Source organism: Streptomyces sp. NPDC045287 (assembly GCF_056432325.1).
Map to the genome: position 1 here is coordinate 1 of NZ_JBWKJG010000029.1, position 55,743 is coordinate 55,743.

58 protein-coding genes, 1 tRNA gene and 3 pseudogenes (1 of these 62 only partly in view) are annotated in these 55,743 nt (G+C 71.5%); 24 read left to right on the top strand and 38 right to left on the bottom strand.

What is annotated here, in order from left to right; translation table 11 throughout:
• Positions 1–89 precede the first annotated feature (89 nt).
• The gene (locus tag AC07D6_RS31180; RefSeq protein ID WP_479049998.1) at positions 90–272 is read right to left on the bottom strand and encodes a hypothetical protein; all 183 of its coding nucleotides are present in this window, start codon (positions 270–272) and stop codon (positions 90–92) included.
• Positions 273–492: 220 nt separating this feature from the next.
• Here AC07D6_RS31180 and AC07D6_RS31185 point away from each other — a divergent pair.
• A tRNA-Gly gene (locus AC07D6_RS31185) sits at positions 493–566 on the top strand.
• Between the two features lie 51 nt (positions 567–617).
• Here AC07D6_RS31185 and AC07D6_RS31190 read toward each other — a convergent pair.
• The 12 genes from AC07D6_RS31190 to AC07D6_RS31245 all read right to left on the bottom strand — a co-directional run bounded on the left by AC07D6_RS31190 (position 618) and on the right by AC07D6_RS31245 (position 7,338).
• Positions 618–1,778 (bottom strand): tyrosine-type recombinase/integrase, encoded by a 1,161-nt coding sequence (locus AC07D6_RS31190; RefSeq protein WP_479049999.1) that lies wholly within the window; start codon positions 1,776–1,778, stop codon positions 618–620.
• Entirely contained in the window at positions 1,778–1,990 is a 213-nt protein-coding gene (locus AC07D6_RS31195) for an excisionase family DNA-binding protein (protein ID WP_315877642.1), read from the bottom strand. Before AC07D6_RS31195 ends, AC07D6_RS31190 begins: the two co-directional genes overlap by 1 nt.
• Complete coding sequence (gene repSA, locus AC07D6_RS31200; RefSeq protein ID WP_479050002.1) at positions 1,983–3,383, bottom strand: replication initiator protein RepSA; 1,401 nt, start codon at positions 3,381–3,383, stop codon at positions 1,983–1,985. Before repSA ends, AC07D6_RS31195 begins: the two co-directional genes overlap by 8 nt.
• Complete coding sequence (locus tag AC07D6_RS31205) at positions 3,380–3,592, bottom strand: hypothetical protein (protein ID WP_479050004.1); 213 nt, start codon at positions 3,590–3,592, stop codon at positions 3,380–3,382. The genes repSA and AC07D6_RS31205 overlap by 4 nt, the downstream gene beginning before the upstream one ends.
• The gene (locus tag AC07D6_RS31210) at positions 3,592–3,777 is read right to left on the bottom strand and encodes a hypothetical protein (protein WP_479050006.1); all 186 of its coding nucleotides are present in this window, start codon (positions 3,775–3,777) and stop codon (positions 3,592–3,594) included. The genes AC07D6_RS31205 and AC07D6_RS31210 overlap by 1 nt, the downstream gene beginning before the upstream one ends.
• Before the next feature lie 95 nt (positions 3,778–3,872).
• Positions 3,873–4,109, bottom strand: coding sequence for a hypothetical protein (locus AC07D6_RS31215; protein ID WP_315877646.1), 237 nt, complete (start codon positions 4,107–4,109; stop codon positions 3,873–3,875).
• A gap of 1 nt (position 4,110) precedes the next feature.
• Complete coding sequence (locus AC07D6_RS31220) at positions 4,111–4,425, bottom strand: SpdD protein (RefSeq protein WP_479050008.1); 315 nt, start codon at positions 4,423–4,425, stop codon at positions 4,111–4,113.
• Between the two features lie 15 nt (positions 4,426–4,440).
• On the bottom strand, positions 4,441–4,629 hold the full coding sequence (locus AC07D6_RS31225; RefSeq protein ID WP_479050010.1) for a mobile element transfer protein: 189 nt from the start codon (positions 4,627–4,629) through the stop codon (positions 4,441–4,443).
• Positions 4,630–4,648: 19 nt separating this feature from the next.
• Positions 4,649–5,350, bottom strand: a complete 702-nt coding sequence (locus AC07D6_RS31230) for a DUF2637 domain-containing protein (protein ID WP_479050012.1) — start codon at positions 5,348–5,350, stop codon at positions 4,649–4,651.
• 18 nt (positions 5,351–5,368) lie between these two features.
• Entirely contained in the window at positions 5,369–5,563 is a 195-nt protein-coding gene (locus tag AC07D6_RS31235) for a hypothetical protein (RefSeq protein WP_479050014.1), read from the bottom strand.
• Between the two features lie 81 nt (positions 5,564–5,644).
• Positions 5,645–7,003 (bottom strand): FtsK/SpoIIIE domain-containing protein, encoded by a 1,359-nt coding sequence (locus tag AC07D6_RS31240; protein ID WP_479050016.1) that lies wholly within the window; start codon positions 7,001–7,003, stop codon positions 5,645–5,647.
• A 2-nt stretch (positions 7,004–7,005) separates the two neighbouring features.
• Positions 7,006–7,338 carry an SCO3933 family regulatory protein gene (locus tag AC07D6_RS31245; RefSeq protein ID WP_479050018.1) on the bottom strand — a complete coding sequence of 111 codons (333 nt, stop codon included), beginning with the start codon at positions 7,336–7,338 and terminating at the stop codon, positions 7,006–7,008.
• Positions 7,339–7,527: 189 nt separating this feature from the next.
• On the opposite strand from AC07D6_RS31245, the gene AC07D6_RS31250 reads away from it, so the two are divergent.
• The gene (locus tag AC07D6_RS31250; RefSeq protein ID WP_479050020.1) at positions 7,528–8,286 is read left to right on the top strand and encodes a GntR family transcriptional regulator; all 759 of its coding nucleotides are present in this window, start codon (positions 7,528–7,530) and stop codon (positions 8,284–8,286) included.
• Here AC07D6_RS31250 and AC07D6_RS31255 read toward each other — a convergent pair whose 3' ends face one another.
• Positions 8,287–8,904: a nuclease-related domain-containing protein gene (locus tag AC07D6_RS31255; RefSeq protein ID WP_479050022.1), complete on the bottom strand. Its 618-nt coding sequence runs from the start codon at positions 8,902–8,904 to the stop codon at positions 8,287–8,289. It abuts the gene before it with no gap.
• A gap of 590 nt (positions 8,905–9,494) precedes the next feature.
• Here AC07D6_RS31255 and AC07D6_RS31260 point away from each other — a divergent pair.
• Positions 9,495–10,253, top strand: coding sequence for a type II toxin-antitoxin system antitoxin SocA domain-containing protein (locus AC07D6_RS31260; RefSeq protein WP_479050024.1), 759 nt, complete (start codon positions 9,495–9,497; stop codon positions 10,251–10,253).
• 7 nt (positions 10,254–10,260) lie between these two features.
• Positions 10,261–10,647, top strand: coding sequence for a type II toxin-antitoxin system PemK/MazF family toxin (locus AC07D6_RS31265; RefSeq protein ID WP_479050094.1), 387 nt, complete (start codon positions 10,261–10,263; stop codon positions 10,645–10,647).
• A 297-nt stretch (positions 10,648–10,944) separates the two neighbouring features.
• Here the strand turns inward: AC07D6_RS31265 and AC07D6_RS31270 are convergent.
• The 4 genes and pseudogenes from AC07D6_RS31270 to AC07D6_RS31285 all read right to left on the bottom strand — a co-directional run.
• Positions 10,945–12,093 (bottom strand): annotated as a pseudogene (locus AC07D6_RS31270) (site-specific integrase); the annotation flags it as partial.
• Between the two features lie 459 nt (positions 12,094–12,552).
• A complete protein-coding gene (locus AC07D6_RS31275; RefSeq protein WP_479050026.1) occupies positions 12,553–13,836 on the bottom strand; it encodes a DNA sulfur modification protein DndB in 1,284 nt (427 codons plus the stop codon).
• An 849-nt stretch (positions 13,837–14,685) separates the two neighbouring features.
• On the bottom strand, positions 14,686–15,615 hold the full coding sequence (locus tag AC07D6_RS31280; RefSeq protein ID WP_479050028.1) for a M56 family metallopeptidase: 930 nt from the start codon (positions 15,613–15,615) through the stop codon (positions 14,686–14,688).
• Positions 15,616–15,620: 5 nt separating this feature from the next.
• On the bottom strand, positions 15,621–16,022 hold the full coding sequence (locus AC07D6_RS31285) for a BlaI/MecI/CopY family transcriptional regulator (protein ID WP_315877658.1): 402 nt from the start codon (positions 16,020–16,022) through the stop codon (positions 15,621–15,623).
• Between the two features lie 292 nt (positions 16,023–16,314).
• Here AC07D6_RS31285 and AC07D6_RS31290 point away from each other — a divergent pair.
• Together AC07D6_RS31290 and AC07D6_RS31295 are read left to right on the top strand one after the other, a co-directional pair.
• A pseudogene (locus AC07D6_RS31290) lies at positions 16,315–16,527 on the top strand (TerD family protein); the annotation flags it as partial.
• Positions 16,528–16,555: 28 nt separating this feature from the next.
• The gene (locus AC07D6_RS31295; protein WP_479050030.1) at positions 16,556–17,023 is read left to right on the top strand and encodes a hypothetical protein; all 468 of its coding nucleotides are present in this window, start codon (positions 16,556–16,558) and stop codon (positions 17,021–17,023) included.
• 517 nt (positions 17,024–17,540) lie between these two features.
• On the opposite strand, the gene AC07D6_RS31300 is transcribed toward AC07D6_RS31295, so the two are convergent.
• Together AC07D6_RS31300 and AC07D6_RS31305 are read right to left on the bottom strand one after the other, a co-directional pair.
• Positions 17,541–18,560 (bottom strand): hemolysin family protein, encoded by a 1,020-nt coding sequence (locus AC07D6_RS31300; protein ID WP_479050032.1) that lies wholly within the window; start codon positions 18,558–18,560, stop codon positions 17,541–17,543.
• Positions 18,557–19,867 (bottom strand): hemolysin family protein, encoded by a 1,311-nt coding sequence (locus AC07D6_RS31305; RefSeq protein ID WP_479050034.1) that lies wholly within the window; start codon positions 19,865–19,867, stop codon positions 18,557–18,559. The genes AC07D6_RS31300 and AC07D6_RS31305 overlap by 4 nt, the downstream gene beginning before the upstream one ends.
• 987 nt (positions 19,868–20,854) lie before the next feature.
• On the opposite strand from AC07D6_RS31305, the gene AC07D6_RS31310 reads away from it, so the two are divergent.
• The 3 genes from AC07D6_RS31310 to AC07D6_RS31320 all read left to right on the top strand — a co-directional run bounded on the left by AC07D6_RS31310 (position 20,855) and on the right by AC07D6_RS31320 (position 22,720).
• Positions 20,855–21,076, top strand: a complete 222-nt coding sequence (locus AC07D6_RS31310) for a hypothetical protein (protein ID WP_479050036.1) — start codon at positions 20,855–20,857, stop codon at positions 21,074–21,076.
• Positions 21,077–21,165: 89 nt separating this feature from the next.
• Entirely contained in the window at positions 21,166–22,173 is a 1,008-nt protein-coding gene (locus tag AC07D6_RS31315; RefSeq protein ID WP_479050038.1) for a sporulation protein, read from the top strand.
• A 91-nt stretch (positions 22,174–22,264) separates the two neighbouring features.
• On the top strand, positions 22,265–22,720 hold the full coding sequence (locus AC07D6_RS31320) for a tellurite resistance TerB family protein (RefSeq protein WP_479050040.1): 456 nt from the start codon (positions 22,265–22,267) through the stop codon (positions 22,718–22,720).
• A 303-nt stretch (positions 22,721–23,023) separates the two neighbouring features.
• Here the strand turns inward: AC07D6_RS31320 and AC07D6_RS31325 are convergent.
• The 5 genes and pseudogenes from AC07D6_RS31325 to AC07D6_RS31345 form a co-directional block, all read right to left on the bottom strand.
• A pseudogene (locus AC07D6_RS31325) lies at positions 23,024–23,942 on the bottom strand (IS5 family transposase).
• Between the two features lie 265 nt (positions 23,943–24,207).
• Positions 24,208–25,140 carry a P63C domain-containing protein gene (locus tag AC07D6_RS31330; RefSeq protein ID WP_479050042.1) on the bottom strand — a complete coding sequence of 311 codons (933 nt, stop codon included), beginning with the start codon at positions 25,138–25,140 and terminating at the stop codon, positions 24,208–24,210.
• 278 nt (positions 25,141–25,418) lie between these two features.
• Positions 25,419–25,778, bottom strand: a complete 360-nt coding sequence (locus tag AC07D6_RS31335) for a hypothetical protein (protein WP_479050043.1) — start codon at positions 25,776–25,778, stop codon at positions 25,419–25,421.
• Positions 25,775–26,986 carry a Shedu anti-phage system protein SduA domain-containing protein gene (locus AC07D6_RS31340; RefSeq protein WP_479050045.1) on the bottom strand — a complete coding sequence of 404 codons (1,212 nt, stop codon included), beginning with the start codon at positions 26,984–26,986 and terminating at the stop codon, positions 25,775–25,777. Before AC07D6_RS31340 ends, AC07D6_RS31335 begins: the two co-directional genes overlap by 4 nt.
• A gap of 102 nt (positions 26,987–27,088) precedes the next feature.
• Positions 27,089–27,352, bottom strand: coding sequence for a heme-binding protein (locus tag AC07D6_RS31345; RefSeq protein ID WP_479050096.1), 264 nt, complete (start codon positions 27,350–27,352; stop codon positions 27,089–27,091).
• 406 nt (positions 27,353–27,758) lie between these two features.
• Here AC07D6_RS31345 and AC07D6_RS31350 point away from each other — a divergent pair, with 406 nt between their 5' ends.
• Positions 27,759–27,983: a hypothetical protein gene (locus tag AC07D6_RS31350; protein WP_479050047.1), complete on the top strand. Its 225-nt coding sequence runs from the start codon at positions 27,759–27,761 to the stop codon at positions 27,981–27,983.
• Between the two features lie 1,010 nt (positions 27,984–28,993).
• On the opposite strand, the gene AC07D6_RS31355 is transcribed toward AC07D6_RS31350, so the two are convergent.
• The 6 genes from AC07D6_RS31355 to AC07D6_RS31380 all read right to left on the bottom strand — a co-directional run bounded on the left by AC07D6_RS31355 (position 28,994) and on the right by AC07D6_RS31380 (position 35,603).
• Entirely contained in the window at positions 28,994–29,281 is a 288-nt protein-coding gene (locus AC07D6_RS31355; RefSeq protein WP_479050049.1) for a hypothetical protein, read from the bottom strand.
• The gene (locus AC07D6_RS31360; RefSeq protein ID WP_479050051.1) at positions 29,278–30,048 is read right to left on the bottom strand and encodes a hypothetical protein; all 771 of its coding nucleotides are present in this window, start codon (positions 30,046–30,048) and stop codon (positions 29,278–29,280) included. Before AC07D6_RS31360 ends, AC07D6_RS31355 begins: the two co-directional genes overlap by 4 nt.
• Positions 30,039–31,346 (bottom strand): hypothetical protein, encoded by a 1,308-nt coding sequence (locus tag AC07D6_RS31365; protein ID WP_479050053.1) that lies wholly within the window; start codon positions 31,344–31,346, stop codon positions 30,039–30,041. The genes AC07D6_RS31360 and AC07D6_RS31365 overlap by 10 nt, the downstream gene beginning before the upstream one ends.
• Positions 31,343–33,319, bottom strand: a complete 1,977-nt coding sequence (locus AC07D6_RS31370) for a hypothetical protein (protein WP_479050055.1) — start codon at positions 33,317–33,319, stop codon at positions 31,343–31,345. Before AC07D6_RS31370 ends, AC07D6_RS31365 begins: the two co-directional genes overlap by 4 nt.
• A complete protein-coding gene (locus AC07D6_RS31375; RefSeq protein ID WP_479050057.1) occupies positions 33,316–34,116 on the bottom strand; it encodes a TIR domain-containing protein in 801 nt (266 codons plus the stop codon). Before AC07D6_RS31375 ends, AC07D6_RS31370 begins: the two co-directional genes overlap by 4 nt.
• A 266-nt stretch (positions 34,117–34,382) precedes the next feature.
• A complete protein-coding gene (locus tag AC07D6_RS31380) occupies positions 34,383–35,603 on the bottom strand; it encodes a helix-turn-helix domain-containing protein (protein ID WP_479050098.1) in 1,221 nt (406 codons plus the stop codon).
• A gap of 291 nt (positions 35,604–35,894) precedes the next feature.
• Here AC07D6_RS31380 and AC07D6_RS31385 point away from each other — a divergent pair, with 291 nt between their 5' ends.
• Positions 35,895–37,280 carry a pectate lyase family protein gene (locus AC07D6_RS31385; protein ID WP_479050059.1) on the top strand — a complete coding sequence of 462 codons (1,386 nt, stop codon included), beginning with the start codon at positions 35,895–35,897 and terminating at the stop codon, positions 37,278–37,280.
• Positions 37,281–37,593: 313 nt separating this feature from the next.
• Here the strand turns inward: AC07D6_RS31385 and AC07D6_RS31390 are convergent, their stop codons facing one another.
• Positions 37,594–38,112, bottom strand: coding sequence for a winged helix-turn-helix domain-containing protein (locus tag AC07D6_RS31390; protein WP_479050061.1), 519 nt, complete (start codon positions 38,110–38,112; stop codon positions 37,594–37,596).
• Positions 38,113–38,376: 264 nt separating this feature from the next.
• Positions 38,377–38,568 carry a putative leader peptide gene (locus tag AC07D6_RS31395; RefSeq protein WP_479050063.1) on the bottom strand — a complete coding sequence of 64 codons (192 nt, stop codon included), beginning with the start codon at positions 38,566–38,568 and terminating at the stop codon, positions 38,377–38,379.
• Here AC07D6_RS31395 and AC07D6_RS31400 point away from each other — a divergent pair.
• The 5 genes from AC07D6_RS31400 (at position 38,567) to AC07D6_RS31420 (ending at position 43,058) form a co-directional block, all read left to right on the top strand.
• Positions 38,567–39,022 (top strand): RrF2 family transcriptional regulator, encoded by a 456-nt coding sequence (locus AC07D6_RS31400; RefSeq protein ID WP_315877667.1) that lies wholly within the window; start codon positions 38,567–38,569, stop codon positions 39,020–39,022. The genes AC07D6_RS31395 and AC07D6_RS31400 overlap by 2 nt on opposite strands.
• Before the next feature lie 149 nt (positions 39,023–39,171).
• Positions 39,172–40,176 (top strand): sulfite exporter TauE/SafE family protein, encoded by a 1,005-nt coding sequence (locus AC07D6_RS31405; protein WP_479050066.1) that lies wholly within the window; start codon positions 39,172–39,174, stop codon positions 40,174–40,176.
• Positions 40,177–40,435: 259 nt separating this feature from the next.
• Positions 40,436–41,620: an acyl-CoA dehydrogenase family protein gene (locus tag AC07D6_RS31410; RefSeq protein ID WP_479050068.1), complete on the top strand. Its 1,185-nt coding sequence runs from the start codon at positions 40,436–40,438 to the stop codon at positions 41,618–41,620.
• Between the two features lie 711 nt (positions 41,621–42,331).
• A complete protein-coding gene (locus AC07D6_RS31415) occupies positions 42,332–42,610 on the top strand; it encodes a hypothetical protein (RefSeq protein WP_479050070.1) in 279 nt (92 codons plus the stop codon).
• Positions 42,611–42,683: 73 nt separating this feature from the next.
• A complete protein-coding gene (locus AC07D6_RS31420) occupies positions 42,684–43,058 on the top strand; it encodes a hypothetical protein (RefSeq protein WP_315877671.1) in 375 nt (124 codons plus the stop codon).
• 78 nt (positions 43,059–43,136) lie between these two features.
• On the opposite strand, the gene AC07D6_RS31425 is transcribed toward AC07D6_RS31420, so the two are convergent.
• From AC07D6_RS31425 to AC07D6_RS31435, 3 genes are all read right to left on the bottom strand, one after another.
• The gene (locus tag AC07D6_RS31425; RefSeq protein ID WP_315877672.1) at positions 43,137–43,418 is read right to left on the bottom strand and encodes an SCO5918 family protein; all 282 of its coding nucleotides are present in this window, start codon (positions 43,416–43,418) and stop codon (positions 43,137–43,139) included.
• Positions 43,419–43,473: 55 nt separating this feature from the next.
• A complete protein-coding gene (locus AC07D6_RS31430) occupies positions 43,474–44,976 on the bottom strand; it encodes a DEAD/DEAH box helicase (protein WP_315877673.1) in 1,503 nt (500 codons plus the stop codon).
• Between the two features lie 153 nt (positions 44,977–45,129).
• A complete protein-coding gene (locus tag AC07D6_RS31435) occupies positions 45,130–45,333 on the bottom strand; it encodes a cold-shock protein (RefSeq protein ID WP_250335557.1) in 204 nt (67 codons plus the stop codon).
• 369 nt (positions 45,334–45,702) lie between these two features.
• On the opposite strand from AC07D6_RS31435, the gene AC07D6_RS31440 reads away from it, so the two are divergent.
• Positions 45,703–46,077, top strand: a complete 375-nt coding sequence (locus AC07D6_RS31440) for a MerR family transcriptional regulator (RefSeq protein WP_479050073.1) — start codon at positions 45,703–45,705, stop codon at positions 46,075–46,077.
• Between the two features lie 372 nt (positions 46,078–46,449).
• Here the strand turns inward: AC07D6_RS31440 and AC07D6_RS31445 are convergent, their stop codons facing one another.
• A complete protein-coding gene (locus AC07D6_RS31445) occupies positions 46,450–46,911 on the bottom strand; it encodes a hypothetical protein (protein WP_479050075.1) in 462 nt (153 codons plus the stop codon).
• Between the two features lie 1,344 nt (positions 46,912–48,255).
• On the opposite strand from AC07D6_RS31445, the gene AC07D6_RS31450 reads away from it, so the two are divergent.
• The 7 genes from AC07D6_RS31450 to AC07D6_RS31480 all read left to right on the top strand — a co-directional run bounded on the left by AC07D6_RS31450 (position 48,256) and on the right by AC07D6_RS31480 (position 55,528).
• On the top strand, positions 48,256–48,555 hold the full coding sequence (locus AC07D6_RS31450) for a hypothetical protein (protein WP_315877676.1): 300 nt from the start codon (positions 48,256–48,258) through the stop codon (positions 48,553–48,555).
• Between the two features lie 498 nt (positions 48,556–49,053).
• On the top strand, positions 49,054–50,148 hold the full coding sequence (locus tag AC07D6_RS31455; RefSeq protein ID WP_479050078.1) for a tetratricopeptide repeat protein: 1,095 nt from the start codon (positions 49,054–49,056) through the stop codon (positions 50,146–50,148).
• A gap of 194 nt (positions 50,149–50,342) precedes the next feature.
• Positions 50,343–51,440: a polyprenyl synthetase family protein gene (locus AC07D6_RS31460; protein WP_479050080.1), complete on the top strand. Its 1,098-nt coding sequence runs from the start codon at positions 50,343–50,345 to the stop codon at positions 51,438–51,440.
• Positions 51,441–51,941: 501 nt separating this feature from the next.
• Positions 51,942–53,009 carry a polyprenyl synthetase family protein gene (locus tag AC07D6_RS31465; protein ID WP_479050082.1) on the top strand — a complete coding sequence of 356 codons (1,068 nt, stop codon included), beginning with the start codon at positions 51,942–51,944 and terminating at the stop codon, positions 53,007–53,009.
• A gap of 128 nt (positions 53,010–53,137) precedes the next feature.
• Positions 53,138–54,037: a UbiA family prenyltransferase gene (locus tag AC07D6_RS31470; protein WP_479050084.1), complete on the top strand. Its 900-nt coding sequence runs from the start codon at positions 53,138–53,140 to the stop codon at positions 54,035–54,037.
• Positions 54,038–54,053: 16 nt separating this feature from the next.
• Positions 54,054–54,689, top strand: coding sequence for an ABC transporter ATP-binding protein (locus AC07D6_RS31475; protein WP_479050086.1), 636 nt, complete (start codon positions 54,054–54,056; stop codon positions 54,687–54,689).
• Positions 54,686–55,528 carry a hypothetical protein gene (locus AC07D6_RS31480; protein WP_479050088.1) on the top strand — a complete coding sequence of 281 codons (843 nt, stop codon included), beginning with the start codon at positions 54,686–54,688 and terminating at the stop codon, positions 55,526–55,528. Before AC07D6_RS31475 ends, AC07D6_RS31480 begins: the two co-directional genes overlap by 4 nt.
• Before the next feature lie 96 nt (positions 55,529–55,624).
• On the opposite strand, the gene shc is transcribed toward AC07D6_RS31480, so the two are convergent.
• Positions 55,625–55,743, bottom strand: partial view of a squalene--hopene cyclase gene (gene shc / locus AC07D6_RS31485; RefSeq protein WP_479050090.1) — the 3' portion only. It continues 1,897 nt past the right edge of the window; the window shows 119 of its 2,016 coding nt (coding positions 1,898–2,016); its start codon lies off the right edge, out of view; its stop codon occupies positions 55,625–55,627.

Here is a 55,743-nt window from a genome sequence, read left to right on the forward strand (position 1 = left end):
CAACACCCGGCAGCAGGGGCGCTATCCGCTCCCACGCCGCATCCGTCAGCTCACCCCGACCCACCACAAGATCAATTATCAGACAGGTCCTAGGCCCGCCCGGCCGCCCCCGCGGGCACGGGAACGGCGTTCCGCAGCCGCGCGCACCGGGGACAGCGAATGAGCCGCCCGGGCCCGATCCGACCGGCACCGAGGTTCTGCATCGGGAACGTCGCGGTATTGAACACGTGCCCTTCGGCACACCGGACGACGGTTCGCTCCATGGTGTCCATCAAGCCCTTTCCCAACAAGCGGTGGACGAGACAGCCACATTAGGGGATCAACAGGACACCACTCCAGGCGGCACTCCGCCCCCCCACCTTATGCCCCAACTCCCCGCCCGAAACCGCCGGATCACCCCGCCCGACACACGAGAAACCCCCGGCGCGACACACCAGGGGCTGCAGATGAGGTACAGTGAGCGGCGATGCGGCCCGGTCCTCCGGCCGCCGCGCGGGTGTAGTTTAATGGTAGAACATGAGCTTCCCAAGCTCAGAGCGCGGGTTCGATTCCCGTCACCCGCTCCATGACGAAGGCCCTGGTCAGCGACCAGGGCCTTGTTTGTTGTCTGGACCAGCTCAGGAGTCCTGTGCCAGACCCGTGCCAGATGTTGTGGCATTCACTGCATCACGCCGGGCCTGGACCAGGCGGTCGAGGCCAGCAGCCACTTCCCTTTGCCGCTCCAAGTCCGAGTGCTGGTAGATCAGCGCGGCCCGCTCGGTCGACTGGCCAGCGCGGACCATCGTGTCCTTGAGCGTCGCACCCGAGCGGGTTGTGAGGGTGTGCCCGGTGTGACGAAGATCGTAAAAGCGGAAGTCGTCCGGCAGTCCGACGAGGGACCGGGCCCGTCGCCACTTCCGCCCGAAGGTGGACCGGCGGAACGGCGCCCCCTTCTCCCCCACAAACAACAGCCCGTCCGGGCCCTCCTCGGCGTACCAGTCGAGATGTCGCTGAAGCTCGGTTCGGAGAAAGGCCGGCAGGACGACGAGCCGCTTCCCGGCCTGTGACTTGGTCGGCCCCTCCGCCCGCTTGCCGGTACTCAGCTCGGGTGCGGCCTGGCGCACGCGAAGGACCATGTTGTCGAGGTCGACATCCTTGCGGCGCAGCTCGGCCTGTTCCTCCGGACGGAGAGGGCCGTACGCGGCCAGGTAGACCATCAGCCGCCAGCGAAGGCCGATGGCGCCAGCCAGCTCATCCACCTGGTCGACCGTGGCGATCTGACGTTCGGCGGCCGTCTCCTTGCCCGCTCCCCGGATGCGGCAGGGATTACGGCGGATCAGTTCGTCGTCGACGGCGGTCTCCATGATGGCCTTGAGAAGCCGGTAGGACTTGGCGACGGTCGCGGGCGCGCCGGTGGTGCGAAGCCGCTCGGTGCGCCAGGTTCGGACGCGCGGCGCGGTGATCTGGTCAAGGTCCAGGTCCTCAAAGGTGGGCAGGATGTGCAGCCGCAGAAGTCGGCGGTACAACTCATCCGTCGTGGCCGCGAGCCCCCGTTCATCGACCCACTGCAGTGCGTACTCAGTGAAGTTCACGGCACCCGCGTCCGGGTCCTGCCAGTCTCCGCGCCGGATCTCGGTCTGCTTCTCGGCCAGCCAGTCGTCAGCGTCGCGGGCCGTCGCGAACGTGTCGGGAGCAGGGCGGAGGATGCCATCCGGTCCTGGATAGCGCGCCTGGTAACGCCCGGAGGGCAGCTTCCTCACCGTCCCAAACGTCCGGCGTCGCCCCTTCTTGTTGGCCATCAGACAGCCCTCCCGTACCGGCTACGGCGACGGCTCACCGGCTCGACGGTGTTGGCGTCGATGTAGGCCCGCACCGCGCTCTCCGGGATGCGCACGTGACGGCCGACCTTCACGTACCGGATGCGGCGCTCAGCAACGAGACGCCGAGGAAAGCGGACGGTGGTACCGAGCACTTCGGCAACCTGGTCAACACTGAGGTACCGCTCATTCATATGTCTGCTCTCCTTCCAGGTCGTGGAGTTCGGCACGGATCTCGCGTGCGGTTTCGCGGTTGTGTTGGATGTCGCGGCGGATGTTGGCGGCGAGCCAGGATTCGCCGGGGGTGTGGCCGTGGCCGGCGTAGGCCCAGTGGGCGACGACGAGGGTGGTGGCCTCGGGGTGATCGTCGGGGTCGGGCAGGCCGAGGGCGGCGCGTTGTTCAGCGGCGCGGTAGTCGGCGCGTGTCTGGCGTAGGGCGGTGAGGGTGGTGGAGTAGCGGCGGGATTTGGTGGAGAAGTGGCCGCGGAAGCCGAGCATGTGGGCCCAGTCGCGTAGCTTGCGGTCGGGGTAGAGGGGGTGGAGGTCGAGGCAGGTTTCGATCAGGCGTCGGGGGTGGTCGGGTACGCCGAGGAGGTCGAGGGCTTCTTTGTTGCCGATGCGGCGGTCGACGGTGCCGGTGGTCTCGGCGGCTTTGGTGGCGTATTTGGCGACGTAGGAGGCGACGGCCTGTTCGGTGATGTCCTCGCCGTTGCCGAAGGCGCCGATGGGCTGGATGTCGAGTTGAGTGCCCCAGCGCAGCGTGCGGGCGGGGTGGTCCCCGGCGGCGGGGACATCGACCTGGACGCGGGCGACAGCGGCCCTGATGGCGTCGGTGAGCAGGTCGAGGCTCGCCCAGGCGGGCGGGGGCGTGTCGGGGCCTTCGGGGCCGTCGAAGCGGATGACGGCGTGGAAGTGGACGGCGCCGCGCTTTTGGTACTCGGCCACCTTGCCGAACGACAGGCGGGAAGTCTCGCGGGCGGCTTTCTGGGTGAGGCCGGCGCGGCGGGCGATCTCGCGGCGAAGGTAGATCGTGAAGTAGCGCCACAGCTCGGAGGCGTGGTTGTTCCACAGCACCGCCCCCGCGTAGTCGTACGTGGCCGGGTCCAGCGCGGTGCCCAGTTCGGGGGCGTCTTCGGGGTGGCGGGTGCCGCAGGCGCAGGGCCGAGTGCCGGGCCGGTTGTGGACGGGGCCGAAGGAAGGGGCGGTGAGGGTGGCGAAGACGCGCGGGTGGTCGCGCACGGTGTCAGGGGTGCCCTTGGTCGGGTCTCCGACGAGTCCGGCGCGGATCAGGTGGTAGGTGTCCCCGGCGTAGGTCCAGGCGCAGGCCGGGCAGCGCGAGGCCCGGCGGTTGCCGCAGGCGACCCGCAGGACCCCGCCAGGCTCGGTGTCGGTGGTGTAGGCGTGGAGGACGGTCTTGGTGGCGGGGTCGATGAGCTTGGTGCCGCCGGACAGGCGGATGGGTGCGGCGCATCCTCCGGTGCGGCGGATCTGTTCGGTGAGGCGGTCGAAGCCGGGTGACCCGGCCACCCGGAGCAGGTCGCTCAGGGTGGCCGGGTCCAGGCCCGCCGCGGTGGCGGTGTCGTTCACCAGCGCCGCCTCCCCTTGGGGGTGCTGGCGTCGCTGCTGACAGGGCCGCTCAGATTCTTGCCGTTGGCCTTCTTAGGCTCCGGACGCAAGAAGTCATGGGCCTCGTGTGCCTCCCTGACTTCCCGCTTGTGCGCGAAATCGAGCTTGGCACGGTCGATCGCATCCTGCAGGTCGTAGTCGTCGGGCTCGCGCCTGCTGAAGAGACCCATCAGGCCGTCACCTCCACTCGACTAACGGTGGTCATGGGGCGAACGCCGGTGCCCTGGCAGGCCGGGCAGGTGATACGGAGGGTGGCGTGGGAGCCATCGGCGTGGCGGGTGCCGGTGGTGATGGTGGCGGTGGCGAAGCCGTCGCAGTCGCGGCACACGGGCGCGGCCGGGGTGCGCTGGGGCATGATGGGGTCTCCCTTTCGGGTCCGTTGGATCTGGAATGGAGTTCAGGCGCCCGGGGCGGCGGAAGTTTGGCGACCGAGGCCGCCCCGGGGGCCGCTTAGTGCGAGGAGTCTTCGGGAAGGACGACCCATTCACTGGACCAGTCGGCGTCTCCGAGACCGGTGGGGGTCCACCCGCTGGTGGGGGATCCGGTCTTGATGAAGCCGAAGGCGATCCGGGCCGTCGTTCCCGGGATCCGGGTCACGGCGGCGCACTGGAAGTAGCGCCACTGTTCGGGCGCCTTATAGCCATCGGGGCGCCAGAGGTAGGTCTTGCCTGCGGTGAAGAAGGCCACGTCAGTGCTTCCTTTCCTGGTTGATCAGGGACTTGATGACGACCGCGCACACGGCTACGGACGCGGCGGTGACGGCGGCAGCGAGGAGCATGGACACCAGGACTGCGCCGACGACGAGGACGACCGCGGTTCCCCCGGCGGCGACGCCGACGAGGGCGCCGGGCGTGAGCTGGACGGTGGTCCGGGACGGACCGGGAGCCTGCGGCAGGGGCGTGGAGGCCGGGGCCGGGACGACCGGGGCCGTGTCGTTGACCGGCTGCGGTGCCGCGGGCGGTGCGGTGGCGGTGTCGGGGTGCGGGTACTTCGGGGTGAACACGAGGGGTGTCTCCTCTCAGGGGGTGCAGCGGTGGGTGCGGGCGGCGAGTTCGGCGGCGGGCCGGGTGTGGTAGTCGGCGGAGAAGTCGCAGCCGGGGGCGGTGCACACGGCGGTGTGCTTGGTCCGGCCACGGCCGTCGTGGTGGCTGCCGACCCGGACCGGGCCGATGCGGATCACGTCGTAGAAGCGGTTCGGACGCGCCACGGGCTTACCTCCTTTCTGGTCAGGCGAGTTGGGCGGCGATGGAGTCGGCCAGCGGGGCGGGGACGCCGAGGCGGGAATGCAGTGTGCCGGGGTCGATGGGGGTCCCGGTCTGGGCGCGGTGGGCGTCAGCGACCTTGCGGGCGTGGTCGAGGAGCGCGGGCGGGACCGGCACAGAAGGCGTTGCCTCGGGCGCGGGGGCGGGCAGTTCCGGCACGGGGTCCGGGGCGTGCTCGATCGTCTCCGGCTCCGGGTCCGGTTCGGGGGTCCGTTCGAGGGTGATCGGCTCCGGGGCCGACTCCGGGACAACGCGGTCCGGTTCGGAGACCGGGGCCGGTGGGGTGGCCGGTTCGTCGATGGTGTGCGTGGGGGCGTGGACGAGGAGGGTTCCGCCGAGAAAGGCGAGCGCGGGCCATCCGGCGACGAGGATGCGCAGCCAGGCCGGGATGGCGTCCAGGTCGAGTAGTCCGGCGGTGGCGACGTTCGCGCCGAGCGAGGCTGCGAGGGCGATGACGAACCAGACCCAGGCGGCGCGGTTGTCGGCGTGGGTGCGCATCCTGCGCCAGGCCGCCACCAACAGCAGGTCGACACTGACCGGGTAGGCCCACGCCTTCCACCCATCCTGACCGGCGGCTTCCGCCAAGTCGTGCAGATGGGCGAAGGACAGCGCACCAGCGATGACGGCCTGGACAAGCACGGCGTCGACGCGGAAGGAGCGGAGCACGGGGCGCCTCCTTTCTGGTCAGGCGGTGCCGGTGCCGAAGCAGTCCGGGCACAACGCGGACTGGGTGGCACCGATCTCCCGGCGCTTGCGCCCGACCCGGACGGCGGTCGTGGTCTCCCCACTCCCCGCGCAGGTGCCGCACGGCGGCGAAACCGGGGCGGGCTTCTTGGGCGGACGGCGGCGCGGGGCCGGGGGCTTCTTCGTGGTGGCCATGACGGTTCCCTTCGGTTTTGGGCATGGGCGGGGTAGGGACCTGGCGCGGGATGCGGTCACGCCGACCGTCGAACAGGGGGATTACTCGGTGAGGGACACCGGCTTGACCAGCGGCGCGGCGTCGGCCGCCGGTGCGGCGGGAATGATCGGCCGGAACGGCTCCAAGGCCGGGATGCGCGGGGTGAGGTGCGCGTGCTGGCGGCAGATGGCGACGGCTTGGGCCGGTGTCATCGCGGGGGTGCGGATGCGGGACCAGCGGCCGGAGGAGTCACCGGCGACCGCGACGCCGGGGCGGTCCGGCGGGATCGTCGTGACGGCGAAGACGGCATCGGGGGCGATGTCGCCCAAGCCCATCTCGGCGGTCTGCTTGTCGTTGACCCGGTGCACGGTGCGGCCGGTGAGCTGGGCGCGGAGCATGGTGGCGCCCTTGCCGAGTTCGGAGCCGAAGCGCTGGCCGCACACCTCCAGGTAGATGCCGACCGCGCGGGCCATCTGCGCGAGGCGGATCATCTGCATGACCATGCGGTCCCGCCGCTCCTCGTCCTTCTTCACCGCCGTGAGGAACAGCTCCGCGACCTCGTCCACCAGGACCACCAGCGGCACCGGGCGGACCCGTGCGGGCAGGTCCCACATGTCGGCCACACCGTGCTGGCTCAGCAGGTCGAAGCGGTCTTCCATCTCGCCCACCAGAGCGTTCAGCAGGCCGGACGCCTCATCGGGGGTGACAGCAAAGGCGGAGAGGCGGGGTGCGTAGCCGCGCTGTTCGACACCGCGCTTGCAGTCGATCCCGACCAGGCCCACCGGCAGCTTCGCCAGCCCGGCTATCAGGTTGCGCTGATACATCGACTTGCCCGACTGGTTCGCACCCAGCGTCAGCGCGTGCGGGATCTTGCGGTAGTCCCGCACGAACGCCGTACCGTCCTCCCGCAGCGCCACGGGAACCACCAGCGGCCCGGCGGCGAGGTCACGGGGCAGGCGGCGCGGCATCCTCACCCGCCGCAGCACGTCATAGCCGGTCATCCGCAGCTCGATGAAACCGGGCTTCGTCTCGGTGACGTGCACGGAGTGAACGCCCCAGGCGTGCCGCAGCCGCTCCGATGCGGCAGCCACGTCGGCGGGTTCCAGACCAGCCGGGAGGCGCAGGGTCACGTTCATGCCGGTGGACGAACCACGCACCCGCCGCACCTGGGGCGGGACCGGCTGAACATCCGGGCGCCGGGCCACGTTGCGGACCATGAACGCGCGAAGCCGCGACGGCTGCACCGTCAGCCCGCACACGTCCATCGTCGAGCGGTACGTCACCGCGAATCGCACCCGGGCCACCGGCAGACCCACCAGCGACCAGAACACACGGGGCGCGCGAGCCTTCGCGTAGCCCAGAGCGCCACCGGCACCGGCCAGGGGGAGGCCGATCTCCCATAACGTCGACAGGTCCGTCATGGTCAGGCACCCATCGGCGTCACGGCGACCGCGCGGAACGAGATCCCGTGACGGGTCTGCCCGTTGAACGTGTTCTCCCAGTCCCGCGCCTTGAGCCCGATCACCGACACCGGCATCCCCGGCTTCAGACCCTCGGGAAGACCGGTCTCCGGGACGGTCACCTGGTACAGGTTCCCCTCACCCTCGTCCGAGATCAGCAGACCCACCGTGGACAGGTTGGCACCGGTCTCCCGGTCCACCGCCCGCTCACCGGTCTGCTTGCTCACCAGCTTCGGCACGGGCGCCGTGGCCACGAACACCACAGCGGACGACGTGTCCACCTTGAACGACGGCATAGCTGTCTCCTCGTCCCTGAGGCCACCCCTTGTGAGCAACCTCTCTAGAGATGACTCCATAGAACAGCGCTTCTCTAGAGATGTCAACACGTCTCTAGACAGGTTTCGGATTGGCTGCTGAGGTGAGCCGCCGGTTGGGGTGAATGCGTGATCGCCCCTAAGGTGTCTAGAGAGGAAAGGAGGGACCACATGGCCACCCAGGGCAGCGGGCGCCAGCCGAAGTACCAGCGCATCGCGGACGATCTAAGGGAAGCGATTCAGGCCGGCGAGTACGGCCCAGGTGATCGGCTACCGGGAGAGAACGACCTCATGGCCGCCTACGAGGTGGCTCGCATGACCGCGCGGCAGGCACTCGGCGTGCTCCAGAACGAGGGCCTTGCCGAGTCCCGCAAAGGCGCCGGCGTGTTCGTGCGCGCCTTCAAGCCGCTCAGACGGCGGGGCATTCAGCGACTGTCCCGCGATCAGTGGGGTGCGGGACGTTCCGTCTGGTCTGCGGACATCGAGGACCGGACCCTTGTAGTCGATCAGGTGCAGGTATCCGAAGCCGCGGCACCCGAACGGATCAGCCGAGTGCTCGGCGTGGAGGCCGGTGCGGCGACCTGCGTACGGAGTCGCCGTTTCGTTCTCGATGAGAAGCCTGTTCTCCTGGCCACGTCGTACCTGCCCGCGGATCTGGTGGCGGGTTCAGCGATCACTCAGGAGGACACCGGACCCGGCGGCATCTACGCCCGTCTGGCCGAGCTGGGCTGCAAGCCCGTGCACTTCCGTGAGGAGATCCGTTGCCGGATGCCCTCTCAGGAGGAGGCGAGTCGGCTTCAGCTTTCGATGGGCATCCCGGTGATCATGATTTGCCGTACGGCGTTCGCGGACGAGGGGCGCCCCGTCGAGGTGAACGAGATGATCCTCGACTCCGCCGCGTACGTGTTGGAGTACGACTTCGACGCCTGATCAATCGGCCCAGGTGCGGGCCTGCCGGGCCACGCTGTAGATGTGCGCCACCTGATCAGGCGAGAGCACCGGCGACAGCCCCGACAGAACCCGGTCTATGTGCTCGACCGCCAGGACGAGCACCGGCGGGTTCGCACCCTTGACCGTGAGCTTCGCCGCGTGCACTACGGAGATCACGGGCCGGACGGGAACCTCAATCCCGCAGCGACGGGACAGAACGCGGGACACCCGGCGCGCTTCGGACTGACTGGCTGCGATGTGCCGAGTCCGGCTGCCGTTGATCGTGATCGCGATGTCGCCGTACCAGACGGTCTTCCCCGGATGCCGTTTCGAGTTGATGGTGAAGACGCCGGCGGGGCCGATGGCGAGGTGATCAATGTCCGTGCCGGTCGCCCATTGGATGGCGTGAAGGGTGAACCAGCCGCGGCCCCGGAGCCGGTCCAGGCGCTTACCGGTGAGCCGCTCACCTACGAGGCCGTCCTTCCAACTGCGAAGCTTCGGTTCCGCCAACCATCGGTCCACCAGCCTGAGCAGCGGGTTCGGTTGCAGTTCCCGGATCTTGCGGCGTACCGCGTCGCCCGCCCGATTCTGCGCCAAGTCATCCGGTAATGGCTGCACCCTGCCCCCTCATGCGTACGGCTCCACTGCCACACCATCACCCAGGCATGACCAGCGCCAAGAGTCCTATCGGTCATGAGTTGTTACAGGTTTCTCTACCTCATCAAGCCCCGGCTGCGCTCCGCTCCGCCGGGCGGGCTCCCGGCTCCGCTCCGCGCGACGCTCCTGCCTTCGGCCCGCTCCGCGCGGGCTACGCCGACGCCCGCCCACAGGTGGATAGGGCCCGGAGGCCATGAGTCGAGCACCATTCGCACGGTCACGGTCAGAGCCTGATGCCTCCGGCGGGGGATCGGCCGGCACCGGGATGGCGGGGGCGCCGTCCCCGGCCGCGGGTCCGTAGGGGCGTGCGCAGGGAGCTCCCATCCCGTCCGCCGTCGACCCAGGCAGAGCCGAGCAGACACGGCACCGGGCGTCCAGGTCGTTCGTCCAGTTGGGCGCTCCACCTGGACGCCCGGCACCGCGCCCGCTCCACGGTGTGTGGGTCGACGGCGGACGGGATGGAAGCTGGGGAGAGTGGTGGATGCGGATCGGGCGCTCAAGCACTAGAAAGCGAACAAAGGTTCGGGTACCCTCAATCTAGGGGGGTTTGTATGGACTACTTCATAGGTGATCACCGTAAGTCGTCCTACTACTACTTTGCGTGGATGTTTTTCTCATCGGGCGGTGCAAAGACGCGTCTCAGCCCGTACAGTGGTACGTCTGGGGGTGTGGCTATGACGATGCGCGGAAGTTCGGCGGCTGTGGTGCAGTTGCTGCGTGTCGCTCGCTCCAGTGGCGTCATGATCAACCGCACCAAACTCGCCAAGTTGCTTTACCTGGCCGACCTCGAAGCAGTAGCTCAGGACTGCGCTCCGGGCAGTGGCGTCGAGTGGCGCTGGCGGCACTACGGCCCGTACAGCAACGCTCTCCGTGAGATCGAGACCGATCTTGAGCTTGCTGGCATCGTACGCGTGAGCGAGACCGTTAACTTCTACGGGACCCCGGAAGTCCGGCTCGTGCTGGCCGTAGAGACACCCCAGGTTGAGATAGACGAACGGTTTGCAGAGATCGTTGAAAGGATCGTCTCCGAGAAGGGGCAACTGTCAGCGACCCAGCTGAAGGACCTCACCTACCAAACCCAGCCGATGCTCGAAGCGCAAAAGCTGGGCCGCAGGGAGGTCCGACTGGACCTGACAGGCGGGGAGCCGCTGCCCGACCTGGAGCCGGCACTCCAAAAACTGCGAGCCCTCGCCTTGACCATGCCTCCCCTGGAGGACGAAGCCGGGGCCGTGGATGACCTCACCCAGGACATCGAGGCTCTATCCGAAGCCCGCAGGGAAGCTACTGGCGTAATGTTGGACGGTGACTGACAGCGGGATGATCGTTCCTGTTTACGCCGGCGGTGTTTACTACGTCTCGGACGACAAGCTTCGGCTCATCCCTGATGAGGAACGCCAGGTTCACGACACACGAAGGCCCGTCCTCGTCGTGAGCGGCCCTAGCTCCAACGGAGACATTGCCTGGCCGTTTGTCCTAGTATGCCCGATCTCTAGTTCAACGAGCCGAAAGACCAGGTATGACATTCAGTTGGCTGCTGGTCAAGGTGGAGTCCTGAAGAAGTGCTGGGTCCGCGTACCAGCGATCCAGCCTCTGATGAAGGAAAAACTCGACGACCGCCTAGGAACACTTGAGGCCCGAGTCTTGTCTCAAGTACACACTCGCCTAGCTCAGTACCTCGGCTTGCTCGACGATAACGGCTTCTGAACGAGAGCCTGTCAGCGTCGGCGCGACACCCACCACTAAACGGGCCCTGTGTGCTCTGCAATGACCCTCAGCACCGTGCCCGTTCCGTGCCCGACGCGTCGGTGAACCACGGTCAATAGCGGGGAATCGGCAGTGGCTGAAGTGGCGCCTTAGCACCCGTTGTTGCTGGTCAAGCGGTCAATAACGACCGGTGGATCAGTGATTCCCAAGCTCAGAGCGCGGGTTCGATTCCCGTCACCCGCTCCACACGAAAGCCCCAGGCCAGCGGCCCGGGGCTTCGCTGTTGTCTAGACCTCTCTAGGCGTCTCGCACCACCTCCGCACCACCTTCCGCCTTTTCGCGCTGCTCACGGGCCTTCTGGCGGGTCGCGCGCACCATCCGGTCCAGCGCGCCGGCCACTTCCTTCTGACGCTCGTGGTCGGAGTGCTGGTAGATCAGCGCGGCCTTCTCGGTGGACTGGCCCGCGCGGACCATCGTGTCCTTGAGCGTGGCGCCCGAACGGGTCGTGAGGGTGTGGCCGGTGTGACGGAGATCGTAGAACCGGAAGCCCTCCGGGAGGCCGGTCGCGGCGCGGGCCTGGCGCCACTTACGCCCGAAGGACGAGCGGCGGAACGGCTTGCCCTTCTCCTCCACGAACAGCAGCCCGTCCGGTCCCTTCTCCGCGTACCAGTTGAGGTGCCTCCGGAGGTCGGTCCGGAGGAAGGCCGGCAGGACCATGAAGCGCCGTCCCGCCTCCGACTTGGTGTCGCCCTCGACACGGCGGCCGGTGGTCAACTCCGGCTCAGCCCTGCGGACCCACACGCCGGGGGTGTCCAGGTCGACGTCCGGCCGCCGCATGGCCGCCTGTTCCTCGGGGCGGGCCGGACCGTACGCGGCGAGGTAGACCATCAGCCGCCAGCGCGGACCCATGGCGTCGGCAGCCGCGTCGACCTGGGCCACGGTCGCCACCGGGCGTTCAGGGGCCGACTCCTTGCCCGCGCCCTTGATCCGGCAGGGGTTGCGGCGGATGGCTTCGTCATCGACGGCCGTCTGGAGGACGGCCTTCAGGAGCCGGTACGACTTGGCGACGGTGGTCGCGCCAGTCACCTTGCGCCGCTCAGCCCGCCAGGCACGGACGGCGGGCGGACTGATCTCATCGAGGTCCAAACCGCCGAAGGTGGGCAGGATATGCAGCCGCAGCAACCGCCGGTACAGCTCGTCGGTGGTCGCGGCCAGGTCCCGCTCCTCAACCCACTGCGTGGCGTACTTCTCGAAGTTGATCGCACCCGCGTCCGGGTCGATCCAGTCCCCGCGCCGAAGCGCGGTCTGCTGCTCAGCAAGCCAGTCGTCAGCGTCCCGGGCGGTCGCGAAGGTGTGCGGGGCGGGTCGGTCGATACCGTCCGGGCCGAGGTACCGAGCTTGGTACCGGCCGGAGGGTAGCTTGCGGACACGTCCGAAGCGGCTTCTTACCTGTCATCAAGGCACCCGACTGTGCTCCACTCCGCCGGGCGGGCTCCCGGCTCCGCCGTGGGCGTCGCTCCTGCCTTCGGCCCGCTCCGCCCGCGCTGCGCCGACGCGCGTCCACGTGTGGGTAGGGCCGGTGGCCATGAGTCGAGCACCGTCCGCACGGTCGCGGTCAAAGCTTGATGCCTCCGGCAGGGGATCGGCCGGCACCGGGATGGCGGGGGCGCCGTTTCCGGCTGCGGGTCCGTAGAGACGTGCGTGGGGCTGCGGCTGGGGAACCGCAAGTACGAAGGTAAGCGCAAGCCCGTTACCACCTGTTGCCAACGAAGAGCAGGCAGTAATTTGCCCTGAGGGCAAGGGGCCCAATGCCACCGAGCCGCACCTCTTGCCCTGAACACCCGGAACCCCAGCGAGACCCCCTCCGCATGGGTCATAGAGGGGGCCTCGCTGCTGTCCGGTGGCTCAGATGGCGGCGGGCGCCTTCTTGTACCAGTCGGTGATCACCTTGGTCAGGTGGACGATGTTCTGCTGGCGCATGATCGGCGCAGAGGCGTTGGGCTCGAAGTCTTCGTTCGCCGCGGTGGTGCGCCAAATGCTCTGCTCAGTGACCGGGGCGCCCATGTGGCGGTCGAGCCGCTTGAAGAACTCCTGGACGTCACCGTCTTCAACTCCGTCCTCCTTGAGGTTGCGGTAAACGCCGCCGAGGACGCGGAGCATGCCCACGGAGCCGAGGAGGGAGGACTCGCGGAGTTGCATCGCCTTGGTAGGGGGTGCCGGCGGCTCGTTCTTGCGCTTCTCAGAGAGGGAAGGGTGGTAGTTGTCGACATCCTCTTCGGTGATCGCCGCCAGGTCGGTGAAGGCCGTGGAAATGACGTCCAAGAAACCGCGGACGCTTTCGATCACCTCGTTGTCGGTGAGGGACTCGACCTTCTTGTTCACGCGTCCACCAGGGCCAGCGATGACGGAGCGGGTGATGTCAGCGACGTGCTTGGCGCCCATCAGGTTGCGGTTGGCCAGGGTCATGCGGTCACGCTCGATGTCGATCTTCCCTGCGAAGAGGGGGTGAGCGACGATGTCGGTCAGCGTGCGATTGGCGATGCGCGAAGTGTCGAAGCGGGCTCGGACGGCGCCGGAGATGCCCTTGGCGTTGTCTGCGACGTCGACAAACATCTGCTGCCCGCGGACACCATCGACCTCCACGTAGATGTCGACGCCGATGAACTCTTCCTTAAGACGCTGAAGTCGGAGGATCAGAGCTTCGCGCTCCTCGTCAAGTTTCTGCTTTTTCGCCTCGTTGGCACGGACCGCCTCACGGTCAATGCGCGCGATCTCGTCGGTGATGCGCTTCTTCTCCAGGTGGACCCCGAGCACACGGTGCTGGCCGTCGATCGTGATCAGGCGCCCGATGCCGCCGATGGCCCACGGGACGGTGAGGTATCCGACAGTCCCGTCCGCACTGATCGGCTCGAAGCGGCAGCCACCGGTGTCGCGGATAAGGAGAGCCGGAGCCACCCAACCCGGGTTTTCAGCAAGGTAGTTGCCGAAGCCCTTTGCGTGGTTGGGGTCGACGCGGCGGTTGTCCGGGTCGGGCTTGGCCGGGTCAGGGATCGTGAGGATAACCGGGAGCTCGGACAGTGGGATGCGGGTCGTGTAGACCGTGCGTCCGCCCTGGGTGGTCCGAATCGCCAGGTAGGTGGACTCCTCGCGCGTCAGCGACAGACGAGAGGGGTCAACGGTGATGGTCACCTACAACGTCCTTTCTGGGCCGGCAACTTGTTGTCCGACCTCCATGGAGCGCAACCGTAGAGCACCTACCGAATGTCCGTTTAGATAATCTGCTAACTGATCCGTTTAGCGCATTAGATGTCGCTTTACTTCGTCATGAGGTCGGTAGTTGAGCAGGCGGCGAGCGAGGACACGATCCGTCCGATGACCCATCGGTGACGTTCAAGCACGAGTAGGTCCCACACACTCTCGTGCCAGAACAGACGGGGCGTCACGGGGGAGGTCGACCCTGTGCCCGATCCGTGCCCGATCCGTGCCCGAAGGGGCGGTACACCACGGTCAGCAGCGGGTACCAGGCGGGCCCAGAAGCCCTTTCTGGCACCTGTTGATGCTGGTCACGACACGTTTGTGGGTACGGAAGATGCAGTGATTCCCGAGCTCAGAGCGCGGGTTCGATTCCCGTCACCCGCTCCACAGCGAAGGCCCTGGTCGGTGACCGGGGCGTTGTTCGTCGTCCGGATTCGCTGTGGGTCTTCGTGCCCCAACTCGTGGAAGGGCGCTGGTCGAACGGAGTTCGCCGTGCCCGGTGGGACGGGTGCGGGGAACCGGGGTGTTCGATGGCACCCGGGTTCCCCTGCTTGCCGAAGCCGCCCCACCGCGTCGAGCCGGTGGGGATGGCACCCCCGGGTTCCGCCTGTCGCTCGCCGGGTCTGGGAGGAGCCGCGCGTCGCCTTCGGTGGTGATCGGGCGGGCGGTGGACGGTCGGGAGGCGGTGGTCGCGTGGTGGTCGGGCGGGCGGCGGGGTTTCGCGGGCGGCACGGATGTGGGAAGGCGGTGGAGGTCCCATCCTCGCGGCAGCGGTGCGCGCGCCTACAGCGGAGTGGCGGCCTTCAGGATGAAGAACAGGCTCACGGCGGCGTTGGCCGACGACAGTGCCGAGGCCGTGGTGCCGGCGGCGGCTCCCCACGCGGCCAGGCCGACCGCGGTGAACACCGGCGGCCAGTTCCGTGCCGAGGGTGCCGGGCCCAGCAGGGCGGCCACCCGGCGCGGTACCGGCCCCGGGGCGGCGAAGCCCGCCAGGGTGACGCCGGGGGCCCCGCGTGACACGAGCGCGGCCTTGCCCACCGCCCGTGCCACGAGTCGGCGGTTGCCCACGCGGGCGGCGGCGTCCTCGTCGGCCCACCGCTCGGTGGTGTACGCGACGGCGGTGCGCAGCGGGCGCAGGAACGGGTTCGCGCGGGCGGCCAACTGCACGGCCAGCAGGTACCGGTGGTGGTGGCCGACGAGATGGGCGCGCTCGTGGGCGAACAGGGCGCGGCGTTCGGGGCCGGTGAGTACCTGGAGCATGCCGGTCGTCGTGACGACGCGGTCGCGTTTTCCGGGAAGGGCGTACGCGTAGGGGACGTCGTCCGGCAGGATCGCGACGGACCGTGCGGGCAGGCCGGCGAGTGCCTGGTTCGCCCGGCGCCGTACGCGGTGGTGGCGCCAGGCCGCCCGGCCGCAGGAGGCGAGCACCACGATCAGGGCGGGGATGGCGGCCTTGCCGGCGACCTCGTCGTACGGAACGGCCTCGCGGACCTCCGGGTCCGACCAGCCGTCCGGCAGCGGATTGCCGGGGAGCTGCGCGGTGCCGACCACCATCAGCAGGGCCAGGCACAGGGTGCTGCACACGGCCAGGACGACGGCGACCGCGGTGAGCAGCCAGGTGGCCGCACGGGGGTGCAGGTGCTGCTCGGCCAGCCGGGCCATCGGCCAGGCCGACAGGGGCAGGACGAGGGGCAGGAAGACGAAGACGCCCACCTGGGTCAGCCTTCGGCCTCGTCGGACTGGGCCAGCAGGTCGCGCAGGAGCTGTTCGTCGTCGGGCAGCAGGGCGGTGACGAACCTGGACAGCACCGCCTCGCGGTCCGCTTCCGCGTCCAGGAGGCGGCGCATCCGCAGGGCCGTGAGGCCGGCCTCGTCCGCGACCGCCGTCCACTCGAAGGCCCGGCCCGCACGCTGCCGCGCCACCGCCCCCTTGGCCTGGAGCCGGGTCAGGGTGGTGATCACGGTCGTGTAGGCGAGTCCCTGCCCGAGGCGCTCGTGCACGTAGGCGGCGGTGACCGGGCGCGACGCGCTCCGCAGGGCAGCCAGTACCTCCGCCTCCAGCTCCCCCTGGGCCCGGCGGCCGGACTGCCGGCCGGCAGCGCCCTCGTTCCGTTCGGTCATCGTGTCCGCCTTCTGCCCGCCGGTCCCGCTCGTACAACGAGGACGTTCATGGTACTGGCCCCGCCACCCCTCGTTCCCGCGCCGGTGCCTCCTCGCGCCGCGCCGGGCCCGCTCTCCCGGAGGAGGGCGGCGGGGCGGTGGCGCCACCGGCCCCGCCCCGTCGGCGCTCCGCGGTCGAGTACACCCACCAACTTCTACATTGCTGTGGAACCAACGTCCCGGACACCTCTCGGACCGAACGCGCCCCGCGCCCGACCCGACCGCTGGAGGCGAGAGGAACGACGACAGGGGCGTGAGCCTCGTCAAGGGCGGCGACATCTCGCTGAGCAAGGAGGCCCCGGGGCTGACCGCCGTGGTGGTCGGGCTCGAGCGGGACGTCCGCACCACCTCCGGTACCGACTTCGACCTGGACGCCGGCGCCCTGCCGCTGAACGGTTCCGGCAAGGTCGTCACCGACCGGCACTTCGTCCTCCACAGCAACCCCACCAGCCCCAGCGGTTCCGTCCGATGGCGGTGAAGGCGGTGAAGGCGTCATGGCCGCCCTCGTCGTCCTGACTCCCCTGCTGTCCGCCACGGCAGCGGTGATCTTCCTCTTGCTGGGTTACGGCCTGCGCGCGGCGGGGGTCGCGGACGCGCCGGCCGACACGCTCGTCGGCACGGGCTGGACCGCCGCGGCCATCGCCGCCGTCGCCGGGCTCACGGCGGGCGCCGGTCTGGTCTTCACGGCCGCCCGACACCGGGCCACGGCACACGAAGCCCCGCCCTCACCGGTCCCGCTCGCGCAGGCGCACGCGGCGTGGTCGCACGCCCTGCTGCAGCGCGGTCTACTGCCCCGGCTGCGCCACGGACTCGGACTCCACGACTCCACGGCGGGCTCCACGAGCACACCACCGGGCCTCGCGCCCGGTCCCGTACCCCGGAGCCACACCCGCCCGGGCCACAGCCGGCCGGACTTCGGCAGCCCCGGCTTCACGGGGCTCGCCCGCCCGTCCCGGGAATGAGGTCCGCGAGGCGTACGACGAGCAGGTGGTCGAGCGCCGTGGCGGAACGGGGCCGGCGGACGGTGCCCACCCGCCGCGCGCGGGAAGGGCACGGCTTCACGGCGAGGATGAGGGTGTCGGCGCGCGTTCACCCGCCGCGCGCGGGAAGGGCACCCCTTCGGCGCGCCGCACCACCCGCCGTACACGCGCCGCACCACCCGCCGTACAACGGGGCCGGCGCCACCCGCCGCACCACCCGCCGTACACGCGCCGCACCACCCGCCGTACAACGGGGCCGGCACCATGCGCCGTACAACGGGGCCGGCACCATGCGCCGTACAACGGGCCCGGCGCCATGCGCGGGAGGAGCCCAGGTCGCCGGGGCGCAGCGACCGCAGCGGGACCGGGCCGCCGCCGCGCGCGGGAGGAGCCCGGCCGACTCGGAGCGGAACGGGGCCGGCGGACCGGCGCGCGCCCGCCCGCCGCGTGCGGGAAGGACCCTCTCCCGACACCGGGCGAGGGCCCTGTGCTGTCGCGCCTACGCGCTCCGCGTGCCCATCAGGCGGGCGAGGAGGTCGTCCAGGCTGACCAGTCCGGTGAGCCGGCCGTGCTCGTCCCGGATGACCGCGAGGGAGGCGCGGTGCCTGCGCAACTGCTCGACCGCGTGGGAGAGGCTGTCGGTGCCCCTCAGCTCCGGAACGGGCCGGGCCAGCCCGCGTGCGGTGGCGGCGCGGCCCCGGGCCCGCGCAACGAGCGCGTCCCGGGCGTGCACCGAGCCGAGGACCTCCTCCCCGTCCGCGACGAGCAGGCGCGCCCGGTCGGCGGCGGTGGCCGTCGACAGGATCGTGTCGACATCGGCGTCGGCCGGTACGGTCGCGATGTCACCGGCGGGTACCCGCAGCTCCGCGACGGGGGTCTGCGGCTCGGTCAGGGACCGGGTGATGAGTTCGGAGTCGGTCTCGTTGATCAGACCGAGCCGTTCCGACTCGGCGACCAGGTGGGTGAGCTGCTCGCGGTTGTGGACCGCGGTCAGCTCGTCGCGCGGCTGTACGCGGCACATCCGGACCAGGGCGTTGCTGACCCTGTTGAGGACCCGGATCAGCGGCCGCACGACCTTGACCAGGGCGCGGAAGGGCGGGCTGAGCAGCATCGCGGAACGCTCCGGATGGGCGATCGCCCACGACTTGGGGGCCATCTCTCCGACGACCATGTGCAGGAAGACCACGAGGGCCATCGCGAAGGCGAACGCGATGCCGTAGCTGAGCCCGGCGGGCAGGCCGAGCTTCACCAGCAGGGGATCGACCTGGTGGGAGACGGCGGGCTTGGAGATCGAACCGAGACCGAGCGTGCAGACCGTGATGCCCAGTTGGGCGCCGGCCAGCATCAGGGACAGCTCGCGCATGCCGGCGAGCGCCGCCTTCGCGCCGCGCCGCCCTTCCTCGGCGGCCTTCTCCATGCGGTGGCGCTTCGCCGCGACGAGGGCGAACTCCGCGGCCACGAAGAACCCGCTGGCGACGAGGAGCAGGACGGTGACGAAGAGAGCCACGGGGAAACTCACGCCTGGGCCTCCTCGTCCGCCGCGCGCTCGATCCGGACGCGTTCCGGTACGTGCCGGTCCAGACTCAGGACCTCGATGGCGACGCCCTCCACGGTGAGGCGGTCGCCGATGGCGGGAAAGCGCCCCAGCCGGTCGATGACCAGGCCGGCCACGGTGTCGTAGTCCTCCTCCTCGGGCAGCGCGATGCCGGTCGCCTGCTCCACCTCGTCCAGGCGGCGCCCCGCGTCGACCACCCAGCCGGCCCCGTCGGGGACGGCCGGCCGGACGACGGTGTCGGTCTCGTCGGCGATGTCACCGACCAGTTCCTCGGCGATGTCCTCGTAGGTGACGATGCCCGCGACTCCCCCGTGTTCGTCCAGGACGACGGCGAACTCGTCGTCCCGCTGCCTCATCTGTGCCACCGCGTCCGGCAGCGGAAGGGTGTCGGGCAGCAGCAGCGGACGGCGCGCCGCCTCCCCGGCCGACGTGGTGCCGAAGCCGCTCGCGGGCAGCCGCATCAGCTCCCACACGCCGATGACGCCGGTGATGTCGTCGGGGTGGTCTCCGAGGACCGGGTAGTTGGAGTGGCCGTGTACGGCGATCAGGTCGGCCGCCTCCTCCAGGGTGGCGTCCCTGCGTACGAACACGGCGTCCACGCGCGGGACCATCACCTCGTCGAGGGTGCGCTCGGAGAACTCCAGGGCGTGGTCGAGGAGCTCGGCGGTGTCCGCCGGGAGCTGCCCCTGCTCGTGGGACTCGCCGATCAACTGGCTGAGCTCCTCGAGGGTGGCTCCGTGGTGCAGTTCCTCCACCGGCTCGATGCCGACCTTGCGGAGGAGCGTGTTCGCCGCGCTGTCGAAGACGCGCACGAGCGGGCCGACGGCCTTCAGGTAGAGGAGGGTGGAGGAGGCCAGGGACTTCGCCAGCCGCTCGGGTACGGCGAGTGCCAGGTTCTTCGGGGCGAGTTCGCCGACCACCATCTGCAGGACCGTGGCGATCGTGAAGGCCAGCACCACGGAGACCGCCGTGGCCGCGCCACCCGTCAGCCCCACACCGTCCAGTACGGGCCTCAGCAGGGCCGACACGGACGGTTCGGCGAGGAAGCCGACCACCAGTCCGGTGACCGTGATGCCGAGCTGCGCGCCGGAGAGCATGAACGAGAGCCGCCCCAGCACCTTCAGGGCACGGGCGGCCCGCCCGTCGCCCGCTTCGGCCTCGCGGGCGAGCGCCAGCCGGTCGGCGGCGACGTAGGCGAACTCCTGGGCGACGAAGTACCCGGTGCCCACGGTCAGGACGAGCACGGCCAGCAGGCCGAGTCCGGCGCTCACCGCACGCCGTCCCGCCGCGCGCCGGCTTCAGGCGTGGCGGCACGGGACGGTCCGGGACCGTCCCCAGGGGGGTCCATCGGTCTGGCAGGCAAGGCGAACTCCTTCACGGCTCTGTCGAGCGGGACGAACGGGCGGGAGCAGCCGGTCCCCGGTTCGGTGACGGCGACCGCCCCGCCCGGCGCGCGGGCCCCCACGGCGCGGGTCGACTCGGCTCGGGCTCCTACGGCGCGGGACGGCTCGGCACGGGACGGCTCGGCGCGGGTCCCCATGGCGCAGGTCAGCTCGGCTCGGGCCCTCACGGCGCGGGACGGCTCGGCCGCCTGTGAAGCGACGTCCTGAGTCACCCCGCGCCTCCTCCTCGTCACGTATGCCGTCCCTCGTCACGCTTGTCGTTCCTCGTCGGGCCAGGAAGCGGGTCCACCGCGGCTGCGCTCCGTCTCCGCGCGGCTGCCACGGAACCTGTCCCACACTCCGTTCTTCTACACGCGTGTAGACGATATGCCGTACCGCTCCGGAACTCGACACGGCACCTCCGGGACGGGACGCGCCGGATGGCCGCCCATCGCCCGCGCCCGTCGCCCGCCTTCCATTCACACCCGTTCGGACGGCCTTCGCAGCCCCGGCGACCCCGGACGAGGCACGGCGGACAGGGCCCACCGGGCCCTCCCGCCGTGCCGGCGGGTACCCCGAGGACGCCTCGGAGGCGCCTCGGGGACGCCCCGGGGCGCGACAACCACCCGCGCGGACCGCGGATCGCATACCCAGCCACATCCGCAACACGCGACTGGTCGGCCGACCGACCGACCGGCCGACCGGCCGATTCCGCGCTGTACACCGCCCGTTCACCCCGGCGCTCCCCCGCGGAAGGGCATCCGCCCCTATGCTTCTACACGGATGTAGATACAAGCGGCGAGGAATGCCGTCGGACGCGCCCGCGAGGCGGGTCGACGGCACACCGGACCGCTCCGTCATGGTGGGAGGGCCTTCGTGGCTGCGATAGATCTGGACAAGGTGCTGGACAAGGCATGGGCGGACAAGAGCCTGCCGGAGATCCTGGCCGCACCGGTGAGCGCGCTGAAGGGCGTCTCCGAGCGTGACGGCGAGCTCCTGGAGGAGGCGTTCGGCGTCAAGACGGTGGCCGACCTCGCCGACCTGAAGTTCGTCCGCCGGGCACAGGCCCTGGCCGCCCTGGGAGCGGCGTCGAAGTAGTTCTCCCCGGTCGCCACCATCGCCCCGCCGGTGGTGGCGGCCCCGCCTCTCCGTACAGCAACACGTTTCGCGAAGGAGTGAACGCCACGATGGTGTTCAAACGACTGCTCGGCTCGATCGGCATCGGCGGCCCCTCGGTGGACACGGTCCTGACCCCCGGAGCGGTCCGGCCGGGCGGCACCCTGACCGGCGAGGTCCACCTGAAGGGCGGCAACGCCGACTTCGACATCGAGCACATCACCCTGGAGCTCGTCGCCCGGGTGGAGGCCGAGCTCGGCGACGGCGAGAGCGAGGGCACGGTCGCCTTCGAACGGTTCACCGTCGCCAGCGGCTTCCGCCTGGCCGAGGGCGAGCAGCGCAGCGTCCCGTTCAGCGTGACCCTGCCGTGGGAGACCCCCGTCACGGAGCTGCACGGGCAGGCCCTGGGCGTCGTGCTCGGCGTCCGTACCGAGCTCGGGGTGGCGGGCGCGAAGGACAAGGGCGACCTGGACCCGCTCACGGTGGCACCGCTGCCCGCCCAGGAGGCGATCCTGGAGGCGTTCGGCCAGCTCGGCTTCGGCTTCAAGTCCGCCGACCTGGAGTACGGCCACATCGGCGGAACCGGCCAGCAATTGCCGTTCTACCAGGAGATCGAGATCTCCCCCTCGCCGCAGTACGCGGGCCGGGTCAACGAGATCGAGGTCACCTTCCTGGCCGACCCGCAGGGCATGGAGGTCGTCCTGGAGGCGGACAAGCGCGGCGGCTTCCTCTCCGGCGGCCACGACGCGCTCACCCGCTTCACCCTCAGCCACGAGGACGTCGACCACACGCACTGGACCACCGAGGTCGAGTCCTGGGTGCGGCAGCTCGTCGAGCACCGCTCCACCCACGGCGGCCACGGGGCGTACGGGCACGACGGCCACGGGTCGTACGGGCACGGGTCGTACGGGCACGACGAGCACCATCACGGCCACCGGCCCGGTCCCGGCATGGGCACGGCCGTCGCCGCCGGTGCCGCGGGGCTGGCCGTCGGCGTGGCGGGCGGCCTCGTCGCGGCGGAGGCCGTCGACGAGATCGGCGACTTCTTCGAGGGGGACGACGAGGGCGACGAGGGCTGAGCCTGGTAACTTCTACAGCAATGTAGAAGTTGTGTTCCGGGCCGGCCGCTCCGGCCCCGGCCCGGAACGCACCCCCGGCGAAGGAGTACGCGTGGCCCTGTGGGACCGCCTCAAGGAATCGGCGTCGACGATGCAGACCCAGCTCATGGCGAAGAAGAACGAACTCACCAGTGGTGCCTTCCGGGACGCCTCCATGGCGATGTGCGCGCTCGTCGCCGCCGCCGACGGCCGCGTCGACCCCTCCGAACGCCAACGCGTCGCCCAGCTCATCACCACCAACGACGTCCTGCGCAACTTCCCCGCCGACGACCTCCACCGCCGCTTCGAGGAGAACCTCGACAAGCTGACCTCCGACTTCGCCCTCGGCAAGGTCAACGTCATGCGGGAAATCGCCAAGGCCAGGAAGAAGCCCGCCGAGGCCCGCGCCGTCATCCAGATCGGCATCGTCATCGGCGGTGCCGACGGCGACTTCGACGAGACCGAGCAGGCGGCCGTCCGCGAAGCCTGCCACACCCTCGACCTGCCGCCACACGAGTTCGACCTGTAGGCATCGGCCGGGGCGCGCACATGGCGTCCCGGACACCGTCACCGCCGTCGTCTCCGGCTCGCCATCGGGGCGCCCGGCCACTCGGCCCTGCCGGAACCACAGGTCATAGGCCGGTCGTGGACCACCGGCCGTGGTCCACCGGCGTCGGCACCGCGGCCCCCGCGGGGACAGCGGCAGATCAGCCCCGGAACCGCGACCGGATGCGAGACGGTTCCCGGCCCTCTCCCAGCGGAAGCGCTCCACCCCGCCACCGGGCTCCGGCCGGTGAGGTTCGTACGAGCCGACCAGGTACTGTCCGGCGGATCACGGGTGGAACCGTAACCGGGCCGCTGCTGCGGTGACGGTGCTGTGCAAAACGTAGGCCCGTTTGTCGTAACGGGTCGCGACAACAGGGGAATTCTTGAGTCGGTTGATGGCCCGCTCGACCTCGTTGCGACACCGATAACGGTCACGGTCGCACCTGACGGGCCTGCCCCCGCGCTGCCTCCGCGTCGGCGGTTGGCCCGCTGCTCCCTCGGCTCCGGGATGGTGTGCTGGATGCGGCGTCTTCGCAGGTGACGGCGGTTTCGACGGAAGCTGTAAGCCTTGTCGCCGCTGACGTGGCCGGGCCGGGTCCGGGGCCGCCCTCCCAACGGTCGGAAAACCCGGATCCGGTCCAGGACCTCGATCATCTGCGGGGCGTCACCCCACTGGCCCGGCGTGAGCAGCAGGGCCATGGGGCGGCAGCCGCCCTCACCGGCGGATGGGTTTTGCAGGCCAGGCCGCCCCAGGACCGTCCGAGTCCCCTCGTTCGGACGGTGGTGCCGGGGCGTCGTCCTTTTTTCGGGACCCGCGGCCGGGCCTTGCGGGCGCGCGGCCTGGTCTTGCGGGCGCCGGCCGCGTGCCGATGGGCCCGGCAGGACGTCAGGTCGACACCGACCGTCGACCAGTCGACCCTTCCGGCAAGGTCGGCGTCGGCCTGGACCACCCGCAAGATCCGGCCCCAGGCGCCCTCCGCCGACCAGCGGCGATGCCTCTCGCATACGGTCTTCCACGAACCGTGGCGTTCCGGCAGGTCACGCCACGGGACACCGGTCCGGATCCGGAACAGGGTCCCGTCGACCACGGTTCGAGGGTCGTTCCACCTGCCGCCCCACCTGCCCGAAGACGACAGGTGCGACTGCACAAGAGACCACTCGCGATTCGTCAGCTCCCCCGCCTCACGACCGACCCATGACCGAATCGACGAGCGACCGGCCGGAAACCCACTGCCCCACCGGACACTCCCTAGGCATGCTCGGAGATGGCACCTACGGCTTCATCCCACCCCGACAGAAGCAGCGACCTGGTGGCCTCAATAGCCCTTGAAATTAATGTACGAAACAGCCGTCCAGCTCTACACGTTGACACCCGACAGGCTGACGCAGTGGCCGACGGGGGGCGCACTGCCACTGCCCTGCCATCTCAACTCTACGCAAGGGAAGACTGAGCGGTAGACGACCATGCCCTTACTCGGGCGACAAGGGAAGCCGCATCTGAGGATCCGGAAACGCCCGGGCGAACAATTCTTCAAACTCGAATCGATCTTTCGAAATCCTCATCAACATGATGACGTGGGAAATCTGCTTGTCAAGATGAGCGTTGCCCGTGTCAGCGGTAAGATGCTGGTGATGCTTATGCCGACGGTATCCGTTCCCCTGACGGGGGTTGATACGCTCCAGTTCCTCAAGGATTCCATTCGGCAAGTGCTTATAGACGTACTTGTTCACCAACTTGCCCACATACGGAGTCCTTTTTGACGTTCCAGGTTTGTACTCCCAACCCTGAAGTCGATAGATTTGCTCGAAGAACTCGTCTGGAAATGTCTTGAGCCAGGGACGGAACTCAGCCGTCACATAGGCTTCGAGGATCTTTTGCAGCTCCCTGCGTGCGCGGACCTCCTGATAGCCCGTCGCCTCGTCAACGAGGGCAATGATGCCCAGCCTCGCCAAACCTCGAACGAGAATCTCTGCCGCTTCAGCGGCCGGCTCCTGACTCTTCAGCAGCACCCCATTTCGGCGAGCTTCCAGGTAAACCTCGCAGATTTCCGGAAGAACACTCGCCGGATATCCGAGCGCACGGACACCAGAAGGCATTCTGTAGTGGATAGGGTCACTCAGAACTTCTTTGAGCGTAGGGGAGATATAGGAACTCAGATTGGCAGCGAGCAGGATGGTTCCGGTATCACCGCCTTTCGGCCGCTTATTCCTTCCGAGCGCCGACAGCATGGCACTTTGATTGATTACTCGGATGCCCCCGTCAAGAACCGCGCATGCGACCCGAGTGTTCCCAATCTCAAGATCTCCTGCATGGGTCGCTTGAGCGCTTCGCACCTGCGCTTCGACGTCAGAGGCGACAGAGAGCACTTCTTGAGCGCCGCCCTCCGGGTCATGGAGCTCCAAACTCAATGCCTACGCCTCTCCGAATAGCGTAGCCCTCCCGGGCAGTACTCGGGGAAACCTAGCGAAGGAACCCTCGCATGCACACCATAAGTCAGGTAATTTACCGACCTCGATCACTTGTTGCCAATCTTGCGCTAAATCACCTCGCTGCTTGCACGGATTGTGTCGGTGCAAGGCTGCCCTGATGAGCTCGCGGACTGGCCGCCCTGGAGCGGATCGACAGGCGGTGTTGACAGGGCGCAGGTCGCCTACTTCATCGTTGTCCGGCCTGGCACTCGTCAGGCGCGTCCTGGGCGCAGGTGGCGGGAGGCGGACAGGCAGGAGGACAGCCACGTCGCCTCCGCGCGGTCGATGATCAGGTCGTCGACGGTGATCATTCCGTCCAACGCGCCGCCGACCCGTATCGAGTGGTCACCGACGCGGAACACCTGCCAGTCCGCGTCGCTGTGCCAGAGGCGGGCGGTCTTCTCGCCCGGGCGCTGGGCGAAGACGAGCTCTTCCCCGTGCTCGTTCATGAAGTAGCCGACGTAGTCCTCGCCGGTGACGGTGCCACCGCACAGGCGGGCCAGGAGCGGCTCGATCGCCGGAGGAGCGTCGTTCACCGGAGGAGCGTCGGTCGTCGGAGGGGTGTCGGTCATGCCGTGGGCTCCTCGTCCGGAGCGGGGTCCTGCCGGGCCGACGAGAGGGCCAGCATCCGGGACGCCGACTCCAAAAGGGTCTCGTACGTGATCACTTCTATGCGTGCCGTGTGCGTGTTGTAGGTGCGGAGGGTCTCCGCGATCTCCTGGGGCGTGACGCTTCCGCTCACGTACCGGGGGTGGCCGATCACGACCGTCGCCAAGGCCCTGCGGGTGTCGACGCCGTACTGGGCGAGGATGGTGCGGCGGTCCTCGTCCATGGTGCGGAGGTAGTTCTGTGCCTGGGAGACCGCGTGGTGCGCCGGGGCGCCCAGCATGAGGTGGCCGCTTCGCCGGGTGACCAGGTGCTCGATGTTGGCGCGTTTGAGTTCCACCACGTGCAGGGAGCCGTCACCGCGCAACAGCGGGATGTCGAGGATGGTGTCCGGGGTGTACTGGCGGCGGGCCAGCTCGGCCACGTAGGCGCCGCCGAAGATCCACTCCTGGTTCTTCAGGCAGGCGTGGAGGGCGCCCTCGGAGCTGTCCGGGTCGTCCACCGCCGCGCGCAGGGCCGCGAGGCCGGCCCGTCTGGCCTTCAGTTCGAGCAGTTGGGCCAGCAGCCCCGCGTCGGCGTCCGCCAGGACGTCGCTCATCATCCGCGCGGCCTCGGCGGAAGCGGGCCGGGGCAGGTCCCGGAGGACCATCTCCATGTGGCCGTACTGCTGGAGCCACTTCAGGTACTTGGCGGGCAGTTGCACCCCGCCCTCTCCGGTCCCGAGGTCCAGGTGGTCGGTGGACCGGGCGATGCCCCGGAAGAGGTCCCGGGCGTCGGCGGCGGTCGCGTCGGGGTTCTCCGCGCACAGGACGTCCAGGACGGCCACCGCCCGGTCGGCGCCCAGGGCGGCCATCCGCCGCATGTGCTCCTCACTGCGCCGCCGCGCGTCCTCGTCGTAGTAGTTCTCCAGGACGTCGAGGAAGAGGTCGCCCCGGGCGTAGTCGGCGAAACGCTGAAAGCGCTGGGCGAGCTCGAAGTCGCTGTGCAGGACGGCCTCTTGGGCGACATCCTCCAGGGCGTTCACCAGCGGCCTGCCCTTGCCGTACGTCCCGCCGAAGCCCGCGCCCATGACGCTCAGCACCGCGTCGATGCGCTTCCGTACGCCCGTGTGCTCGGTGAGCTCCCGTGCCGCCTCGACCATGCGCCGGAGCGAGTAACTGGATCGGAATGTCACGGGGCCACCCTAGGGTCGGGCACTGACAGCCGTGCCTGGTGGAACCCGGAGCGCGGAGAAGGACGGCGGGGCGCGGTCGGTCGGCGCGGTCGGGCCCCGGCGTCAGGCTGCCGCGAAGGCCCGGACGCACGCCTCGGCGGCCCGAACATCCTGGTCCGCGGTGCCTCCGGAGACGCCCACGGCGCCGACGACCCGTTCGCCGAGGAGAAGGGGCAGGCCGCCCCCGAACGGGACCAGGCCCCGGTGGGACCACTCGATGCCGTACACCGGGCCGCCCGGCTGCGAGATCTCCCCCAGGGCGGCACTGGGCATGCGGAACAGCGCCGAGGTCCGCGCCTTCTTGAGAGCCAGGTCGATGGAGCCCAGCCAGCGTCGTCCGTCCTCGAGAAGTGGACGAGGTCGCCCCTGCCTCCACGACGGCGATGTTCATCGCCGTGCCGATCCCCTCGGCGGCGTTCCGGGCGGCGGCGGTGAGCCGGGTGGCGGTGTCCGGCGCGAGCACGTTCATGGGCGGTCCTCCTCGGGTTGTGGCGGAGCAGACGCCGACCAGCGTTCGCGCTCCGCGGGGAGCCGGCCAGGGCACTGTCCTCCCCGGTCATCGCGTTCCCGGGGGAAGCGGCCCCGGGAACGCGCGGCGGACCGGGTGGAACACTGGCGGCGTGAGTGAGCTCGGTGACTTCCTCAAGGCCGGACGAGCCGCGGTCCGCCCCGAGGACGTCGGGTTGCCCCGGGTCGGCAACCCGCGGCGGGTGAGCGGGCCGCGCCGGAGGAGGTGGCGCACCTGGCGGCGGTCAGCGCCGACCACTGCACCCGGCTGGAACAGGGTCGGGTCACCACCGCGTCCGACAGCGTCCCGTACGGGATCTCCATCGCCCTGCGCCTCACCGACGACGAGCGCGCCCACCTGAGGCTGCTCGCCCGACCCGCCACCGGAAACCGCTCCGGCCGGCCGCCGGTCCGGGTGGCCGCTCCGGCGCCGATCCACGCGCCCCGGTGAACTCCGCCCCTGTCCCAGTCAGTCTCCCGGTGACGCCTGTGCCCGCGCCCGTGGCGCCCGTGCCCGGTGCGTGCCCGTGAGCGGGCCCGGCGTCCGGGGCCGTCAGCCCGTCGTTTCCGAGCTGGTTGCCGTTCACCGCCGCCTCCCCCGCGTCCGCGTTCTGCCGTGGGGCACGGTATTCCCCCCGATATTCCCCCCGATCTGTGGATCGCTCGTCGTTTTCCGGGGACCTCAGGGCTGTATGACGGGGCAGAGGTCAGCGAGCGATGCCGGTGTCACCGGTGATCAGCCTGTTGAAGGGGGCGTTCCCGAGGAAGCAGTGCCGCTGGGTGTCGTCCGTCAGCAGGCACGCCTTGTGGGAGACCTCCACAGAGCCGGCGGGCGGTGGTTGCTTCTGCGCCGTTGCGGTGGAGGGAGAGCCGGCGGCGCCCGCCCGCGTGCACGATGTCGTTGAGCACCGCTGTCCACCAACCTTCTCCCTCACGCCCCCCGCGACCGTCCGCGCCGGCCTCGTAGGCGATCACGGCTCGCGGGTGCCGGGACACCGCGAGGCAGGTGGAGAGCCACGTGGTTTCCGGGCGGTTGAGGACGGGCTTCGGTGCTGAACGCCCCCTCCGTCGGTGGGTCGGCGTTGGTGGAGTGGTCACCCGCCCGACACTGCTCCCGGTCGATGTCGCTGTGCCGTAGCATGCCGGTCTGTTCACCGCGGCGTTGGGTGATGCCCCACTCCCCACGCGGGACCGAGGCTTGGCCGCCGTCCCGCAAGGCAGGGACGGGACCCTCGCCTTTGTCCTGCTTCCCCGGCCTGCATGTCGGTGTCGCGCAGTACCGCATCGGCGTACCGGCGGACGGCCTTGTGAGTGGTCGGACCACCCGCTCCTCGAGCAGGCACCACGGCGTGAAGCCTGACCGGTACGTCGTCACGGAGGCGAGCGCGGGGACGACCACCGTCAGCGTCGACCTGCCTGGTGCCGGCCACCGGATGACGGCGGCCGGCACCGGGCCGGGAGCTAGGGATAGGAAGCGGTGTCACCGCGGGCGAATCTGGCGCCCGCTTCGATGTCGTCGTACCGCACGCGTACGTCCTGGATACCGAGGCCGCGCATCAGGTCGGGAAGACGCACGACGTACACGCGTCCCTCCTTCCGCAGACGGCACGGGAAGTCCCCGCGCCGCGCCCGGCGGTAGGCCGTGGTCAGGCTCATGCCCAGTGCTTCCGCGGCGATCCGCATCCCCACCCGCGCGGGCAGGCCGAAGACCTCCGAAAACGCCACGGACTCGTCCCGGTGCCGCTTCATCCGCACTCCCCGTCGAAGAGGCTCTGTTGCCACACGGCCGGGCGATCGTCATCGGTCCGCTCCGGCCACTTCCCGGCCCGTCGCCGCCGGCGTACGTCGCGGACGTGCGGCAACAGGCCGAGGCGCTGTGCCAGGGCGCCCAGGCGCTCGCCGTTCGCCCGCTGCACGAGGGGTGCCGTCACCGCTCCGACCCGCACCACCTCGCCGACCAACGGTTCGCTGTCCGCTGCGGGCGGGAGCGGGTTTCCCCGCGCGTGGCTGATCTCCTCCATCGGCACCTCCTGGGGCGGCCTCCTACGGGTTCGCCACCCGGCGGCGTACGCGGCGTCGACGAGACCCTTCTCGATACCGCCCGGGTTCTCCTCAGCCGCGGTGACCAGTCCCTCCATCGCCCCCATCAGGACCGCCGAGCACACATCACCCAGTTCGGCGGCGCGCCTGCGGCGGTTGATGGACCAGGCGATGCCCTTCAAGCGGGGTGCCACCAACCACAAGGCGATCATCATCCACCGCCGCTCCTGTTCCCCTTCCCTCTCGTCGCGGACGCGGCGCGCGATCTCCTGCCACAACCTGGCTCGCTCGGCCCCGGTGGAGCCCTTCCGCCCTATCACCTCACGCACCGAGCCGAGCGGCAGGCAGGTGTCGGTGGTCGGCTGGTCGGCGCATTCCCCGTCGTGCAGGCACAGGCGCTCGTCGGAGCAGCAGTTCTCGACCCAGCGCGCCAGCCGTGCGAAGGCGTCGCCGGACGGCGGCACGGTCACTGCCACGAGTCCTCCCCCGGGTCCGTGAGGGTAGCGCCGTCGTATCCACGTTGCTGGGGTACGTCCGCCCGCGGCGGTGCTTCTCCTCCGTCGAGGCGCCACCAAGCGGGCACCGTTCCCGCTGCTTCGTCCGGCCACACGCCGGTGGTGTCCGCAGAGGGCTCCTGGCCGGTCTGCTCCTCGCTGCGGGGGTCGGGGCGTTCCTGCGGCCTCGGTTCGGTACTGTCCTCGGCGGTGGGGCGGAGGTCGTCGCACTCGTCCTTCAGGTCGCGGCGGAGGGCTTCCGCCGCGTCCGGCCGGCCCATCGCCTCCGACGTCCTGGCGAGACGGTGGACGAACGCGGCTCGTTCCTCGGATCCCTGGGGGAAGCCCATCTCGTCGAGCAGGGTTGACACGGGGTTGCCCCGCGCATCGGCCCGCCGTGTGTCCGGCCCCTGTGAGGGCATGGGCTCGTCGAAGGGCTGGGGGTGGTCGAAACCCCCGGACGGTTCGCTCCTCACCAGAGCCTCAGCCGGTTCGGCCAGATGACGGAAGGGCTCGGGGATCTCCTGGTCGTTGGCGGCGGCGGACAGGCAGGCCAGTGGGCCGATCATTTCCACGGCGCGGTCGACCTCCTCCTCGTGCCGGGCCAGCCACCAGACGACCGCGCTCCCCGGAGACCGCAGCACGTCCCCGGCGAGGTACGCGCGGCGGTTCCGCTCGTGCTCGCGATGGCGTTCCCAGGTATTGGTGAACCTCCTCAGCTCCTCGTCTTCATCCAGGTGTCGTTGGTCCTCCAGGCGCAGGGTGAGCCGTACGTCCGTGGCGAAGGACGTCACCAGTCCCGACTCGTCGACGAGGGGGAGACCGAGGACGCCCTCCAGCCAGTGGGACAGGAAATCGCTGCGGCTCGGGTGCTCGGCCAGCGTGCACTCCTCCACGCGGCGCAGAACGGAGGTCACCGCGAGTCCGGCCGGATTGCCGTGCGACGCCGGAGTGAATCCGTGTGTCGGCCGCCACCGGACGGTGGCGGAGAAGAGGAAGCGGTACTCCGCGAGAGCGCTGCGCACCGGAACCTCCGACAGGACAGCGTCCTGGAAGGGTGGGTCGAGAGGCGCCTCCTGGGCGCCCTCGTCACCCGGGCCGCCCTCAGCCGGCTGCCGCACCCGACCGTTCCGTCCGAGGATGTCCATGAGCAGCACGCCCGCGACGACCGCCGGCAGGAGGTACCACGTCCAGGCCGGCCAGCCGAGCACCGAGGTGAACACCACGGCCCCGCTGATGAGGAAGACGGCTGCCGGACGCGGCGTGTAGCGGGGCTTCATATGCCCTCCCTTGTCCCATGTGTGGCGGGGGCGGAGTGTGCTCCGTCCACCCCCAGCGCTCGGTCGATTTCCCGGCAGAACCGCTCAGCGACACGCTCACGCTCCTCGCGGGACGTACTCAGCCCGTGCGGTGGGTCCTCCATGGCAGCCTCTGCCCACTCGCACACGGCGACGTACAGACGGTTGAGCAGGGCGGGATCGCCCACGGCCGCGAGCAGCAGCGCCTTGACGACGTGGGCACCCCGGGGGTCGCGAGTCATGGCGGTGAGCCACCGTCGCAGGAGTGGCGTCCAGGCCGCGGCGGGTGTGCCGAGCATGAGCGCCCGCCAGGCGAGGACGAACTCCTGCCACGGTGGTGTGAACCGCAGGTCGCCGGGTTCGAGCAGCCCGAGGAGGACGTCGTCGGCACCGTTGTCCAACGGCCCGCTGACGAGCCGGTCCGTGAGCCGGCTGTACACCCGCCGGTTGCCCCGCGCCACTTCCAGGAGCGCGGTCCGGGCAGCGATCGCCACCTGGCCGCTCTGCCGTAGGGCGAGATGCCGCAGCCTGACCGCGGCCTGCTCGGGGTGTGTCGATGCCACCACCTGACGGCACACGTCCGTCAGCACGCGCGCCAGATCGGGTGATATCCGTCCGGTCACCCAGTCGTACAGGCGGGAGCGGAAGAAGGAGCCGTACTGGTCGTGGCCAAGGCCCAGCTCGAGGACGGCCGCCGCCTCAGCGCGGAACATCCTGCGCGGCTGCGTCCACTCCTGGACGAGTACGCACAAGTCCTCGGGGCGCCCCGAGGCGAGCGCCTGCTCGGCGAACCGGTCCACCAGACGCATGCGGTCCTCGGCCCCGAGCCCCGGCAACTCCATGCACCGCGCCACCCAGGTCCGGAACGTCGGCCGAAGGTCCGGGAAGTTCTCCCAGAAGTAGCGCCTCACCGCGTTGTCGTAGGCGAGCCGCGTGAACCTGACCCGTCCGTCGTCGTCCCGCTCGACCTCGAGCGCCTCCAGTTGTTCGCCCAGGTCCGCCTGCGCGAGCCTCGGCGTGCCGTCGTGCTGGTACTCAAGGGCCTCCAGCAGCCGCTGCGCACCGCTGTGCACCGCTTCGGCTGCGGCGCCACTGGCCATCGCGGCGGACAGCAGCAGGGCTCGCTCCTCCACGTCGCGGTGGTCCCGCAGGTGGCGGGAGACCAGCTTCGACCAGTTGGTGGCGGCTGCGACGGCTTCGTCGCGCCAGGCGGGGAAGCTCGTGCCGTAACGCTTGCTGTCGCGCGCCTCGGTGACCAGCTCAGCCAGCCTGGCCAGTTCCCGCATGGGTGCCGCGGCGAACAGATGGGCCAGGTCCTCGGTGTCCAGTTGGTCCGACTCGAAGTCGATGCCGCGGACTCGGAGGTGTTTGCTGAAGACGGCACGGCCTCGGGGACGCTCCAGCACGACGACGAGCGGCGACAGGTCCGCGTGGAGCATCCAGTCCAGTCCGGCCGGCAGCACCGCAACCATCCAGGAGCGGCTCTGCTCGACGACGGCTCGATACCGGACGAGGACACGCTGCGCGTCGGAGTAGCCGGCTTCGGGCACGCCCGAGAGGTCCAGCAGGTACCTGTTGCCGGGCTTGGTGTCGAGGACGTCCTCCTCGTACTCCAGGGGCAGCTCCTCCATATGGTTGCCCGCGCCCGGCAGCTCTTCCAACAACATGGTCGCCGCCGCGCGTCTGCCGGTACCGGGGGCGCCGTCCAGGAGGACCACCGAGCCGGGGTGCGTCAGCCGTTCGGTAGCACGCCCGTAGAACCGGGGCCGCACGAAACACCTGGCGAGGCGGCGGCGGTGCTCCCGGACGATCGTCAGGCGAGTGGCACCCGACCGGAGCAGCCGCTCGTTGGCACCGACATGCCATATGACCTTGTTGTAGATGTACTGGTCCCCGCTACCCGTGTGTACGCCGGACTGCGGATCGCTGACCGCCGTGCCACCGGTACCCGTCACCGGTTCCCGTCCGCGGGGCGCGGTTCCGCCTCCGGTCCCTGGGTGACCGTGCCGTGGTTGTCCGCCACGTAGTTGACGCCCATCCCGTCACCGGAGAAGCGGGGCCCCACCTGCTGCTCGTGGGCGTGGTAGAGGTTTCCGCTGCCGGTGTGGACCGGTCCCTGCGGGTCGCTGACGAACGTGCCCGAGAGGTCCCCGTTGAGGTAACCGATGCCGCCCCGCTGGCGGTGCTTGATCACCCGCGCCCGCAACCGGGCGGATCCGCCGTCCCCTTCGGCGCCGTCGTCCTGCCCCGGGCGCTGCCCGCCGCCGTACTTCCGCATGGCGGCCTCCAGCTCGGGGCTGAGTTCGGCCAGGTCGTGCGCCAACTGGGACAGGTCGGCTTCGGCGTTGCGGTGGTTGAGCCTCCGGTGCTGGCAGTCGGCCAGGTCCTCCAAGTCGGCGGGGAGGTCCTCACGTCGCGGGTGCTCGGCGGAGCCCACCAGGAGCGGAACCACGAACGCTCCCGTTTCGAACGCTTCGATGATCTCCTTGCGGGTCCAGTCCTCCGGGTTCTCCAGGGCGGGCCGCCCGTCCTCCGCCGTCGCCTCGAGCCACCGGGGGCCGATCACGACGATGACGACGCTGCTGCGCCGTACGGCGGTGAGGAGCTCCTGGGGGTACCTGCTCCCCACACGGATCGATTTGTTGTCACGGAAGACGTTGTCGTCACCGAACACCCGGGAAAGTTCCCTCTCGACGAGGGTGGCGGCCGCCGCCTCGTCACTGGTCCGGTAGTTCACGAAGATCAGGGGCACAGCAAGACCTCCTCTGGTACTAGACGAATGAGGGGGGATGAGAGCCTCAACCGCCCGCCTTGGGACGGCAGGAAACGAACGGCAGGGCAGGTGGGGGTTCGGCGCTGCCCTGAGCACGCCGCGTCACGAACGCACGAAGGTTTTCCTCGGTGCGGAGACACGCGGACCGCCGGTAGAAGGAGCGACGCTTCCGGCAACAGATGGCCGGGTGAAATCCGATGGTGCCGCGGCGGCACGCCTCACGCGACGTGCGTCGGAAGGAGCCGTCAACCGGCGGCCAGAGCGCTCACCAGCGCAGGCCGCAGGTCGCGCACGGCGGGGTGGGCTCGGTAGCGGGACAGTTCCCGGTCGAGGCGGCGCACATCGCTCTGGATGGTTGCGGAGGGAGCGAGATCGACGAATCCGAGGAGTTCCCGGGCTACCTCGCAGGACCGCTCGACCTCGCCGGAGGCGGCGTGGGCCAAGGCCCTGCGCATGCCGTACCGGGCCCGGGTCCGAAGTGCGTGGGGCGGGATCCGCAGGCACTCCCTGTCGAGGACCTCAGCCGCTTTACGGGGACGGCCCAGGTCGTGGAGGCACCAGCCGGTCACCATGGCGACGGAGTCGGGAAGGTGCGTGGGCCCGAGTACCGGGGTATCGGTCGCCGCGGTGCTCGCGGTCAGGAGGTCGCGAGCCCGGTCCAGTCCCTTGAGGCATTCCTTCTCGTCGCCTTCCAACGCGTGCCCCTGGGCCTCATGTTGTGCGGCCAGCCCGCGGATCCGGGGTGGTACGGCGCTCTCCTGCGCCCGTCGGGACAGCGCGATCGTCTCTCTCGCCGCCCCGTTGTAAAGGGCGATCAGTGCTCGGCGGACCAGAGCGTAGTCCGCCAGATGATCGTCTCCGCCGGCCTGCGCCAACTCCACCGCCTTGGCCGTCCAGCCGAGCGCTCCGGCGACGTCACCGGCCTCCTGAGCCATCCATCCGGCGTACTCGGTGAAGCGCGCCGCGATCAGCAGCAGGCTGGTCCGGGTGCCACCCGAGGCCTGCGCGGCCAGGGCGGTGACGGCCGCGGCCTGTGTACGCAGCTGCGGCAGCAGAACGGCCGGTGCGTTGCTCTGCCCCAGCCATCGCATCAGCCTCAGCTGGTCTTGGAACACCGCGACCGGTGGGGCCGCGGACCCTCCCGCGCGCGGATCCTTCTCCCCTCCGACCACGGTGACGGCGAGCAGGGAACCAGCTCCCGTGGCGAGCACGTCACGACGGGCCATGCGCCCTCCGCGGGCGGCGGGGATGTTCCGAGGCTCCGCCAGTCGTCCGAGTCGTCCACCTGTCTCGAAGAGCGCGTCGCACTGTCGGGCCAGGGACGCTGAGGGACTCTTGTCACCCCGTTCGATTTTGCTCAGGTGACCTTTGCTGTAGTTCACGATCCTGGCGACGTCGTCCAGCGTCATGCCGGCGTCCTGCCTGAGTCGGCGCAACTCGGCGCCGAAGCGTAAGGGAACTCCCACTGATCTCCCTTTCCCAACATCAGCTTGTCTGCTGCTAGTTGAGGTCCACTTGGGACCGATGAAGAGTTTGGCACGCCGTACCGGCGTTTCGCCGGGGTGCACGGAAGTTTCCTGTTTCCTCTTCTTTTCAACAGCACAGTCGCTTTGCGGGACGGATCAGAGACGCTGCTGGCGGGCGGGCCGGGCCGGGGACCTTCCCCGGGACCCCGGGGGTGGTCGGGGGAAGTGGTTTCGGTGGTGGGGCAACCCTTTTCGGGGGTGGTGGCCACCACGGGGTGGACGCCTCGGCCGATGGGGCGTCCCCGAACTCGTAAGGACTCATCTGTGGCATCCCCCACCCATCGCCGGTCGTCGCGCCGGCGGCGTACGGCGTTGTTCTCCGCGGCGGCCGTGGTGGCCGCCGGGCTCGGCGCCGTCCCGTTCGTGACGAGCGCGAGCGCGGCCGTCGACCTGGCGTACCAGACGCTGCCCGCCAACGACGGCTGGGCGGCCTCCGGTTCCGGTACGACCGGTGGCTCGAAGGCCGACGCGGCGCGCGTGTACACGGTCTCGAACCGCGCCGAACTGGCGAAGGCACTCGGTTCCGGTTCCGACACCGCACCGAGGATCGTCCGCGTCAAGGGCCTGATCGACGCAAACGGCGGCAACAGCTGCGACGACTACGCGGCCGGGACCGGCTACTCGCTGTCCGCGTACCTGAAGGCGTACGACCCTGCCGTGTGGGGCCGGTCGAAGAAGCCGTCCGGCGCGCAGGAGGACGCGCGGAAGGCCGCGGCGGCCAAGCAGGCGAAGAACATCGTGTTCCGCGTCCCGTCGAACACCACCCTCGTCGGCGTGCCCGGCACCGGCGCCGGGATCAAGGGCGGCAGCGTGGCGGTGCAGAACGCGGACAACGTCATCATCCGCAACCTCGCCTTCAGCGCCACCGAGGACTGTTTCCCCCAGTGGGACCCGACGGACGGCTCGAAGGGCGAGTGGAACTCGGCGTACGACTCCGTCACCCTGCGCGGCGCGACGCACGTGTGGGCCGACCACAACACGTTCACGGACGCCCCGCTGTACGACAGCGCCCTCAAGACGTACTTCGGGCGGAAGTACCAGGTGCACGACGGGGCCCTCGACATCACCAACGGGTCCGACCTGGTGACCGTCGAGCGGAACCTGTTCAGCAACCACGACAAGACGATGCTGATCGGCAGCAGCGACACCGACAGCGTCGGCAAGCTGCGGGTCACCCTCCACCACAACGTGTGGAAGGGCATCACGCAGCGGGCGCCGCTGGCCCGCCTCGGCCAGATCCACCTCTACAACAACCACTACGACACGACGAAGACCAACGGCTACGCGCACAGCTACAGCGTCAACGCGCGCGCCAAGGCCCAGGTCGTCGCCGAGCACAACGCCTGGACCCTGTCGTCCGACCGCAAGGTGTCGCAGTTGTTGAGCGGTGACGGCACGGGTGCCGTCGCCGGGCGGGGGAACGTCGTGAACGGCGCGGTGACGGACGTCGTCGCCGCCTACAACGCGGCCTCCTCCTCGAAGAAGCTGAAGACGTCCGTCTCCTGGACGCCGACGCTGACGGCCGGGCTCCAGACCTCGGCGGCCGGTCTGCCGGGCGAGCTGGCCGGGACGGTCGGCGCGGGGGTACTGACCGAGCAGGGCACCGTGAAGCGGTAGCCCCGCGACCCGTACCGGGGCCGCCCGCCCGCGCCGGGACCGGTTCCCTGTGCCGGGGCCGGCTCCCCGTACCGGGGCCAGCTCCCCGCCCGCGCCGGGGCCGGCCCCCCGTGGGCGCCGGCTCCCGGCCCGGGACGCGCCCCCGCCGTCCACGGCGGGGGCACGGCGTCCACAGCAGGGCGGCCGGGACGGCGAGGGCACGGCGTCCACAGCAGGGCGGCGGGGACGGCGGGGGCACGGCGTCCACGGCGAGGGCACGGCGGGGGCACGCCGTCCACAGCGGGGCGACGGAACCGCGGGCGGAACGCGGCGTCTACGGCACGTACTTGTAGCCCACCCGCCGCACGGTGACGATGCGGTCCCGGTACGGGGCGCCGAGCTTGCGGCGGATCCTCGCCACGTGGACGTCGACGGTACGGCCGTCGCCGATGTGCCCGTAGCCCCAGATCCGCGCCATCAGGGACTCGCGCGAGTGGACCATGTGCGGGTTCGCCACGAGGTGCGCGAGGAGGCTGAACTCCAGGTACGTGAGGTCCAGTTCGCGCCCATCGACCTCGACGACGTGGCGCTCCTGGTCGATCAGGACGCCGCCCTCCTGTACGGGAGGGGGCGAGGGCGGCGTGGGGGCGGGTGCCGGGGGTGTGCGGGAGGCGAGGGGGTGGATCTCGGGGCGCACGCCATGGGCCGTCAGCAGTTGCACGGGGTCGACGCCGTCCGGCAGGAACACCAGGTAGCCGACGTGGGGTCGGACCGGACGGTCGCCCACCAGGCGGAGCCTCGGGGCCGCGGCCGGGGCCGACGTGGGGGCGGGGGCGGGGAGGGCGGTGGTCATGGTGGTCCCTTCGGGCGGGCATGGGCGGGCGGGCGGAGGGCGCGGCGGTGCGCGGTGACGAGGGCGTGCGTACGGACCGCCCGCGGACGGGCGGGCGTGGGGGCGCGTGCCACGGGGGCGGTGCCGGGGGCGTGCGTACGCGGGTGGCCGGGGACGGAGGGCGGCCGGGAGCGGGTGGCGGCCGGCGGTGTCGTACGGGCGTCCGTGTGCTCCGGGGCGCTCAGCGGGGCCCGGTCTCCGGCGGGCGGCGGTGCCGCGGAAGTCCTACGCGCAGGGGCAGATGGCGCTGGCCACGCGACGGAGGTCGACATGCCTGCGGCGTACGAACGGCTGCTGCGTCGAGGACGACATGGCGACCATCCTGCGCCCGCCGCGCCCCGCCGTCAACACTTCCCTACTGAATGCGTAGGAAATCTCGTCAGGCGCGTCCGGACCCGTACGGGATAATGAGCCCATGCGGATCTCGGCCAGGGCGGACTATGCGGTACGGGCGGCGCTGCTGCTCGCCGCCGAGCAGGACGGGCCGCTGAAGGCCGAGGCGATCGCGGAGGCGCAGGACATCCCGCACAAGTTCCTCGAAGGCATCCTGAACGACATGCGGCGCGGCGGCCTCGTCGCCAGTCAGCGCGGGGTGTACGGCGGTTACCGGTTGGCCCGGGCGCCGGAGGACATCAGCGTCGCGGACGTGGTGCGCGCGGTGGACGGCCCGCTGGTCTCCGTGCGCGGCGTCCGGCCGCCCGAGCTGTCGTACGGCGGCCCGGCCGAGTCGCTGCTGCCCTTGTGGGTCGCCCTGCGCGCGAACGTGCGGCGGATCCTGGAAGGGGTGTCGCTGGCGGACGTGGCGTCGGGTCACCTGCCGGAGTTCGTGGGGGCCTTGGCCGACGACCCGGCCGCCTGGTCCAATCCCTGAGACACGAGCGCACCCCCTCTGAGCTGCGTCTTCTCGTAATCCGAGACGAAAACGTCCACCCATTGAGAACGTGCTTGCCGAGGTGGCCGGCGCGCACCCAATATCCCTACCTACCCGATGGGGAAACTAGGGATTCGTGAGGTGTGGCCGTGAAGACGTTGATCCTGCTGGCATTGGCCGGGCTCGGTGCCCAACTCGTGGACGGGAGCCTCGGCATGGCCTACGGCGTCACCTCCACCACCCTGCTGCTGGCCTTCGGGACGAACCCGGCGGCCGCCTCCGCGACCGTGCACCTCGCGGAGATCGGCACGACGCTCGCGTCCGGTGTGGCGCACTGGCGGTTCGGGAACGTCGACTGGCGGGTCGTCGCCAAGATCGGCATCCCGGGCGCGGTGGGCGCGTTCGCCGGTGCGACGTTCCTGTCCAGCCTGTCGACGGACGTCGCGAAGCCCGTGATGGCGCTGCTCCTGCTGGGTCTCGGCGTGTACGTACTGGGCCGCTTCACCTTCCTGGGCCTGCCCACCGGCAACCTGGGCAAGCCGCTGCGCAAGCGGTTCCTGTCGCCGCTCGGCGTCGTCGCCGGGTTCCTGGACGCGACCGGTGGCGGCGGCTGGGGGCCGGTCGGCACCCCGGCGATCCTGGCCAGCGGACGGCTGGAGCCGCGCAAGGTCATCGGGTCGATCGACACGAGCGAGTTCCTGGTCGCGGTCGCCGCGAGCCTCGGCTTCCTGGTGGGCCTCGGCTCCGAGGGCGTCGACTACACGTGGGCGGGCGCGCTGCTGGTCGGCGGACTCGTCGCCGCGCCGATCGCCGCGTGGCTGGTGCGGCACGTGCCGCCGCGGCTCCTCGGCTCGGCGGTCGGCGGTCTCATCGTCCTGACCAACATCCGGACACTGCTGCGCAGCGACTGGGTGGGCGCGGGCGACGCCGCCCAGTGGACGGTCTACGGGATCGTCTACGCGGTGTGGGCGGGCGCGTTGGCCTACTCGTTCCGGGAGCACCGGCGGGCCGCGGCGTCGGCTGCGGCGCCGGCCGCCGACCCGGCGCCGGAGACCGGGACGGGGGCCGTGCCGGTACCGGCCGGTGCGGCGGGAGCGGGCGCCGGGTCCGGTGCGCCCGAGGACCGTTCGCCGGACGCGGCCACGACGGCCTGAGCCGTACGGGCGGCCCGAGGACCGGGGCAGGGGGCGCGGGAGACGGTGCGTACGGCGCGGGCGTCGCGATGACGGCGGGGCCCGGCACCCCGCACCGCCCGTACCTCCCCACCGCTCCTCTCCGGGCCGCTTCCCCGCAGGAACCCACCGACCCTCGCCCAACCCCCCACCCCAACCCCGGAGCACCCCCCATGCAGCGCGTCACCACGCCCCAGCACTCCACCGCCCCCTCCGCCCCGGCCTGTCGCCGATGACGCCCATGCCGCCCGCCGACACCGCCACCGGCCCCGCCGCCCTCCTCCGCACCGCCCGCGACCTCGCGGACGACCTCGCCGCCGACGCCATACCCCGCGACCGGGCCGGCAGGCCGCCCGCCGACGAGGCTGCGCGGCTGCGCGAGGCCGGACTCCCGGCGGCCCTCGTGCCGCCGGGCGCCGGGTACGGCACCGACTGGCGCACCGGGTGCGCCGTCATCCGCGAGGTCGCCACCGCCGACAGCTCCGTCGGCGAACTCCTCGCCCACCACTACGCCCTCTCCTGGAGCGCCCGCCTCTACGGGCCGCCCGACCGCGCCGACACGCTCGAACAGGACTCCGCGCGGTGTCGGTGGCTCTGGGCCGGCGCCCTCCGGTACGCCGCCGGCCCCGAGGAGGGGGGCCGGCCCGACCTGACGCTGACGCCGCTGGGCGGCACCGGCCACGTCCTCAACGGCAGCCGGGACGTACCCACGGCGGTCGCGGTCGCCGACCAGCTCCTCGTGGACGCGGTGTGCGCCGTGACCGGGGACGTCCTGGTCGTACGGGTGACGCCCGGCAGTCGCGGGGTCGCGGTGGAGGCGGCCGGCGACCGGCTGGGGCAGCGCGTCGCCGGGGCGGGCACCGTCGTCTTCGACCGGGTGACGGTCCCGCCCGCCCGGCTCGTCGGCCGCCGTCCGCCGGACGAGGAGTCGGCCCCGCCGTTCACGGCGCTCGCGCCCTCCGTGCTGCGGCTGGCGCTCTGCCACGTCGGGCTCGGCATCGTGGAGGGCGCGCTGGCCGAGGCGCGGGACGCCGACAGGACGGCGCGGCGGGCCGGGTTACCGGGCGGGGACCCCGACCTCCTCCTCGCGTACGGGGAGCTGGCGTCCGCCGCCCACACGGCCGCCGCCGTCGTCGAACGGGCCACGGACGCCACGGCGAACGCCCTCGACGCGGGCCCGGACCTCGACGCGGACGCCACCGCCGACATCGCCGCCCTCGTCGCCACGGCGGAGACCGTCACGGCCCGGTCCGCCCTGCACATCACCGCGCGCGTCCTGGAACTCGCCGACGCACCCGGCCTGGACCGCTTCTGGCGCAACGCCCGCGTCCTGACGGCCCACCGCTCCACCACCCACCGCCTGCGCTCCATCGGCGACCACTACCTGAACGGCACCCACCGCCCGGTGACGGCTCCTTGCCGGTGACGGCGGCGGCCGATGACGGTCGACGGCAGCCGCTCGTCCCTCCCCCGCGGCGGGCCGCACAGCCCGGACGCGAACGAGGCGAACGAGGCGAACGAGGCGAACGACGCGGACGGGGTGAACGAGGCGGCAGGGTGGCGGGGTGGCGCGGGCGGCTCCCCGCCGCGTACGACGCGGGCACCGGGGGCACCGCGCGCGACTCCGGCCCCGCCACGGACCCGGCGGAGGAGCACCGGCAGCGCCCGGCCCGGCCCGGCTCCTCCGGCCCCCTCCGCCCGAACGCGCGGAGGGGGCCGCGCACGCGAGGAGAGGCCCGACCGCGGCAGTGGGGGCCTACAGGGGCGCCGCCCCCGTACGTGGAACCGGAAGTACGGCTCCGAGAGGCCCGGCGGGGCGGCGGGACCGTCGAGGTGCGTGGGGCGTGGAGCCGGAGGCCCTGTGGGGGCGGATCGGCGCGGGCGAGTCGCCGGTGACGGGCGGCGGGGCGACCGGGCGACCGGGCGGCGACCCGGCGGAGAGGCCCGGCGGGGCGGCGGTCGGGGGTGGAGCGGGTAATCTGCGGGAAGGAGTGCCGCGGGCGGCGCGGACGGTTCACCGGAACGCACAACCGTCCGGGGGCCGTACGCCGGGACGGCGGCCGGCTGTGCCCGTCCCCGCCCTCCGCGTCCCCGAAGTCCGTACCACCCGCCGTACCACCGTACCGAGGAGGTCGCCGTGCACGACGACACCGAACTGCCCTCCGCGGGCCACGCCGACGTGCGGGTCGTCGCGGCGACGCCCGAGGTGGCCCGCAGGGTGGCGGAGGTGGTGCGCCGCTGCTTCGCCTCCACGGAACAGCGCAGCTACCCCGCCGGGCCGGAGGGCGGGACGCTGCTGCACCTGAGGGTCGACACGACGCGGCCGGCCGGACCGGCGCGGTCCTGGCTGGAGAGCAGCGAGTCGGCGCCCGACGAACGGCGTCCGCAGGACGCTCCCCGGCGGGACGAACCCTGACGTGGCGGACCCCACGGGAAGCGACGTGGGCCCGAACGCCCCACTCGGGCGCTCCAACTTGTAAGTTCAGAGCATGACGAAGCCTGATGCACTGCTCGTGGATGTCGCGGCCACCGTCGAATCGCAGCAGTCCAATCAGATGTCGCTCACCGTCGTGGTCAACGGTGCGGTCATCACGGGACGGCTCGCTCCCGAGGCCGCGTGGCGGGAGCGGGTGGCGGAGGTCCTGCGGGACTCGGAACGGCTGAGCGGGTTCGCGGGGGTGTTCGCGTCCGCCGAGGAGGGCTCGCGCCCACCCGGTGACGGGTCCCCGACGCACCTGCACTTCCACGTGGCGAGGATCCTCCAGGGCACGCTCGGCATCCCGGAGACGGGCGGCATGTACCGCGTGGCCATCGCGGACGTGAGCGCCTGGACGGTGGGCGACTTCAGCTACACCGACGACTGAAAGACGAGTGAGAGACGACTGAAAGACGCCAACCGCCCGGCTCGGCCGGGCGGTTGGCGTCCACGAGGACCGGGCGGTTCAGCCCAGCAGGTCGGTGACCGGGGCGGGGGCCTGGGCCGGGGCGGGGGCCGGGGTCACGCAGGTGAAGCCGAGGCGGCGCAGCGCCCTGGTCACCTCCAGGGCGGTGAAGTCGCGGCGGTCCTGGCGGGTGATGACCTCGCCGACCTGCTTGACCGGGTACGTGTGGCGGCCGATGACCGCGCACGGTCCGACCGCCGGTTCCGGGCGGACGTTCGCCATCAGCGCCTCCACCTCGCTCGTCACGAAGTCGAACGGGAAGCGGGCGATCACACAGCGCATGGTTGCCTCACAGGGTCAGGGCGGTGGGACGGACGCACCGCGGTGCGGCGGGGCGTCACTGCTGGCGCGGCGCGCGGCGCGGGCGGCGCGTTCCGGTCCGGCGGCGACGGGCCGGGGAGCCCGGCCTGCCGGCCGCCTGGGCCGGGGGTGTGGGGGGCGTGATCGTGACCGGTATCCCCGACGGCGTGCGGGCCCCGGTGATGCGGGTCAGCTCGGCGTCGCCGGACCGTACCGCCGTCGTCTTCGGGCGGATGCCCGCGTGGCTCATCAGGTGGTCCACGTCACGCCGCTGGTGCGACAGGACGAGCGTGACGACGCTGCCGGACTCGCCCGCGCGGGCCGTGCGGCCGCCGCGGTGCAGGTAGTCCTTGTGGTCGCCGGGCGGGTCGACGTTCACGACGAGGTCGAGGTCGTCGACGTGGATGCCGCGCGCGGCGACGTTCGTCGCGACGAGCACCGTGACGTGGCCCTCCTTGAACTGGGCCAGCGTCCGCGTCCGCTGCGGCTGCGACTTGCCCCCGTGCAGCGCGGAGGCCCGTACGCCGCTCTTGAGGAGGTGCTTGGTGAACCGGTCCACCGCGTGCTTGGTGTCCAGGAACATGATCACGCGGCCGTCGCGGGCGGCGATCTCCGTGGCCGTGGCGTTCTTGTCGGCGTCGTGGACGTGCAGGACGTGGTGCTCCATCGACGTCACCACGCCCCCCGTCGGATCCACGGAGTGGACGACCGGGTCGTGGAGGTAGCGCCGTACGAGGGAGTCGACGTTCCGGTCCAGGGTGGCCGAGAACAGCAGCCGCTGCCCGTCGGGCCTGGTCAGCTCCAGCAGACCGGTGATCTGCGGCAGGAATCCCATGTCGGTCATCTGGTCCGCCTCGTCGAGGACGGTGATGCCGACGTCGTCGAGGATGCAGTCGCCGCGCGTGACGAGGTCCCGCAGCCGGCCGGGGGTCGCGACCAGCACGTCCACTCCGGCGCGCAGGGCGGCGGTCTGGCGGCCGATCGACACGCCGCCGACGACCGTGGCCTGCCGCAGCCCGAGGGCGCGGGCGTACGGGGCGAGGGCGTCGGTCACCTGCTGCGCCAGCTCCCGCGTGGGGACGAGGACGACGGCGAGCGGCCGGCGCGGCTCGGCGCGGGTCCCGGCGAGGCGGGCGAGTACGGCGAGACCGAACGCGAGGGTCTTTCCGGAGCCGGTACGGCCCCGGCCCAGCACGTCGCGGCCCGCGAGGGAGTTCGGGAGGGTCGCCGCCTGGATGGGGAACGGCACCGTCACCCCTTCGGCCTCCAGCGCGCGCAGCAGCGCGGGGGGAAGGCCGAGGTCCGCGAACGCCTCGACGGGCGGCAGCGGCGGGGTGTGCGTCACCGGAAGGGTGAAATCACCGGGCGGCGGCGGGGTGGCGCGGCGGCGGGACTGTGTCCGGGAACCGGCCTTGGGCGACTTCGCGGTCGCGGGCTTGGACGCGTTCTCGGGCTGGTTGCTCTTCGCTCGGCGGGCCGGCGCGGCGGCAGCCTGGCGCGTCCCCGAGTAATAGCCCCGAGAGCGGGACGTACGGGCCATGGGAATATTCCTCAATACGATATCGAGGAATTCACGGCCCTCGATTCAGCCGGGCGGCGGCACGCCGCGCCGGACTCGGCGGGCGGCGCCGGGGAACGGCGCGAGGCCCGCACCCCAAGGTGCGGGCCCCGGCGGCGTCGAAACGCCTCGTCGTCAGGCGGGGACGATGTTCTCCGCCTGCGGGCCCTTCTGGCCCTGCGTCACGTCGAAGGTGACCTTCTGGCCTTCCTGCAGCTCGCGGAAACCGTTGGTCGCGATGTTCGAGTAGTGGGCGAACACGTCCGCGCCGCCACCGTCCTGCTGGATGAAGCCGAAGCCCTTTTCCGCGTTGAACCACTTCACTACGCCAGTAGCCATGATCTATTCTCCTCACGGGGAATTTCTGGACCCGCACTGTGCGAGCCTCGCGTCGCCGCGATGATTGCCCCGCGCCGGATCAAGAGAACCGGCCACACAAAAGTGCTCCTCCGCCGTGGGGCGAGGGGGCACTTTGAAGCTCTGGGAACCACAACTGCAACTGGCTACGACACTAGCACGCGGATTTCGCATCCGCACGGAATTCGGGCGGGGAGTTTTCCCGCCGGAGTAAATGTGCTGCCCCGCCCGGCGGGAATCTGCAGCGGCCGGAATAGACATTCGTCACTCGTGGCGGCTACGGTTCCCGCGCGGGGTGCGTGGCCGTCCGTGCGGCCGGCCTCGCCCGGACGCCCAGGACGAAAGGCGCGCATGGCTCCAGGAGCGCGGCGCAACCCCGCCGACAACCTCGACGACGACGACTACCCGGCCTACACCATGGGCCGCGCCGCGGAGCTGATCGGCACCACGCCGGCCTTCCTCCGCGCGCTCGGCGATGCGCGGCTGATCACCCCGTTGAGGTCGGAGGGCGGCCACCGCCGGTACTCGCGCTACCAGCTGCGGATCGCCGCACGGGCCCGCGAACTCGTCGACCAGGGCACCCCCATCGAGGCGGCCTGCCGGATCATCATCCTGGAGGACCAGCTGGAGGAGGCCCAGCGGCTCAACGAGGAGCTGCGGAACCGGCAGGCACGGCCGCGGACCGGACCGGGCGAACCCGGCGAACCCGGCGGCCTGGCGGGCTGACCGAGCCCGGTGGCCGGGCAGGCCCGGTGGCCGGGCAGGCCCGGTGGCCTGACGGGCCCGGTGGCCTGACGGGCCCGGTGGCCTGACGGGCCGGGCGTGCGGGCCGGGCCGGGTGGGCCGACCGAGTTGGGTGACCGGGCGGGTGGCCCGAGCTGGGCGGGTTGGGCGGGTCCGACGGCTGGGCGTACGAAGCCGAGCCCGGTGACCGGACGGTTTGGCGTGCGGGCCGAGCCGGGTGACGCGGGGCACGGGGCGCCCGGAGGCCGGGAGGCCGCGGCGCGCCCGCACCGTACGGGGCCTCTCCGAACGGGGGCCTCCCCGGACGCGGGCCCCTCCGAACGGGGACCTCTCCGGGCGGGCGGCCCTCACCGGTCACACGGCGTGCTCGTCGCTCTGTCCGCAGAGCCACGCCAACGCGTCGTGCACCCCCCGTACGTACGCACGGTTCTCCGGCGGGCACGCCGGGTCGTCGAGCAGCACCGCGGCGGCGTCCGCCTCGGCGGTCAGTCGCCACAGGTCCGGCACCTCGTGCGTGGGCACCCCCGTGACCGGCCCGTGCTCCTCGCGGGCCAGCGCCCACCGGTAGGCGTCGGCGGCGCCCTCGGACACCGCGCCGGAGGGTTCGGGCCGTCCTTCCCGTACGGGCTTCCGCTCGGCGTCCCGCGACGCTTCGCGGTCCGGTGCCCGCGCCGGTCCGTCGGCGGGGTCCCGTCGCGCCGAGCCCCGGGTGGCTCCGGCGGCGAGGGCCCGGTACGCCGACTCGACCTCGTCCGCGGAGCGGACACCGATCCGGCTCGCTCGTGCTCGCGTTCGCGTCACATGGCGGGTCGTCATACGCGTACACCCATCCTCATCGCTCGCGGCTACGTGTCCCTGGCTCCCGGGTCCCCTGGTTTCCGCGGGATATACGCGCCGCCGGCGACTGGAGGCGGGGACGGCCGTGCCGGCGCGCCCGTCGCCGGGGCGCGCTCCGTACGGCGGGCGGCACAGTTCGCCGGGCGGCCGGTCGCTGAGCGGGGTGGGACGGGACGGCGAGCGACGCGAGGGGGTCGGACCACGGCCGGCGGGGGGTCCGGTGAACCGGGTGTTCGACGGGGCCGTCGGAAGAACAGCGGGGTCGCACCGGGCGGCCCGGCGGGTCGTGTGACCGGGGCGCGGCCACCCGAGGCCGGCACCGAGGAACGGACCGGTCCCGGCCCCCAGCCACCGAGGACGGCGGCCGGGGCGGGGCGGGAGCGATGTCGGTGGGTGACCGGACGACGGGCAGGGACGGCCCGGCGGCGGCGGACGGGGACGGCCCGGCGGGGGTGGCGGGCAGTTCGGCTGCGGCAGACGGGAGCAGTGACGGCTCGGCGGTGGACGGGGAGGGTTCGGCGGCGGCAGGCGGGAACGGTGGCGGCTCGATGGTGGGCAGGGTCGGCTCGACGGCGGTCGGGAAAGGCTTGGCGGCGAGCGGGAAAGGGTCGGCGGCGAGCGGGGTCGGCTCGACGGGAGACGGAGGCGGCCCGGCCGGGGTGGGCGGCTGGGGTTCCAGGGGGCTCCGCGTCGAAGCGGAGTACGCGCCGGGGCGGGCCCCGGCGGGGCCGGCGTCTCCCGGAGCGGCTTCGCACCCGAGGCGGGCGGCTCCTCCCCGGATGGCCCGTACAGGGCGGCCAGGGGTGGCTCGACAGCGGATGGGAAAGACCTGACGACGGACGGGAATGACCCGACGACGGACGGGAACGGCTCGACGGGAGAGGGAGACGGCCCGGCGGGGCGGGTGGCCGGGGCCCGGGGGGCTCCGCGCCAGGGCCTCGCGGTGGCCCTCGGCGGAGAGCCGCCGGGCGGGTGACCGGGGTCCCAGGGAGCTCCGCGCCGGGGGCGGGTCCGGGCCGGTCGTCGGCGTCTCCCGGGGTGGCTTCGCGCCACGGGCGGGGTGCCTCCTCGGCGGTCGGCTCGTCCCGGGCGGGGCCGGTGGGGGGCCTTTTCGGGGGCCACGGGGCTTCCGGCCCGGGGTCGCCGCGAGCTGCGCGCCGCTCCGGTCGACGTGGCCCGGGCACCGAGCGCATGGTGGTTGCTAGGACCGGCGAACGCTCTCCGAACTTTTCCCGGGAAGCGCTGGACAAGCCTCGCATCACACCTCTGACCAGCGCCACCGTTCCTCCGGCGGGCACGCGGTACGGCGAAAGGGGTGCGGCCATGACCGGCTGGGCATCATGGACGACGGTCAACGTCTTCGCGGGGACGGGCGGTGTCCGTACCGTCGAACTGGGAGTGCTCACGGGGAACCTGAGCGTGCACACCACCTGGTACGGCACCGAGGCGGACGTCGCGGTCCAGTACAGCGGCGGTTCCGACTGGTACACGATGAGCGGCAGCCCCGTGCCGTGCCACTCCGAGGAGGAGAGCCGCGCGCTGCACCAGGCGGCCGTGGAGGCCGTGCAGGAGGGCGGCGGCGCGGTCCTGAGCCACCCGACGTACCACCGCCGGACCGGCTGACGGTCCGGCGCCCCCCGGACCGGCTGAACCCCGGACCCGCACGGCACCCCCGGACCCGCACACCAGCGCCGGACCGGTCGGACTCGCGAACCAGTTGGCCCCCAGGCCGGCTGGTCCCTGGGTCGGCTGGCCCCTGGGTCGGCTGGCCCCCAGGTCGGCTGGCCCCTGGGTCGGCCCGGCGCCCCGGCTGCGCGGGCCCCGGGCATCCCGGGCGTCCGGCCGTGACGGGACGCACCCCGGCGGCCCGTCCCCCGGCGTACGGGTGACGGGCCCGGTGCGTCACACCGTCGTCTCGACCGGAGCCCCGGCGGTTGACCCCCGGCTCAGTGGCGCACCGTCAGGGGCCGTCGTCCGCTCCCGTACGTCTCGGTGATGACGCCGCGTGGTGCCGTAGCACTCAGGTATGACGCGCTGCCCACACATGGGCGGACTCGTGGAACCTTTGTTCGCCCATACCGTCTTGACCGGTGAGAACTGGACCGGCGAACGGAAGTGACAGTGAGTCAGACAGTGGAGACGGCGGGTTCGGCGGTGCGGGGGAAGGCGTTCGCGCCCGAGTACCAGGGGGCCCTCGGGTCGCTGTCGGTGAACTCGTCGCTGACCGAGGTCCTGGAGCGCGGCGTCCGGGAGCTGCGGGCCGCCGAGGCCGCCGGGGAACGCCGGGAGGCGGCGCGGTGCGGGCTCGCGGTCGCGGAGGCGTACCGGCGGCTCGGGCGCGTCGAGGACGCCGACCGGGCGTGGAAGGCCAGTTACCGGGCCGCCCGGGACGCCGGGGACGCGGGCGCCATGGCGTGGGCCCTGTGGAGCGGCGGCACCCTCGCCCGGCAGCGCGGCGCCCTCGCCCTCGCGTACCGGCTGCTGCGGCTCGCGGCCGAGCTGGGCGAGCGCGGCGGGGACGTCGTCGTGCGCGGGTACTCCCTCGCGGGGCTCGCCGAGACCGGGCGGATACAAGGCGACTACCAGGCCGTCGGCGAGCTCCACGAGCAGCTCCTCGCCGAGGCCCGGCGGCGCGGCGAGGCCCGCCACACGGTGTGGGCGCTGGAGGGCATCGCCCAGATGCACCGCAACACCGGCTCGTACGACACGGCGCTGGCCCTGTTCGAGGAGGCCGCCGAGACCGCCGGGCGGGCCGACGACCGGCGCGGCTGGGCGTGGGCGCTGCGCGGGATCGCCGACGTGGTGTCCGTACGGGACGGGGACGCGGAGCGGGCGCTGCGGCTGCTGTCGGAGGCCGAGGCCGTGTGCCGCGACATGGGGCTGTCGAGCGCCCTGGCCTACAACCACAAGATGCGCGGCAACGTCCTGTACCGGGCGGGGCGGTACGAGGAGGCGCGCGACACGTACGCGCGGGCGCTGGAGGAGTTCCGCGCCATGGACGAGCCGCGCGGTACGGCGCTGTCCCGGCTGGGCCTCGCCAAGTCCCGCGCCCGGCTGGGCCGCGACACCGCCGAGACGGCCGCCGAACTGGCGGAGCTGCGCGGCGCCCTGGACCGGATCGGGTTGCGCCACTCCCGCGACATGGTGGAGAAGGCCGCCGCCGAGTTGGGCGTGGGGCCGTTGCCGGCCGGCGGGGAAGGGGGGACGCGGCGATGAGCCCGACCCCGGCTTCACCGGCCCTCCCGACTCCCGCGACTCCCCCGGCTTCACCGGCTTCACCGGCTTCCGCTGCCCTTCCAACTCCCGCAGCCCTCCCGGCTTCACCGGCTCCTACGGCCCTCCCGGCCCCTCCCGCTCCTACGGCCCTCCCGGCTCCTCCCGCTCCTACGGCCCTCCCGGCTCCTCCGGTGGTGACGGGCGCGGGCGCCCTGCCCGGGGGCTCCGGTACGGACGTGGCCACCGGCGCGCACGCCGACGCCGCCGCCCTCCTCCTGCGCTGCCGGGCACTCGTACGGCCCGCGCTCACCGGGGCCGTCGGACGGCTGCACCCGTGGACCGGGGAGATGGCCGCGTTCTCCCTCGGCTGGAGCGACGTGACCGGTACGCCCGAGCCGGGCGCCTCCGAGGGGAAGGGCGTCCGGCAGGCCCTCGCCGTGCTGGGCGCCGAGGCGGTCGGCGCCGACGGGCGGGTCGCCGTGGCGGGCGCGGTGGCCGTGGAGCTGGTCCACGCGTTCTCGCTGCTCCACGACGACATCATGGACGGCGACGCCGTGCGCCGACAGCGCGAGACGGTGTGGAAGGCGTACGGCACCGGCCCGGCCGTCCTCGCCGGTGACGCCCTGTTCGCGCTCGCCGTGCAGTCCCTCGCGGAGGTGCCCGGCGCGCACACCGGCCCGGCCCTGCGGCGCCTGAGCGGGACGCTCACCGACCTCGTGCGCGGCCAGGCGGAGGACCTGTGCTTCGAGGACCGCCCCTGGACGGGCCCCGGCGCGGTGCGGCCCGACGCGTACCGGATGATGGCCGAGCACAAGACCGGCGCCCTCCTCGGTTGCGCGGCCGCCCTCGGGGCGCTGCTCGGCGGGGCGCCCGACGCGACGGTCACCGCCCTGGACCGGGCCGGCCGGCACCTGGGCGTGGCGTTCCAGGTGGTCGACGACCTGCTGGGGATCTGGGGCGACCCGGCGGCGACCGGCAAGCCCGTCCACGGCGACCTGCGGCGGCGGAAGAAGACGTACCCGGTCCTGGCGGCCCTCGCCGCCGGCACACGAGCCGCCCGCGAACTGGCCGCCCTGCTCGACGCGTCCGGCCCGGCCGGGCCCCTCGACGACCGCACCGCCGCCCGCGCCGCCGAGCTGGTCGAGCGGGCCGGCGGGCGCGACGCCGCCCTGGACGAGGCGCGGCGGCACCTGGACGCCGCCCGCCGCTCCCTGCGCGGCGTGCCGCTCGCCCCCGGGGCCGCCCGCGACCTCGACGCGCTGCTGGCGTTCCTGCTGCACCGCGCGGTGTGAGACACCTCCCCGGTGCCCGTGCCGGGTCCTGCCCCGGCACCCGCCCCGGCGTCCGTCCCGGCGTCCGTCCCCGGTCCCGTCCCGGCGTCCGCCGCGCCGTGTGAGGCGTCCGGCGGCGGGGCCGGGGCGGGCGGACCCGACGTCACCGGGAAGCGCCCGCCCCGGTTTCGCGAAGGCACGGCGCGAGCCGCCGCAAAGGGCCGAATACACGCCCGGCGCAAACGGCCCGGAAACACGGGGGCGTACCGGCGCATTCGGGAGTGAAAGCGCCCCTGTCCGCACTTCCGCACGCCCTTCCGAGGTCATGGAAAAGGCCCGGGACATCGGCTTTTCTGGAAGATGTCCGCTTGCTGCTGGGCGAACAGGGGAAATGCGTCGCCCTCGGCCATCTCATAGCACTTCCCGGGGCTGACCACACCGTCCGCGGCATCGCCGCCGACGGCATGTGCCGCCGAATTCCGAAGGTGAGCAGGTAAGCCGCCAATCCAGGGATGCGATTTTATGATTGCTGAAACACTGACGGTCGGGTCCGACTTCTTCGCCCCCCGCGCGGCCATCGACGACCTCTTGTGTGAATTCCTGACGGAAAAGGCGGACACCGCTTCCGTGCCCCGTCAGGCGGCGCTGGCCATGCTGCTGCGCGATTTCCTCAACGCGGGAAAGCGGGTCCGCCCGTTGCTCTGCGTCGCCGGATGGCGTGCGGCGGGCGGCGGGGAGGACCCCGCGCAGGCCGTCAGGCTGGCCGCCTCCATCGAACTGGCGCACGCCTGCGCCCTGATCCACGACGACATCATGGACGGCGCCCGCAGCCGCCGCGGGCAGCCCACCGTTCACCGGCGGCTGGCCGACCACCACCACCTGCCGTCGATGGCGGAGCAGTTCGGGATCAGCGGCGCCATCCTGGTGGGCGACCTCGCCCTCGTCTGGTCCGACGAACTCCTGCACACGACGCCCATGCCCGAGGCCCACCGGGTCGCCGTGCTGCGCTGCGTCGACCTCGCCCGCAGCGAGCTGATCGCCGGGCAGCACCTGGACCTCCTGACCACCGGTGACCTCGGGGTGGACATCGAGACGGCGCTGACCGTCGTCCGCTACAAGACCGCCAAGTACACGGTCGAGCGCCCCTTGCAGGTCGGAGCCGCGCTGGCCGGCGCCGGGCAGCGGGTCATGGACGCGTGCAGCGCCTACGGCGTCCCCCTCGGGGAGGCGTTCCAGCTCCGGGACGACGTCCTCGGGGTCTTCGGGGACCCGGACCGGATGGGCAAGTCGCACCTGGACGACCTGCGCGAGGGGAAGTGCACCAGCCTCGTCGCCCACGCCATGCGCACCGCCTCGCCCGCCCAGGCGGGCCGGCTGCGCGCGCTGATCGGCAACCCCCGCCTGGGGGAGCCGGAAGCGGCCGAAGTACGCGACATCCTCACCGACACCGGGGCCCGGTCCGCGGTCGAGCAGATGATCGAGGAGAGGTACCAGCAGGCCCTGAGCGCCCTGGCCTCGGCGCCCTTCCCCGCCGACGTGGTCCGCACGCTGGTGAACGTGGCGGAGGCGGCCGTGCGCCGAACGGCGTGAGCACGGGGGCGGACGGACACGCACCCGCCCGCGCAGGAAGCCGGGAATCCAGGAAGCCAGGGGGCCGGAGAACCGGAGAAGACCGGAGAACCGGAGAACCGGAGAGCCAGGGAGTACGGGGTCGAGCGATGACGACGATGACGACGAGCACGCGCAGGACGGTGTGGCAGGCCGTCCGGCGGGAGATCCACCTGAGCTGGCTCTTCATCCGCTCCGACCGCTGGACCACCGTCTTCCCGGCCACCTGCTTCGTCCTGGCGGCCGTCGTGCACGTGCGGATGCCCCTGGGCGAGGCCGCGGTGACCGTCGCCTCGGGCGTGCTGTACTTCTGGTTCTTCGTCTACGAGCACACCCTGGCCAACCAGCTCGTCGGCGTCGAGGAGGACCGCGTCAACAAGCCCCTCCGGCCGCTGGTCAGTGGCCGGTGCAGCATCCGGGGCGCCCGGACGCGCCTGATCGCCGTCCGCGTCCTCTTCCCCGTCTACGGCTACTGCCTGGGCGTGCTGGAGTGGGCCCTGATGTGGCAGCTCCTCTCGGTGCTCCAACACGAGTGCGGGTGGGGCCGCCACTGGCTGGGCAGGAACCTCTACGCCGGGATCGGGGTCGTCGCGCAGCTCGCGGCGGCCTGGGAGATCGCCGCCCCCCTCACCCCGGACGCCTGGCGCTGGATCGTGACCCTGATGGTCACCGTCACCCTCCTCATGTCCGTCCAGGACCTCCGCGACATCACCGGCGACCGCGCGGTCGGCCGCTCCACCATGCCGCTGGTCTTCGGCGAGCGGAACACCCGGATCTTCCTGTGCGTCGGCTTCGCCGTCGGCCCCGTCGCCATCCACCACTTCCTGATGGCGCCCGCCGGCCCGCACTGGTGGATCGTCGCCACGGACGTCGTGCTGTGCGGGCTGAGCCTGCTGCTGGCGGTACGGGTGGTGCTGCGGCGCGGACAACTGGCCGACCAGCACACCTACCGGCTGGTGGAGCAGTGGTACACCCTCGCCCTCGCCGCCTCCCTCTACACCCTTCGCTGACCGGGAAAGGCACGACGTGCAGCCGGAATCGACGGAACGGCGGCCGCGGTTGCGGATCAGCGGCGTGTGGAAGGCGTACGGCCGCAGGCAGGTCCTGCGCGGCGCCGACCTCGACGTACCCGCCGGGGCGCTGGTCGGGATCGTCGGCGAGAACGGCGCGGGCAAGAGCACGCTCCTCCAGATCGCCGTGGGGCAGCTCGCGCCCGACCGGGGCACGGTGGTCCGGAGCGGGGCGGTGGGGTACTGCCCGCAGCGAGCCGTGCTGAACGACTCGTTCACCGTCGGGCAGCACCTGCGGCTGTTCCAGGTGGCCTACCGGCTGCCGACGCTGGAGCGCGCCCACGAACTGATGGACCTCCTGGGGTTCGCCGACTGCGGGCGGCAGCGGTCCGCAGAGCTCAGCGGGGGGACGCGCCAGAAGCTGAACCTGCTGCTCGCGCTGATGCACGACCCGCAGCTCCTGGTGCTGGACGAGCCGTACCAGGGCTTCGACTGGGACACCCACCAGCGTTTCTGGGCCCTGGCCACCCGGCTGCGCGACGAGGGCCGGTCGATCGTCGTGGTCTCGCACCTGCTGCACGACCTGCACCACTTCGACGCGGTCGGCCACCTGCGCGAGGGCCGGCTCGACCTCGAGGAGCTCACCCGATGAGGCGTCACCCGACGGCGTTCACCGAGATGCTGCGCTGCACCCTGCTGGGCCACGTCCGCAACCGGACGGCCATGCTCCTGGCGGTCGCGTTCATCCCGGTGTGGCTCGCCGTCACACACCTGTGCGCCGCGGACCGGATGGTGCGCTTCTCCCTGGACTCCGCGGGCGCCCAGGCCATGGGACAGGTGAACCACGTCGGCCAGGTGACCAATGCACTCGGTGCCGTGACGATGGTCAGCGGATTCATGATGTTCATGGAGACGTTCAAGGCCGGGGAGGTGGACCGCCGACTGGTACTGGCCGGTTACCCCCGACTCCACATGCTGCTGGCGAAGGTCGCCGCCCTCGCCCTCGTCGCGGCCCTTCTGGCCCTCTACACCACGGTCCTGCTGTGCCTGTCGCTGCCCGTACGGCAGCCGGGTCCCCTCGCCCTCGCCGTCCTCGGCGCCGGTCTCGCGTACGGCGGCATCGGCCTGCTGCTGGGTTCGCTGGTGCGAGGAGAGCTGGAGGGCTTCTTCCTCGTCATCATGCTCAGCCTGCTCGACACTGGCCTACAGAATCCGACCCTCAACGTGGTCGACATCGCCGGCCGCGGTGCCCTCCCGCTGTACGGCGCGAACCAGTCGGCGCTTACCGCGGCCTTCACCCCCCTCAGTACCTGGGACCTCTTGCTGCCGCCACTCGCCTGGTCGGCCGCGACCGGGGCCCTCGCCCTGCTCGTCTTCCAGGTCCGCACTCGCTCCTACAACGCGTCCGCCGCCACGGCGCCGCTCCCCGGGGAGCCGGAGACGGTCACACGGTCCTCCCCGCCGGTATCCAGTCGGCCTTCCCGCAGCTGATCGGGCCGCGATGCGCCCGCACGGTCAGCTGCACCACCACACAGGGCCGCCCGCCGCCGACCGTCACCGTCGTACGGGCTGCGGCGGGCGGCGCCGTCAGTGCCCGGGTCGGTTGGGCGCGGGTCCGGCCGCGACGACTCCGATGTTCCACCGCTGGGTGTAGCGCCCCAGGGCCATGAGGGGGAAGACGTGGCGGTAGTAACCGTAGTTCAGGG

Coding starts and splice junctions, on each gene's coding strand:
- AC07D6_RS31180 (WP_479049998.1), bottom strand. CDS start 272: ATGGACACCATGGAGCGAACCGTCGTCCGGTGTGCCGAAGGGCACGTG.
- AC07D6_RS31190 (WP_479049999.1), bottom strand. CDS start 1,778: ATGGCCAACAAGAAGGGGCGACGCCGGACGTTTGGGACGGTGAGGAAG.
- AC07D6_RS31195 (WP_315877642.1), bottom strand. CDS start 1,990: ATGAATGAGCGGTACCTCAGTGTTGACCAGGTTGCCGAAGTGCTCGGT.
- AC07D6_RS31205 (WP_479050004.1), bottom strand. CDS start 3,592: ATGGGTCTCTTCAGCAGGCGCGAGCCCGACGACTACGACCTGCAGGAT.
- AC07D6_RS31210 (WP_479050006.1), bottom strand. CDS start 3,777: ATGCCCCAGCGCACCCCGGCCGCGCCCGTGTGCCGCGACTGCGACGGC.
- AC07D6_RS31235 (WP_479050014.1), bottom strand. CDS start 5,563: ATGGCCACCACGAAGAAGCCCCCGGCCCCGCGCCGCCGTCCGCCCAAG.
- AC07D6_RS31240 (WP_479050016.1), bottom strand. CDS start 7,003: ATGACGGACCTGTCGACGTTATGGGAGATCGGCCTCCCCCTGGCCGGT.
- AC07D6_RS31245 (WP_479050018.1), bottom strand. CDS start 7,338: ATGCCGTCGTTCAAGGTGGACACGTCGTCCGCTGTGGTGTTCGTGGCC.
- AC07D6_RS31250 (WP_479050020.1), top strand. CDS start 7,528: ATGGCCACCCAGGGCAGCGGGCGCCAGCCGAAGTACCAGCGCATCGCG.
- AC07D6_RS31260 (WP_479050024.1), top strand. CDS start 9,495: ATGGACTACTTCATAGGTGATCACCGTAAGTCGTCCTACTACTACTTT.
- AC07D6_RS31265 (WP_479050094.1), top strand. CDS start 10,261: ATGATCGTTCCTGTTTACGCCGGCGGTGTTTACTACGTCTCGGACGAC.
- AC07D6_RS31285 (WP_315877658.1), bottom strand. CDS start 16,022: ATGACCGAACGGAACGAGGGCGCTGCCGGCCGGCAGTCCGGCCGCCGG.
- AC07D6_RS31295 (WP_479050030.1), top strand. CDS start 16,556: ATGGCCGCCCTCGTCGTCCTGACTCCCCTGCTGTCCGCCACGGCAGCG.
- AC07D6_RS31315 (WP_479050038.1), top strand. CDS start 21,166: ATGGTGTTCAAACGACTGCTCGGCTCGATCGGCATCGGCGGCCCCTCG.
- AC07D6_RS31335 (WP_479050043.1), bottom strand. CDS start 25,778: ATGACCGACACCCCTCCGACGACCGACGCTCCTCCGGTGAACGACGCT.
- AC07D6_RS31355 (WP_479050049.1), bottom strand. CDS start 29,281: ATGAAGCGGCACCGGGACGAGTCCGTGGCGTTTTCGGAGGTCTTCGGC.
- AC07D6_RS31365 (WP_479050053.1), bottom strand. CDS start 31,346: ATGAAGCCCCGCTACACGCCGCGTCCGGCAGCCGTCTTCCTCATCAGC.
- AC07D6_RS31385 (WP_479050059.1), top strand. CDS start 35,895: ATGGGGCGTCCCCGAACTCGTAAGGACTCATCTGTGGCATCCCCCACC.
- AC07D6_RS31390 (WP_479050061.1), bottom strand. CDS start 38,112: ATGACCACCGCCCTCCCCGCCCCCGCCCCCACGTCGGCCCCGGCCGCG.
- AC07D6_RS31400 (WP_315877667.1), top strand. CDS start 38,567: ATGCGGATCTCGGCCAGGGCGGACTATGCGGTACGGGCGGCGCTGCTG.
- AC07D6_RS31395 (WP_479050063.1), bottom strand. CDS start 38,568: ATGGGCTCATTATCCCGTACGGGTCCGGACGCGCCTGACGAGATTTCC.
- AC07D6_RS31410 (WP_479050068.1), top strand. CDS start 40,436: ATGCCGCCCGCCGACACCGCCACCGGCCCCGCCGCCCTCCTCCGCACC.
- AC07D6_RS31420 (WP_315877671.1), top strand. CDS start 42,684: ATGACGAAGCCTGATGCACTGCTCGTGGATGTCGCGGCCACCGTCGAA.
- AC07D6_RS31425 (WP_315877672.1), bottom strand. CDS start 43,418: ATGCGCTGTGTGATCGCCCGCTTCCCGTTCGACTTCGTGACGAGCGAG.
- AC07D6_RS31430 (WP_315877673.1), bottom strand. CDS start 44,976: ATGGCCCGTACGTCCCGCTCTCGGGGCTATTACTCGGGGACGCGCCAG.
- AC07D6_RS31435 (WP_250335557.1), bottom strand. CDS start 45,333: ATGGCTACTGGCGTAGTGAAGTGGTTCAACGCGGAAAAGGGCTTCGGC.
- AC07D6_RS31440 (WP_479050073.1), top strand. CDS start 45,703: ATGGCTCCAGGAGCGCGGCGCAACCCCGCCGACAACCTCGACGACGAC.
- AC07D6_RS31445 (WP_479050075.1), bottom strand. CDS start 46,911: ATGACGACCCGCCATGTGACGCGAACGCGAGCACGAGCGAGCCGGATC.
- AC07D6_RS31450 (WP_315877676.1), top strand. CDS start 48,256: ATGACCGGCTGGGCATCATGGACGACGGTCAACGTCTTCGCGGGGACG.
- AC07D6_RS31465 (WP_479050082.1), top strand. CDS start 51,942: ATGATTGCTGAAACACTGACGGTCGGGTCCGACTTCTTCGCCCCCCGC.
- AC07D6_RS31470 (WP_479050084.1), top strand. CDS start 53,138: ATGACGACGATGACGACGAGCACGCGCAGGACGGTGTGGCAGGCCGTC.
- AC07D6_RS31480 (WP_479050088.1), top strand. CDS start 54,686: ATGAGGCGTCACCCGACGGCGTTCACCGAGATGCTGCGCTGCACCCTG.